The 54,933-nt window shown below is 62.1% G+C and carries 59 protein-coding genes and 1 tRNA gene (2 of these 60 cut by a window edge); 22 read left to right on the top strand and 38 right to left on the bottom strand.

Annotation, left to right across the window (positions count from 1 at the left end; genetic code table 11):
* On the bottom strand, window positions 1–442 hold the beginning of the coding sequence (gene glmU / locus ACSQ2A_RS19005; RefSeq protein WP_436073483.1) for a bifunctional UDP-N-acetylglucosamine diphosphorylase/glucosamine-1-phosphate N-acetyltransferase GlmU. It extends 920 nt beyond the left edge of the window; 442 of the gene's 1,362 nt are visible here — the first part of the coding sequence; the start codon lies at window positions 440–442; its stop codon lies beyond the left edge, outside the window.
* Between the two features lie 140 nt (window positions 443–582).
* Between glmU and ACSQ2A_RS19000 the strand changes: the two genes are divergently transcribed.
* Together ACSQ2A_RS19000 and ACSQ2A_RS18995 are read left to right on the top strand one after the other, a co-directional pair.
* Window positions 583–1,338 carry a hypothetical protein gene (locus ACSQ2A_RS19000; RefSeq protein ID WP_436073482.1) on the top strand — a complete coding sequence of 252 codons (756 nt, stop codon included), beginning with the start codon at window positions 583–585 and terminating at the stop codon, window positions 1,336–1,338.
* Between the two features lie 103 nt (window positions 1,339–1,441).
* Window positions 1,442–1,516: transfer RNA gene (locus ACSQ2A_RS18995), tRNA-Lys, on the top strand.
* 13 nt (window positions 1,517–1,529) lie between these two features.
* Here the strand turns inward: ACSQ2A_RS18995 and ACSQ2A_RS18990 are convergent.
* Window positions 1,530–3,254 (bottom strand): ABC transporter ATP-binding protein, encoded by a 1,725-nt coding sequence (locus tag ACSQ2A_RS18990; RefSeq protein ID WP_436073481.1) that lies wholly within the window; start codon window positions 3,252–3,254, stop codon window positions 1,530–1,532.
* A 168-nt stretch (window positions 3,255–3,422) separates the two neighbouring features.
* On the opposite strand from ACSQ2A_RS18990, the gene ACSQ2A_RS18985 reads away from it, so the two are divergent.
* Both ACSQ2A_RS18985 and ACSQ2A_RS18980 read left to right on the top strand, forming a co-directional pair.
* A complete protein-coding gene (locus ACSQ2A_RS18985) occupies window positions 3,423–3,581 on the top strand; it encodes a hypothetical protein (protein ID WP_436073480.1) in 159 nt (52 codons plus the stop codon).
* A gap of 61 nt (window positions 3,582–3,642) precedes the next feature.
* Complete coding sequence (locus ACSQ2A_RS18980) at window positions 3,643–4,170, top strand: hypothetical protein (RefSeq protein WP_436073479.1); 528 nt, start codon at window positions 3,643–3,645, stop codon at window positions 4,168–4,170.
* 124 nt (window positions 4,171–4,294) lie between these two features.
* On the opposite strand, the gene map is transcribed toward ACSQ2A_RS18980, so the two are convergent.
* The 3 genes from map to tgt are packed head-to-tail and all read right to left on the bottom strand — an operon-like array spanning window position 4,295 to window position 7,855.
* Window positions 4,295–5,050: a type I methionyl aminopeptidase gene (gene map / locus ACSQ2A_RS18975; protein WP_436073478.1), complete on the bottom strand. Its 756-nt coding sequence runs from the start codon at window positions 5,048–5,050 to the stop codon at window positions 4,295–4,297.
* Window positions 5,051–5,053: 3 nt separating this feature from the next.
* Window positions 5,054–6,694: a glucose-6-phosphate isomerase gene (gene pgi / locus ACSQ2A_RS18970; protein ID WP_436073477.1), complete on the bottom strand. Its 1,641-nt coding sequence runs from the start codon at window positions 6,692–6,694 to the stop codon at window positions 5,054–5,056.
* Between the two features lie 24 nt (window positions 6,695–6,718).
* Window positions 6,719–7,855 (bottom strand): tRNA guanosine(34) transglycosylase Tgt, encoded by a 1,137-nt coding sequence (gene tgt / locus ACSQ2A_RS18965; RefSeq protein ID WP_436073476.1) that lies wholly within the window; start codon window positions 7,853–7,855, stop codon window positions 6,719–6,721.
* 223 nt (window positions 7,856–8,078) lie between these two features.
* On the opposite strand from tgt, the gene ACSQ2A_RS18960 reads away from it, so the two are divergent.
* Window positions 8,079–8,519, top strand: a complete 441-nt coding sequence (locus ACSQ2A_RS18960; RefSeq protein ID WP_436073475.1) for a hypothetical protein — start codon at window positions 8,079–8,081, stop codon at window positions 8,517–8,519.
* Between the two features lie 3 nt (window positions 8,520–8,522).
* On the opposite strand, the gene ACSQ2A_RS18955 is transcribed toward ACSQ2A_RS18960, so the two are convergent.
* The 14 genes from ACSQ2A_RS18955 to ACSQ2A_RS18890 all read right to left on the bottom strand — a co-directional run bounded on the left by ACSQ2A_RS18955 (window position 8,523) and on the right by ACSQ2A_RS18890 (window position 20,387).
* Entirely contained in the window at window positions 8,523–9,149 is a 627-nt protein-coding gene (locus tag ACSQ2A_RS18955) for an exopolysaccharide biosynthesis protein (RefSeq protein WP_436073474.1), read from the bottom strand.
* Window positions 9,146–10,228, bottom strand: a complete 1,083-nt coding sequence (gene queA, locus ACSQ2A_RS18950; RefSeq protein ID WP_436073473.1) for a tRNA preQ1(34) S-adenosylmethionine ribosyltransferase-isomerase QueA — start codon at window positions 10,226–10,228, stop codon at window positions 9,146–9,148. The genes ACSQ2A_RS18955 and queA overlap by 4 nt, the downstream gene beginning before the upstream one ends.
* Window positions 10,229–10,287: 59 nt before the next feature.
* Window positions 10,288–10,737: a DMT family transporter gene (locus ACSQ2A_RS18945; protein ID WP_295411799.1), complete on the bottom strand. Its 450-nt coding sequence runs from the start codon at window positions 10,735–10,737 to the stop codon at window positions 10,288–10,290.
* A 45-nt stretch (window positions 10,738–10,782) separates the two neighbouring features.
* On the bottom strand, window positions 10,783–11,202 hold the full coding sequence (locus ACSQ2A_RS18940; protein ID WP_436073472.1) for a hypothetical protein: 420 nt from the start codon (window positions 11,200–11,202) through the stop codon (window positions 10,783–10,785).
* Between the two features lie 9 nt (window positions 11,203–11,211).
* Window positions 11,212–11,484 (bottom strand): hypothetical protein, encoded by a 273-nt coding sequence (locus tag ACSQ2A_RS18935; protein ID WP_295411797.1) that lies wholly within the window; start codon window positions 11,482–11,484, stop codon window positions 11,212–11,214.
* 103 nt (window positions 11,485–11,587) lie between these two features.
* Window positions 11,588–12,100 (bottom strand): peptidylprolyl isomerase, encoded by a 513-nt coding sequence (locus ACSQ2A_RS18930; protein ID WP_295411796.1) that lies wholly within the window; start codon window positions 12,098–12,100, stop codon window positions 11,588–11,590.
* Between the two features lie 102 nt (window positions 12,101–12,202).
* The gene (locus ACSQ2A_RS18925; RefSeq protein ID WP_436073597.1) at window positions 12,203–12,787 is read right to left on the bottom strand and encodes a peptidylprolyl isomerase; all 585 of its coding nucleotides are present in this window, start codon (window positions 12,785–12,787) and stop codon (window positions 12,203–12,205) included.
* A complete protein-coding gene (coaD, locus tag ACSQ2A_RS18920) occupies window positions 12,787–13,281 on the bottom strand; it encodes a pantetheine-phosphate adenylyltransferase (protein WP_295411795.1) in 495 nt (164 codons plus the stop codon). The genes ACSQ2A_RS18925 and coaD overlap by 1 nt, the downstream gene beginning before the upstream one ends.
* A 31-nt stretch (window positions 13,282–13,312) precedes the next feature.
* Window positions 13,313–14,518, bottom strand: a complete 1,206-nt coding sequence (locus ACSQ2A_RS18915) for an MFS transporter (RefSeq protein ID WP_436073471.1) — start codon at window positions 14,516–14,518, stop codon at window positions 13,313–13,315.
* Complete coding sequence (locus ACSQ2A_RS18910) at window positions 14,515–15,015, bottom strand: GNAT family N-acetyltransferase (RefSeq protein ID WP_436073470.1); 501 nt, start codon at window positions 15,013–15,015, stop codon at window positions 14,515–14,517. The genes ACSQ2A_RS18915 and ACSQ2A_RS18910 overlap by 4 nt, the downstream gene beginning before the upstream one ends.
* On the bottom strand, window positions 15,015–15,635 hold the full coding sequence (locus ACSQ2A_RS18905) for a LysE family translocator (RefSeq protein WP_436073469.1): 621 nt from the start codon (window positions 15,633–15,635) through the stop codon (window positions 15,015–15,017). Before ACSQ2A_RS18905 ends, ACSQ2A_RS18910 begins: the two co-directional genes overlap by 1 nt.
* A gap of 221 nt (window positions 15,636–15,856) precedes the next feature.
* On the bottom strand, window positions 15,857–16,360 hold the full coding sequence (locus tag ACSQ2A_RS18900; protein ID WP_436073468.1) for an HIT family protein: 504 nt from the start codon (window positions 16,358–16,360) through the stop codon (window positions 15,857–15,859).
* Entirely contained in the window at window positions 16,357–19,080 is a 2,724-nt protein-coding gene (gyrA, locus tag ACSQ2A_RS18895; protein WP_436073596.1) for a DNA gyrase subunit A, read from the bottom strand. Before gyrA ends, ACSQ2A_RS18900 begins: the two co-directional genes overlap by 4 nt.
* Window positions 19,081–19,211: 131 nt before the next feature.
* Entirely contained in the window at window positions 19,212–20,387 is a 1,176-nt protein-coding gene (locus tag ACSQ2A_RS18890; protein WP_436073467.1) for a lipase family protein, read from the bottom strand.
* A gap of 106 nt (window positions 20,388–20,493) precedes the next feature.
* Here ACSQ2A_RS18890 and ACSQ2A_RS18885 point away from each other — a divergent pair, with 106 nt between their 5' ends.
* Window positions 20,494–20,841 (top strand): ArsR/SmtB family transcription factor, encoded by a 348-nt coding sequence (locus tag ACSQ2A_RS18885; RefSeq protein WP_436073466.1) that lies wholly within the window; start codon window positions 20,494–20,496, stop codon window positions 20,839–20,841.
* Entirely contained in the window at window positions 20,838–21,317 is a 480-nt protein-coding gene (locus tag ACSQ2A_RS18880) for an SRPBCC family protein (RefSeq protein WP_436073465.1), read from the top strand. Before ACSQ2A_RS18885 ends, ACSQ2A_RS18880 begins: the two co-directional genes overlap by 4 nt.
* 16 nt (window positions 21,318–21,333) lie before the next feature.
* Here the strand turns inward: ACSQ2A_RS18880 and ACSQ2A_RS18875 are convergent, their stop codons facing one another.
* Both ACSQ2A_RS18875 and ACSQ2A_RS18870 read right to left on the bottom strand, forming a co-directional pair.
* A complete protein-coding gene (locus tag ACSQ2A_RS18875; protein ID WP_436073464.1) occupies window positions 21,334–22,053 on the bottom strand; it encodes a GAP family protein in 720 nt (239 codons plus the stop codon).
* Window positions 22,054–22,112: 59 nt separating this feature from the next.
* Window positions 22,113–22,517 carry a winged helix-turn-helix transcriptional regulator gene (locus ACSQ2A_RS18870; RefSeq protein WP_436073463.1) on the bottom strand — a complete coding sequence of 135 codons (405 nt, stop codon included), beginning with the start codon at window positions 22,515–22,517 and terminating at the stop codon, window positions 22,113–22,115.
* 153 nt (window positions 22,518–22,670) lie between these two features.
* Between ACSQ2A_RS18870 and ACSQ2A_RS18865 the strand changes: the two genes are divergently transcribed.
* From ACSQ2A_RS18865 to ACSQ2A_RS18855, 3 genes are all read left to right on the top strand, one after another.
* Complete coding sequence (locus ACSQ2A_RS18865; protein ID WP_295411786.1) at window positions 22,671–23,552, top strand: SDR family oxidoreductase; 882 nt, start codon at window positions 22,671–22,673, stop codon at window positions 23,550–23,552.
* Between the two features lie 311 nt (window positions 23,553–23,863).
* Window positions 23,864–26,263: an efflux RND transporter permease subunit gene (locus ACSQ2A_RS18860; protein WP_295411785.1), complete on the top strand. Its 2,400-nt coding sequence runs from the start codon at window positions 23,864–23,866 to the stop codon at window positions 26,261–26,263.
* 121 nt (window positions 26,264–26,384) lie between these two features.
* Entirely contained in the window at window positions 26,385–26,912 is a 528-nt protein-coding gene (locus tag ACSQ2A_RS18855) for a hypothetical protein (RefSeq protein ID WP_295411784.1), read from the top strand.
* A gap of 442 nt (window positions 26,913–27,354) precedes the next feature.
* Here ACSQ2A_RS18855 and ACSQ2A_RS18850 read toward each other — a convergent pair whose 3' ends face one another.
* Complete coding sequence (locus ACSQ2A_RS18850) at window positions 27,355–28,125, bottom strand: MerR family transcriptional regulator (RefSeq protein WP_436073462.1); 771 nt, start codon at window positions 28,123–28,125, stop codon at window positions 27,355–27,357.
* A gap of 109 nt (window positions 28,126–28,234) precedes the next feature.
* Here ACSQ2A_RS18850 and dtd point away from each other — a divergent pair, with 109 nt between their 5' ends.
* On the top strand, window positions 28,235–28,675 hold the full coding sequence (dtd, locus tag ACSQ2A_RS18845; protein ID WP_436073461.1) for a D-aminoacyl-tRNA deacylase: 441 nt from the start codon (window positions 28,235–28,237) through the stop codon (window positions 28,673–28,675).
* Entirely contained in the window at window positions 28,672–29,091 is a 420-nt protein-coding gene (locus ACSQ2A_RS18840; protein ID WP_436073460.1) for a YbaN family protein, read from the top strand. Before dtd ends, ACSQ2A_RS18840 begins: the two co-directional genes overlap by 4 nt.
* 41 nt (window positions 29,092–29,132) lie before the next feature.
* Here the strand turns inward: ACSQ2A_RS18840 and ssb are convergent, their stop codons facing one another.
* A complete protein-coding gene (gene ssb, locus ACSQ2A_RS18835) occupies window positions 29,133–29,645 on the bottom strand; it encodes a single-stranded DNA-binding protein (protein WP_436073459.1) in 513 nt (170 codons plus the stop codon).
* A 272-nt stretch (window positions 29,646–29,917) separates the two neighbouring features.
* Here ssb and ACSQ2A_RS18830 point away from each other — a divergent pair, with 272 nt between their 5' ends.
* The 7 genes from ACSQ2A_RS18830 to ACSQ2A_RS18800 all read left to right on the top strand — a co-directional run bounded on the left by ACSQ2A_RS18830 (window position 29,918) and on the right by ACSQ2A_RS18800 (window position 38,305).
* On the top strand, window positions 29,918–31,417 hold the full coding sequence (locus tag ACSQ2A_RS18830; protein ID WP_436073458.1) for an acetyl-CoA hydrolase/transferase family protein: 1,500 nt from the start codon (window positions 29,918–29,920) through the stop codon (window positions 31,415–31,417).
* A gap of 170 nt (window positions 31,418–31,587) precedes the next feature.
* Window positions 31,588–32,232: a LysE family translocator gene (locus ACSQ2A_RS18825; protein WP_436073457.1), complete on the top strand. Its 645-nt coding sequence runs from the start codon at window positions 31,588–31,590 to the stop codon at window positions 32,230–32,232.
* A gap of 234 nt (window positions 32,233–32,466) precedes the next feature.
* Window positions 32,467–35,361, top strand: coding sequence for an excinuclease ABC subunit UvrA (gene uvrA, locus ACSQ2A_RS18820; RefSeq protein WP_295411777.1), 2,895 nt, complete (start codon window positions 32,467–32,469; stop codon window positions 35,359–35,361).
* A gap of 436 nt (window positions 35,362–35,797) precedes the next feature.
* On the top strand, window positions 35,798–35,950 hold the full coding sequence (locus tag ACSQ2A_RS18815; RefSeq protein WP_160194681.1) for a hypothetical protein: 153 nt from the start codon (window positions 35,798–35,800) through the stop codon (window positions 35,948–35,950).
* 198 nt (window positions 35,951–36,148) lie between these two features.
* Complete coding sequence (locus ACSQ2A_RS18810; RefSeq protein WP_082560911.1) at window positions 36,149–36,298, top strand: DUF1127 domain-containing protein; 150 nt, start codon at window positions 36,149–36,151, stop codon at window positions 36,296–36,298.
* A 184-nt stretch (window positions 36,299–36,482) separates the two neighbouring features.
* The gene (trmFO, locus tag ACSQ2A_RS18805) at window positions 36,483–37,865 is read left to right on the top strand and encodes a methylenetetrahydrofolate--tRNA-(uracil(54)-C(5))-methyltransferase (FADH(2)-oxidizing) TrmFO (RefSeq protein ID WP_436073456.1); all 1,383 of its coding nucleotides are present in this window, start codon (window positions 36,483–36,485) and stop codon (window positions 37,863–37,865) included.
* Window positions 37,862–38,305 carry a YiiD C-terminal domain-containing protein gene (locus tag ACSQ2A_RS18800; protein WP_436073455.1) on the top strand — a complete coding sequence of 148 codons (444 nt, stop codon included), beginning with the start codon at window positions 37,862–37,864 and terminating at the stop codon, window positions 38,303–38,305. The genes trmFO and ACSQ2A_RS18800 overlap by 4 nt, the downstream gene beginning before the upstream one ends.
* Here ACSQ2A_RS18800 and ACSQ2A_RS18795 read toward each other — a convergent pair.
* From ACSQ2A_RS18795 to yajC, 4 genes are all read right to left on the bottom strand, one after another.
* Window positions 38,302–39,147 carry a phytoene/squalene synthase family protein gene (locus tag ACSQ2A_RS18795; RefSeq protein ID WP_436073454.1) on the bottom strand — a complete coding sequence of 282 codons (846 nt, stop codon included), beginning with the start codon at window positions 39,145–39,147 and terminating at the stop codon, window positions 38,302–38,304. The genes ACSQ2A_RS18800 and ACSQ2A_RS18795 overlap by 4 nt on opposite strands.
* Window positions 39,147–39,554, bottom strand: coding sequence for an Mth938-like domain-containing protein (locus ACSQ2A_RS18790; protein WP_436073453.1), 408 nt, complete (start codon window positions 39,552–39,554; stop codon window positions 39,147–39,149). Before ACSQ2A_RS18790 ends, ACSQ2A_RS18795 begins: the two co-directional genes overlap by 1 nt.
* A complete protein-coding gene (gene secD, locus ACSQ2A_RS18785) occupies window positions 39,538–42,093 on the bottom strand; it encodes a protein translocase subunit SecD (protein WP_436073452.1) in 2,556 nt (851 codons plus the stop codon). Before secD ends, ACSQ2A_RS18790 begins: the two co-directional genes overlap by 17 nt.
* A gap of 117 nt (window positions 42,094–42,210) precedes the next feature.
* Window positions 42,211–42,561, bottom strand: coding sequence for a preprotein translocase subunit YajC (gene yajC, locus ACSQ2A_RS18780; RefSeq protein ID WP_295411771.1), 351 nt, complete (start codon window positions 42,559–42,561; stop codon window positions 42,211–42,213).
* A 193-nt stretch (window positions 42,562–42,754) separates the two neighbouring features.
* On the opposite strand from yajC, the gene ACSQ2A_RS18775 reads away from it, so the two are divergent.
* Complete coding sequence (locus ACSQ2A_RS18775) at window positions 42,755–43,621, top strand: ATP-binding protein (RefSeq protein ID WP_436073451.1); 867 nt, start codon at window positions 42,755–42,757, stop codon at window positions 43,619–43,621.
* 69 nt (window positions 43,622–43,690) lie between these two features.
* On the opposite strand, the gene ACSQ2A_RS18770 is transcribed toward ACSQ2A_RS18775, so the two are convergent.
* The 11 genes from ACSQ2A_RS18770 to erpA all read right to left on the bottom strand — a co-directional run bounded on the left by ACSQ2A_RS18770 (window position 43,691) and on the right by erpA (window position 53,607).
* Window positions 43,691–44,599 (bottom strand): peptidoglycan DD-metalloendopeptidase family protein, encoded by a 909-nt coding sequence (locus tag ACSQ2A_RS18770; RefSeq protein WP_436073450.1) that lies wholly within the window; start codon window positions 44,597–44,599, stop codon window positions 43,691–43,693.
* Window positions 44,600–45,138: 539 nt separating this feature from the next.
* Window positions 45,139–45,915 (bottom strand): 5'/3'-nucleotidase SurE, encoded by a 777-nt coding sequence (gene surE / locus ACSQ2A_RS18765; protein WP_436073449.1) that lies wholly within the window; start codon window positions 45,913–45,915, stop codon window positions 45,139–45,141.
* A 3-nt stretch (window positions 45,916–45,918) separates the two neighbouring features.
* Window positions 45,919–47,247 (bottom strand): serine--tRNA ligase, encoded by a 1,329-nt coding sequence (gene serS / locus ACSQ2A_RS18760; RefSeq protein WP_436073448.1) that lies wholly within the window; start codon window positions 47,245–47,247, stop codon window positions 45,919–45,921.
* 120 nt (window positions 47,248–47,367) lie between these two features.
* Window positions 47,368–48,210 carry a twin-arginine translocase subunit TatC gene (gene tatC, locus ACSQ2A_RS18755; RefSeq protein WP_295411766.1) on the bottom strand — a complete coding sequence of 281 codons (843 nt, stop codon included), beginning with the start codon at window positions 48,208–48,210 and terminating at the stop codon, window positions 47,368–47,370.
* 2 nt (window positions 48,211–48,212) lie between these two features.
* Entirely contained in the window at window positions 48,213–48,962 is a 750-nt protein-coding gene (tatB, locus tag ACSQ2A_RS18750) for a Sec-independent protein translocase protein TatB (RefSeq protein ID WP_436073447.1), read from the bottom strand.
* Between the two features lie 51 nt (window positions 48,963–49,013).
* A complete protein-coding gene (locus ACSQ2A_RS18745) occupies window positions 49,014–49,223 on the bottom strand; it encodes a twin-arginine translocase TatA/TatE family subunit (protein ID WP_295411764.1) in 210 nt (69 codons plus the stop codon).
* Between the two features lie 578 nt (window positions 49,224–49,801).
* On the bottom strand, window positions 49,802–50,458 hold the full coding sequence (gene scpB, locus ACSQ2A_RS18740; RefSeq protein ID WP_436073446.1) for an SMC-Scp complex subunit ScpB: 657 nt from the start codon (window positions 50,456–50,458) through the stop codon (window positions 49,802–49,804).
* A complete protein-coding gene (locus ACSQ2A_RS18735; protein WP_295411762.1) occupies window positions 50,455–51,240 on the bottom strand; it encodes a segregation and condensation protein A in 786 nt (261 codons plus the stop codon). The genes scpB and ACSQ2A_RS18735 overlap by 4 nt, the downstream gene beginning before the upstream one ends.
* A gap of 79 nt (window positions 51,241–51,319) precedes the next feature.
* Complete coding sequence (gene xth, locus ACSQ2A_RS18730) at window positions 51,320–52,099, bottom strand: exodeoxyribonuclease III (protein ID WP_436073595.1); 780 nt, start codon at window positions 52,097–52,099, stop codon at window positions 51,320–51,322.
* Between the two features lie 20 nt (window positions 52,100–52,119).
* Complete coding sequence (locus ACSQ2A_RS18725) at window positions 52,120–53,223, bottom strand: serine hydrolase domain-containing protein (RefSeq protein WP_436073445.1); 1,104 nt, start codon at window positions 53,221–53,223, stop codon at window positions 52,120–52,122.
* A gap of 30 nt (window positions 53,224–53,253) precedes the next feature.
* Entirely contained in the window at window positions 53,254–53,607 is a 354-nt protein-coding gene (gene erpA / locus ACSQ2A_RS18720; RefSeq protein WP_436073444.1) for an iron-sulfur cluster insertion protein ErpA, read from the bottom strand.
* 86 nt (window positions 53,608–53,693) lie between these two features.
* Here erpA and ACSQ2A_RS18715 point away from each other — a divergent pair, with 86 nt between their 5' ends.
* A complete protein-coding gene (locus ACSQ2A_RS18715; RefSeq protein ID WP_436073443.1) occupies window positions 53,694–54,887 on the top strand; it encodes a deoxyguanosinetriphosphate triphosphohydrolase in 1,194 nt (397 codons plus the stop codon).
* A 30-nt stretch (window positions 54,888–54,917) separates the two neighbouring features.
* Window positions 54,918–54,933: the start of an arginine--tRNA ligase gene (gene argS / locus ACSQ2A_RS18710; protein WP_436073442.1), read on the top strand. The gene runs 1,730 nt beyond the window's last position; 16 of the gene's 1,746 nt are visible here — the first part of the coding sequence; the start codon lies at window positions 54,918–54,920; its stop codon lies beyond the right edge, outside the window.

Genomic DNA, 54,933 nt, shown 5'->3' with positions numbered 1-54,933 from the left:
TCCCTTCCGTCAAAAGCCGGCCATAGCCGGTAGGGTTCTCCGGCCGGAACCCGACCACCACGATATCGGCGCCGCCATCGAGCCTGTCGGTGATCTCGGCAATCGTCTCGCTGGTCACCAGTGGCGTATCGGCATAGAGCACCAGAATATGCCCGGCCGCGGCCTCATAGGCCGCCCGCGCCTGCTGCACCGCATGAGCAGTGCCCTTGCGCTCCACCTGCTTGGAAATATGCGCGTTGGCCTCGAACCGCGTAACCGCCTCTTCCACGGCCTCATGGTTCGGCCCCACCACGACCGCAATGGTCGATCCCGCCGCCTTGGCTGTCCGCAACACATGACTGACGACCGGCAGGCCGCCGACATGATGCAAGACCTTGGGCACGGATGACTTCATCCGCGTGCCCTCACCGGCCGCAAGAATGATGGAAAGCAGTTCTGTCATCGCGGCCACTCCAGCTCGCCAAGTTCTTCTTCGCCCATTGCCACAAATTTATGGCCGATGTCATTGGTGAATAGATAACCAATGACACATTCTAATAGCGCGTAGTGCCCTTGATTCGTTGGGCAAACGAGGATGGACAATTGGTGCAGAATTCAGAACAGTTTCGGCAGTCGGACGTCAAAGTCTGGGGAATAGCCGCACTTGTCTGCACCGGCTTGGCCGTTCTGGGCGCCAATGTCGGTGGTCTCATCCCCTCGTCGGCCCTCAATGCGCTGCATTCGCCGCGAAACGACGCCGCCTCGCTAGCCCAGTTGCGCCAGCAGGTTGCCGAGCTGCGCACCGAAACCGTGCAACTGCGCCGCCAGAACGAAGTGCTCACGACCCGCTTCTCGCTGCAGGAACAGTCCGGCAATGAAGTAGTCCGGCGCGTCGGCGCATTGGAAGTCTCTATGCCGACTCTTGCGGAAATTCGGCCCGCCATGGGCGCGATCGATCGCTCGGTCACCACGGCATCGATCACCAACAATGCCGGCCAGCAGGTTGCCGCCGAAGGTGGCACCGTCGTCGTGCACCAGTCGCCCCTGCAGCAACCCCTGCCCGCTCCCATCGCCGTGCCCACTGCCTCGTCCGGCGCCCAGGTTGGCTATGCTGTCGCCGTCGGCTCAAGCTTTGCGGTCGGTCAGGGCGCCGCGCAGTGGCACAATCTCGAAGTTCGCCTCGGCTCCCTCGTCATCGATATGTCGCCACTCCTCACCGAGGGTGCGGGTGCCAATCAGCAGCGACTTGTCGTTGGTCCCATCGCACAAATGTCGGAAGCGCGCGATTTCTGCCAGCGCCTCGAACAGATGGAAATCGCCTGTTCGCCAACCAGCTTTGCTGGCACGCCGATCAACTAGGAAGGTCGCCTTCCCCAGCCTTGGACGGTCCCGGCGCAATATTGGTTGACTCCGGGACCATCCTGACTATTTTCCGCGCCAACGCCGCAGGGCGTTTGCAGATGCGCCGGTAGCTCAGTGGTAGAGCATTCGACTTTTAATCGAATGGTCGCGGGTTCGACCCCCGCCCGGCGTACCACTCTTTCCCAACATCACCCCACAAGACCAAGCTGCTGCGCCGAGTGCAGCTTTGCGTAGACGCCATTGCTGCTCAGCAGCGCGTCATGGGCACCCTGTTCGGCAATGCCGTTCTCAGTAAGAACGATGATGCGATGGGCATGGCGAACGGTCGCCAGGCGATGCGCAATGATCAGCGTGGTGCGGCCCGACGACAGGTCGTTCAGCGCCTGCTGGATCGCCGCCTCGGTCGCCGTATCCAGGGCAGACGTCGCCTCGTCGAGGATCAGAATCGGCGGGTTTTTCAAGAAGATGCGCGCAATAGCGACGCGCTGCTTCTGCCCACCCGAGAGTTTCACCCCGCGCTCGCCGACAACCGTATCGAGCCCGGCCGGCAGGCCCGCAATCATCTCTTCCAGCCGCGCCCGACGCGCCGCTTCCATGATCGCCTCGTCCGAAGCGTCGAGATCGCCATAGGCAATGTTGGAACGCAACGTGCCGCCAAACAGGAACACGTCCTGCTGCACCACGCCGATCTGCTTGCGCAGCGACGCCTGCGTCATGTCGGCAATGCCGATGCCATCGATGCTGATGCGGCCCTCGGTGGTCTCATAGAACCGCGGCAACAGCGAGCAGAGCGTCGTCTTGCCCGCGCCCGAAGGCCCGACAATAGCGACGGTTTCGCCCGCAGTGATGTCGAGATTGACGTTCCGCAGGATCGAGCGGCCTTCGTCGTAAGAGAACGAGACATCCTCGAAGCGGATATGCCCATTCAGCCGGTCCACCTCCACGGCATTGGGGCTGTCAGCAATGTCAGGCTCGGTATCGATCAGCTTGGCAAAGCGGCGGAACCCGGCAATGCCCTTGGGGTAGCTTTCCAACACGCCGGTGATCTTGTCGATCGGCCGAAGGAACACATCCACCAGCAGCAGGAAGCTGACGAAACCGCCATAGGACAGCTCGCCCACAACCACCAGCCATGCGCCGGCCATCATGATGACGAGCTGCACAATGCGGGTGGAGAGGAACGTAATGAGCAGGCTGGAGGTCATGATCGCATAGGCCTGCAGCTTGGTCTTGCGATAGGCGAGGTTATTGTCCTGGAACAGCCCGGATTCGTGCCCCTCATTGGCAAAAGCCTTGACCACGCGAATGCCGCCGATGGCATCTTCCACGCGCACGTTGAAATCGCCGACCCGGCGGAACAGTTCCTGCCAGTTCCTGGTCATGCGCGAGCCATAACGCGTCACCAGCCAGCTCATGATGGGCACCAGCGCAATCGCGATAAGCGCCAGCTTCCAATTGGTGAAAAACATCAAGAGGAAGGCGCCGATAAAGGTCATCACGGCAATGAACAGGTCTTCCGGGCCATGGTGCGCAATTTCGCCCACGTCCTCGAGGTCCTTGGTCACATGGGTGATCAGGTGCCCGGTCTTGTTGTTGTCGAAGAAGCGGAAGCTGAGCTTCTGCATGTGGTCAAAGGCCTGCCGGCGCATGTCGGTTTCCATCGACACGCCGAGCACATGGCCGAAATAGTTGACGATCGCCTTGAGGCCAGCGCTGACCACATAAATGGCAAGCAGACCCGCACAGGCCGCCAGGATCAACGAATAGTTGGACTCCGGCAGCAGCTTGTCGATCACATAGGCGACCGCCAGCGGAAAGGCGAGCTCCAGGAGACCCGCGATAACGGCGCAACCGAAGTCGAGAATGAACAGCCCCGTATAGGGGCGATAGTAGGCATAAAAGCGCTTAAGCATGTGGCTTGGCCCATCAAGAAGGATACTGGCCGCGATGGTCGGCCGGTAGAGATAACTAGACTTGTTTAGTCATATTTGATGTCTGTGGCAACGTGCGCAGGGCCGCTGTCTTGACGTTGCCATACGACTTAGGCATGACCCCGGCAACGTTCTTTCCGTCATGGCCCCATGTCAACCTGCTCCACCGACATCGACCCTTATGCCGAGCTCGACAATCGGGCCGATGCTGCAGAGCTGTCGGAAGAGTTCCGCATGCCGGTGGCGGTCCGGCGGCGGCGGCGTCCACCCACCAGAATTCTGACCCAGCCCGGCCGTCGCCGCGCGTAGCGGCTGTCAGAATCGGCCCGGCGAACTCATACTAAAACCATCAGCATTGTGAGGAGGCCACGTGTCTCAGGATACCATGGATCTGCTCAAGGTCCTCGCAGCGGTCTTGCTCGTCTTCGCGACGTCGACCCTCGCCATGCTCTACGTCATCTTTCTGATGGCGCAGTATGGGGCCAACCTGCCCATGATCGGCGCCGTGCCCCTCTTCGCACCGCCCGAACTGATCCCGCTTCTGGCCCAGAACCAGGTCTTCGCGACGCTTGCAGCCGTTCACGTGACGGCCACTGGCATCGCCTTGGCTCTCACGAGCAACACCATCGACATGGCGCTGCTGATCACTGCCAAGGCGGTGACCGTGGTCATCACCTCGCTGATCGGCTTTGCCGGCGGCCACATGATCTATCTGCAGCTCAACGAAAACACGCCGCTGACGGCATCAGGCATCGCCCCAGCGCTGATCGCGCTGGTCGGCTACTTCCTGCTTTCGACGGCGCTGAGCGTCCCGGCATTGCGCCAGTTGGGCAATTTGCGCTTCGTCATCGCCATCGGCCTGGTGCTGATCGGCCCAATGCTGCTGGTGTGGCTCTAAGAAAGTCCCCATCCCTTCGTCATTGCCGGGCTTGTCCCGGCAATCCATCTCGCCTCCGCCAGCCATTCTTACGAATGGCTGGGGACCACCGGGACAAGCCCGGCGGCGACGATGAACAGAAAAATTAAGCCGCCAGCGTCACCACGATCGCCCCCTTGGGCGTAGCCACCACAGTGTGCTCATACTGCACGCACGGCGCCATGGGATCGGCAACCAGCGTCCACTCGTCATCGTCGCTCTTCTGCGCCGCAAACTGCCCACCCATCGACAGAAACGGCTCGATGGTGAACACCAGCCCATTCTCGATCCGCCGCCGCTCCGACCGATCCGGCCAGGTCGGAATCTCGCCCGGCTCATCATGAAGACTGTCGCCCACGCCATGGCTGGCGAGATTCCTGATTAGCGTATAGCCGCCCTTCTTGGCCACCTTGCCGATGGCCGTGCCGATATCGGCGAGCGGAGCACCCGCCTTCACAGCGTTGATCCCGGCCCACATCGCCTTCTTGCCGTCGCGGCACAGCGTATCGAGCCGCTTGTCGCCCTTGCCCAGCACATAGCTCGCGCCACAGTCGGCAAAGACGCCATTCAGAGCCGCCGACACATCGATATTGACGAGATCGCCCTCGTGCAGCACCCGGTCGCCCGGAATGCCATGGGCGATCTCCTCGTTCACCGAGATGCAAGTCGCCCCCGGAAAATCATAGGTCACGATAGGCGCCGACAGCGCCCCGTGCTCGGCCAGGATTTTGGCGCCGATCTCGTCGAGCTCGAGCGTCGTCATCCCCGGTCGCATGGCCGCAGCCATGGCGTCGCGCGCCACGGCACAAATGCGGCCGATTGCCTTGAGTTTTTCCAGTTGCTCGTCGGTGGTGATGGTCAATGATCAGGCCTTGTTGGCGAGGTAGAATTTGAGGAGGCCCTGCGTGGAGCTATCATGCCCCTCCCCGCTCTGCTCACCCTGAACCTTCGGCAGCAGCGCCTTGGCAAGCTGCTTGCCCAGTTCCACGCCCCACTGGTCATAGGAATTGACGTTCCAGATGACGCCCTGCACGAACACCTTGTGCTCATAGAGGGCCACCAGCGACCCCAGGATTTCAGGCGTCAGCTGCTTGTAGAACAGCGTGTTGGACGGACGATTGCCCGGGAACACCTTGTGCGGGGTCAGTGCCTTGATCTGGTCCTTGTCGAGGCCTTGGGCCTTGAGCTCAGCAACGACCTCTTCTTCGGTCTTGCCCAGCATCAGCGCTTCGGACTGCGCCAGCACATTGGCCACCAGCTTGTCGTGATGCGGCGGCAGCTTTTCATGCGGCTGCGCGGCAATCAGGAAATCCGCCGGGATCACGTCCGTGCCCTGGTGGATCAACTGATAGAACGCATGCTGCCCATTGGTGCCCGGCTCGCCCCAGACGATCGGACCCGTCGACCAACCCACCGGCTTGCCGTTGAGGGTGACGGACTTGCCGTTCGATTCCATATCCTGCTGCTGCAGATAAGCCGCAAAACGGCTCAGCCGCTGGTCATAGGGCAGCACGGCATGCGTGGAAAAACCCCAGGCATTGCGATACCAGACGCCCAGCAGGCCCATGATCACAGGCAGGTTGCTTTCGAGCGGCGTCTCGAGGAAGTGCCGGTCCATCGCATCGGCGCCGGCCAGGAACTTTGCAAAATTGTCGTAGCCGACAGCCAGCGCCACGGGCAGACCGATGGCCGACCACACCGAATAGCGACCACCAACCCAGTCCCAGAACCCAAAAATGCGGTCTTCGCGAATACCGAACTTGGCGCAGGCCGCAATATTGGTCGAAACCGCAGCAAAATGGCTCGGCACCGCCTCTTCGCCCAGCGCGTCAGCCAGCCACTTCCGGGCCGAATGCGCATTGGTCATCGTCTCGTCGGTCGTAAACGTCTTCGAGGCGATAATGAACAGCGTCTTCTTCGGGTCGAGTCCCTTCAGAATGTCATGGATATGCGCGCCATCGACATTGGACACATAGTGCGCGCGCAGGTCCGGCCGCGTATAGGGCGCCAGCGCCAACGTCACCATCACCGGGCCGAGATCTGACCCGCCAATGCCGATATTGACCACATCGGTGATCTGCTCGCCGCCATGCCCGCGGATTTCGCCCGACCGCACCGCATTTGTATAGGTCTCGATAGCTTTCAAGACGGCCCGCACATCGGGCATCACGTCCTTGCCATCAACTTCGACCGGCTTGTCGCCCTGATAGCGCAGCGCCATGTGCATCACGGCGCGGTCTTCGGTGACGTTGATGTGCTCGCCTTCGCACATCTGCGCGCGGCGTTCTTCAACGCCGGCAGCGCGTGCCAAGTCGAACAGCGCAGCCATCACACCTTCGTCGATCCGGTTCTTGGAATAGTCGAGGAGGATATCCGCCCCGCTGACCGAAAAACGCTGGAAGCGGTTCGGGTCTTCCGCGAACAGCAGCCGCATCGGCTGGCCCTCAATTGCCTTCTTGAGCTTGCCCAGCGTTTCGAACCCGGCCTTGCGTCCCGACTTAGCCATCAGCGTCTTCTCCAAGGAATTTTCTTACAGGACCGGCAGATCGCCGGCAGCCCATGCGGCGCGCGTTTCGGCCGCAAAATCGGCCATGCGGCCGGCTTCGATAGCCGCCCGCGTGCCCGCGGTCAGCTCTTGATAATAGTGCAGGTTGATCTGCGAAAGGACCATGGCACCCAAAATCTCTTCCGTCCTTACCAGATGGTGGAGATAGGCCCGGCTCCAGCGCCGGCAATTGGGATTGGGCGACGCTTCGTCGAGCGGACGATGGTCATCCTTGTGCCGCGCATTCTTCAGATTGATGACACCGAAGCGCGTATAGGCATGCCCATGACGCCCTGCGCGGGTAGGATGCACGCAGTCAAACATGTCGACGCCGCGCTCGATGCCGCCGAGAATATCGTCCGGCTTGCCCACGCCCATCAGATAGCGCGGCCGATCCGTCGGCAGTTCCGGCGTGATATCAGACAGCACGCGGAACATCACTTCCTGCGGCTCGCCCACAGCCAAGCCACCAATCGAATAACCATCAAACCCAATCGACTTCAGCCCCGCCGCCGATTTCGCGCGCAGCTCGGCATCGTCGCCACCCTGCACGATCCCGAACAGCGCACGGTTCTGCTGATTGTTGAACGCTGTCTTGGACCGATCCGCCCAGCGCAGTGACAATTCCATCGCGCGCTCGATTTCCTTGCGCTCGGCCGGCAGTGCGATGCATTCGTCGAGCTGCATGATGATATCGCTGTCGAGCAGCGTCTGGATCTCGATCGACCGCTCCGGCGTCAGCTCATAGGACGAGCCATCGATATGCGATTTGAAGGTAACGCCCTTCTCGGTGAGCTTGCGCAGCTTGGCCAGCGACATGACCTGAAACCCGCCACTATCGGTCAGGATCGGCCGCTGCCAGTCCATGAAATCATGGAGGCCACCCAGCGAAGCCACTCGCTCCGCCCCGGGCCGCAACATCAGGTGATAGGTGTTCCCAAGCAAAATATCCGCGCCGGTCTCGCGCACCTGCTCGGGATACATGGCCTTTACGGTGCCGGCCGTGCCCACCGGCATGAAGGCCGGCGTATTGATCTCGCCCCGCGGCGTGTCGATGCGGCCGCGCCGCGCCGCGCCATCGGTTGCGAGAAGGGAGAAGGTAACCTGTTTCGTCGTGCTCATGGGCCGGGTTTCTAGCGGGTTAGCCCGCCAGAAGGAAGGCCCCAGCCACAAAGCCTTTGGCGCGCAGCGGTCGCAGTTGATGACGTCAGCCGGTTATCCCTTTCCGCGATTGGCAGAGCCCGAAAATCCAGAGCCTTTAGATAGTTGTAACTACCGGCCGTCCGATTTTCGCCATTCTCACCTGCCCCTATCGCTTCGACACTTTCTGTTGTTGAGGCCACTGATGTTCCGAACCGCTTTCCTCGTCGCCACGATTTCCATCGCCGCCCTTCCAGCATTTGCCCAGGAGGTGAACCAGATTGAAGGTATCTATACCGGCAGCGGCGAAGGCGATTTGACGCTGGACCTCACCCATATCGAGGACGATCGCTATGCCATCTCGATCAATACGATCGTGCCGATCCAGGAAGAATTCATGGGCTGTGCCGGCGGCATCGAGGGCGAAGTTCTTCTCTCCAAGAAGGGCGGCAATTTCTTCGTCGAAAACGAGACATACGACCCGGAAAGCGACTCGCCGATGCTTTCGCAGCAATATTGCGAAATCGGCATCACCTTCGATGGCGAAGGTGGCGTTGTCCTCGAAGAGCGCGACGGGTGCCTCGAATATCACGGCGCGTCGTGCGGCTTTTCGGGCACGCTCGTCCACGACGCAGCGGGAATCTGACGCTTAAAGCACCGTGTTGACCGCGTGCATCCCGACATTGATCGCCCCGAAAATCAGGGCGATCTCTATCGCCAGCCCCAAAAGGCAGAGGCCAACCCCGATAACGGCCCCTGCCCCATCCCGGTTCAGCATCGAAAAAGCCAGCACGCAAAGTCCGACATTGGGCACCGCATTGATGAACGGAATCGGCACCGTCATCGTCACGCTGAGCACCATGGTAAAAACGCCATAGGGAATGGTCGCCGCCGCCCCCGTAAGCCACCTCAGCCGAGGTCGCGAAAATCGCGCAATAATCCCGGTCACCCGCACCACCTGCTCACTCGCTTTCAGCAGCGGCGCCACGGGCAGCTTGCGATTTCCGATGATGCCGGGCAGCCGGATCGGCCGTCCCAGCACCATGGCCAGCGCAACGGCAAATGTCGTCCAAGCGATAGTCCCGCCAAAGCCTGGCGGACCGGGGATCATGTTGAGCAGCGTCAACATCAGGATCAGCAGCCGATGCGCGCCGGGTCCCATCGCTTCGACGAGCCGATGAAACGTCAGCTTCTCATCGCCACTGGCAGCAACCGTCTTCAGGCCCGCTACAATCCGATTGGTGTAGCGGACAATAGGCGGCGCGCCGCGGCTCACGCCTCGTCGTCCTCGTCGCCACCGGCGCGGAACAACAGCGAAGAGTCGCCATAGGAATAGAAGCGATAGCCATTCTCGATCGCGTGATGATACGCCGCCTTCATCTGGTCGAGGCCCGAAAAGGCGCTGACCAGCATGAAGAGCGTCGATTTCGGCAGATGGAAATTGGTCATCAGGATATCGACGGTCCGGAACTTGAAGCCCGGCGTGATGAAGATATCCGTATCGCCGATAAAAGGCTGCAACCGCCCGGTCGCACGCGACGCGGTCTCCAGCAGCCGCAGACTGGTGGTCCCAACCGCAATCACCCGCCCGCCTAGCGCGCGTTTGGCATTGATGCGTTCAACCGTCGCCTGGTCGATGTCACCCCATTCCGAGTGCATGACATGGTCATCCGTGTCATCCACCTTCATGGGCAGGAAGGTCCCCGCGCCCACATGCAGCGTCACGCGCTCCATGGTCACGCCGCGATCGCTCAATTGCTGCAGCAGTTTTTCGGTGAAATGCAGCCCCGCCGTCGGCGCCGCAACCGCGCCATCCTCGGCGGCATAAACGGTCTGATAGTCGACCTTGTCGCGCTCCTCGACGGCCCGCTTGGCCCCGATATAGGGCGGCAGCGGCATGGCGCCATGCGATTTGATCGCCTCGTCGAGCTGAGCCCCGCCAAGAACGAATTCGAGCGTCACTTCCCCGGTATCGCCCTTGCCGGCGACGCGGGCCTTGAGCGCATCGGCCTGCCCATTGCCCAGTTCCAACTCATCGAGCAGCGCCAGCTTCTTGGCCGGCCGCGCAAAGGCGCGCCAGGTATGCGCATCCACCCGCTTGTGGAGGTTAAACGAGACATTGGCCCGCGTTTCCCCGCGCACCCGTGTGCCCCGCAGTTCGGCCGGCAAGACGCGCGTGTCATTGACGACAAGCACATCGCCCGGCTGCAGGATGTCCAGCAGGTCGGGAATATGCCGGTCTTCCAGCGCTTCGCCGGGGCGCACCAGCAATAGTCGCGCAGAGTCGCGCGGCTCGGCCGGATGCAGGGCGATCAGTTTTTCTGGCAGGTCAAAGTCGAATTCGGAAACACGCATATCGGGCTCGTAGCACGCTTGTCGCGCTCCGAAAACGGGGCAAAGTCAGCAAGGTTGCCCTAAAGCACCCGGATCATCACCGCGCCGACGATCAGCAGCACAGCGCCGGCCACGCGGCCCATGGTGATCTCGCGCACGGCCATACCCATGAAACCAACCTTGTCGAGCACCAGCCCCGCCATCAGCTGCCCGGCCACTGAAAGCGCCATCACCGCCGCCGCGCCAATCATCGGCGTCAGCGTGATATTGGAGAACACATAGAACGCCCCAAGCAGCCCGCCGGCCACCAGCGTCCATTGCGCAGGCGCCGCAAAATTGATCGGCGTCGCCGTCACATGGCTGAAGAGAAAGGCCAGTGCCCACAGCACCACGCCACCGGCGAGGAATGACACGGCCGCCGCCGCGATCGGCACTTCCAGTGCCCGTCCGAGCCCGGCATTGATCGGCGCCTGCACGGCAATGCAAGCGCCCGCGAAGACGCCCATCAGCGCCCAGAGCAAAGTATCCATCTTCAAAGTCTTACGTCCTGAAACGGCCCGACAGAATCGGTCGGCTTACATGCCAAGGTCGCTCGACCGGCACGTCACCGTCCAGAGCCCGCCGCCATCCACGGCCAACACGCCGCCCACCTGTGCCTTCTGGGCCTCGGTCACCCGGCCGATACGAAAACTGAGCGCGCGGTGCTCGTTCCCCTTCTCGTCGCGCCAGGAAACCTCCCCGCCCTCGACATCGTCGCCGACAAAGCCGCGCGAAACATATTCGCCGTCATAATCGGGATGGTCGGCATTGGTCGACACGCCGAAATCATCGGTCAGCTGCACCTCGACGCTGAGAACGGGCTGCACGAAGGCTGGCCCGGTCACATAGGTCAGCGACACCTCGCCCTTTTCATCGGCGCAGGTGACGGTGTCGAGCGCAAAGGCGCTTGCTGGCAGCCCAATCACTGCCAGCGCAAGAACGAATGTCTTAAGCATCTTGTCCGATCAGCCCACCACGCAAGTCACATCGATGACCGTGTCACCAGAGGTGAGCTTGCCGGCCCATTCCTCAGTGGCCTTGTCATAGGTCACGCGCAGGCCGACCAGGATGTATTCGATATTGGGATCGACGAAATCGATCATCATATCGTCGCCCTCGGCAAAAGCCTGCCCGACAATAAAGGGCTCGCCTTCACCGCGGTCTGGTCCGGTCGAATAGGTCTTGTCGCCGATTTCGGCTGTGGCGCCGAGTACGCCCATCACGATGAGCCGGCCCATGGCCACATCCACCCAGCCGCCGTCGCCTTCACAGGTGAGGCCGGCGCTGGCGCTCGCAGGCGCTGCGAGCAAAAGGCTGGCGGCCGTAGCCGCCAGCAAAGACTTAGGCGATATCAGCCGCCACTTTGACGGAAACCATCTTGTCCGGATTGATGACGGGTTCGCCGCGCTTGATCTGGTCAACATTCTCCATGCCCTCGATGACCTTGCCCCAGACAGTGTACTGGCGATCAAGGAAACGTGCATCACCAAAGCAGATGAAGAACTGCGAATTCGCGCTGTTTGGATCCTGCGAGCGAGCCATGGAAGCGGTGCCGCGAACGTGCGGTTCAGCCGAGAATTCCTGCTTGATGTTCGGGTACTGCGAACCACCGGTGCCGGTGCGCGAGGGGTTGAAGTCGGGCGTATTGGAATTGCCGAACTTCACGTCGCCAGTCTGGGCCATGAAGCCATCGATCACGCGGTGAAACACCACGCCATCATATGCGCCTTCGCGGGCCAGCTTCTTGATGTGGTCGACATGGCCGGGGGCCAGGTCCGGACGCATCTCGATGACGACATTGCCCTTGGTGGTTTCGATGACGAGGGTGTTTTCGGGATCGGCGTAATCGGCCATGATTTTCGCTTTCGTAGAAATGAAGTGGCCCGGATTTAGGGGCAATGTGTTCCAAGCGCAAGGCGGCCCGGCAAGTTCCGGGCCCCCAAAAGCCGTCGCGTCTTACTTATATTCGATCGTGGCATCCACGATCTTGTCCGGATTGGCCACGGCGCCATTGGCGCTCTGCGGGCCCTTTTCCAGCGCATCGACGGCTTCCATGCCGGACACGACCTTGCCGAACACCGTGTACTGGCCATCGAGGAAGCTGGCATCGGCCGTGGTGATGAAGAACTGCGAATTGAACGAATTCGGATCCTGCGCACGCGCCGCGCCGAGCACACCGCGCTGGAAGCTCTCGGAGTTGAACTCAGCCTCGACATCCGGCTGGTCCGAACCGCCCATGCCCGCACGGGCAAGGTCATAGGTCGGCGAATCCGACTTGCCGAACTGCACGTCGCCGGTCTGGGCCATGAAACCGTCGATCACGCGGTGAAACACCACGCCGTCATAGGAGCCGGCTTCGGTCAGCGCGATGACGCGCTCGACATGCTTGGGCGCGAGTTCGGGCAAGAGCTCGATATCGACCGTACCGTCTTCGAGCGTCAGGATCAGATGCGGCTTGCCAGTCTGCGCCATCGCCGGCACGGCGGAGAGGGCAAGAGCTGCAATGGCGAGGCCGGAGAAGAGGCGGCGGGAAAAGGTCATCATGATGCTTTCAAGGCCTTGAGGACGATTGGCGGAACGAAGGCGGAAATATCGCCGCCCATTTCGGCGATCTGACGCACCAATGTGGCCGAGATATGCCGCACGGGCGGGCTCGATGGCAGGAAGACCGTCTGCAGGTCCGGCGCCATCTGCGCATTCATCCCCACCATCTGCATTTCGTAATTGTAGTCGGTCGTGTCGCGCAGACCCCGAATGATCAGCTTCGCGCCATGCTCGCGCGCCGCATTGACCATCAGGCCGGAGAAATCGACGATCTTGAATTCGGTATTGGTCCGCAGCCCCACCGGCCCCAGCACCTGCTGCAGGATGGCGTGCCGATCGGCATGCGAAAACAGCGGATTCTTCTTGGTGGCGCTGACGCCAACCCCAACCACCAGCGTATCCACCAGCTTGCAGGCGCGCTCGATCACATCGAGATGCCCGTTGGTCAGTGGATCGAACGAACCGGGATAAAACCCAACCAGACCGTTCATCGGCCCCTCCCTTGTAATTATTCGCGTTTTGTCACGGGCCGCGATGCGAGGCAAGCGTAACGGCCCCGAGCAACACCAGCACAGCGCCCCCGGCGAGGAAGGCCGCGGGCGTGCCCCACTGGCTGGCAATGAAGCTGCCGATCAGCGGCGCCGACAGCATGGTTAGCGTGATCACCGCCTCACCCGCTGCAAACACCCGCGCAATCCGGTCCGGCGGCGCATCGGCCTGCACGATGGTGCGATAGGGCACGAGCATGAAGGCCGTCGCCCCGCCCATGAAGCAAAGCACCAGCAGGAAGGCCGGCAACTGGATGGACCACCCCATCTGCGCGGCAATAGCAACCGCGCAGGTCGTCACGCCCGAAATCACTGCCGCCAGCGACATGGCCAACATCGGTCGCTTCCCGGCCATGCTCCCCGCCACCAGCGCTCCCACAAGACCGCCAAACCCGGACGCCGAAATGGACAGGCCAAAGGCCGTGGCACCAAAGCCAAAGCCTTCTGCCAGCAACGCAATCAGCGCGTCATAAAGAAAAAACGCAAAATAGGCGCAGGCCGAAAAGATCAGCGCCACCATGAGCCGCTGGCTCCGCCCAAATTCGCTGATCCCCTTGAGCGACTCGGTGAAGAACTTGCCCTTTTCCTCATCCGAAGTCGGGCGCGGCGGCAGCGTTACAGTCAGCGCTATCAGCGCCGCGACCAGCGAAAGGGCGGCATTGAGCATGAAAATGCTCTGTGCCGACCAGAAAGCCAGCAAGAGACCACCCAGCGCCGGCCCGGCAATCTTGGAAGTCTGGTTGATCGCCTGGTGCAGCCCGTTCGCGACCCCACGCAACTCCTCGGGCGTACTCGCCTGAATCGCCGCCTGTCGCGCCGGGGTAAAGGCAGAATCGATGCAGCCGCGCACGAAAACCAGCGCCAGCAGCACAGCCGTGTCGCCGGCAAAGGCAAAGCCCAGCGTCGCCAATCCCCGCCCGAGATTGCTGACTACCAGCACCGTTCGGATCGGCACCCGATCCACCACCACCGCCACGAAAGGCCCAACCAGCACATAGGGCAGGCTCAGCGCCAGCGCGAACATCGCGAGCGCAAAAGGCCCCTCGCCCCAGGCAAAAACCACCAGCGCCACAACGGCCGCATAGTCGAGCCAGTCCGAAAAATCCGCAGGAACGCTGGCAGCAGCAAGCCGCCTGGGCACTGGAAGGCGCAGCAAGCTGCCGTAGCTGGCCACGCTCATGCCGAGGCCCGTTTCAGAGCGCGCACGAAAACATCCTGATGGTCTCGGTCAATATCGGACTCGATCAGTGTCCAGCCGTTCTTTTCATAAAATCCGCGCATATGTGGCTTGGCCGACAGGTAGGCCACGGCAAACCCATGGGATGACAAGCGCTCCAGAACCGCAGAGATCAGCGTCCCGGCTACGCCACGACCACGCGCCTCCGGCTCGACCCACAAGGCGGCAAGGCAAGGGCCAAGATCAGGGCGGGCGTCAATATCGGTCTGAATGCTTGTCGCGGTGCCGATAAATCTGCCGTTGGAAACGGCGACAAGTGTGACCGAAAAATCCGCTTCGGACAGCACCATGCCCAGGGCTTCATCGACGTCAGACAGCGACTGGCCGTCAGGCTCCCACCATGCTCGCCAGATCCGCTCCGCCACGACAGATCTATGGGTAATCACATCACGAAGATCATGGATCTCCAGATTGAACGTATCGGGGCCGGCCTGTTCCATCAGGCCCGCTTCTGCATCGCCAGCCAGACACCGCCCAGCATCAGGATCAGGCCGGAAAGCCGAGACACCATCCGCACGCGCGCCGCACTCAATAGCCCACGTGCCCTGCCCGCCACCACAGCATAAATGGCATCGGTCGAACCGGCCACCAGCATGAAGAACAGGCCAAGCACCATCACCTGCGGAAATGTCGGCTGCGACACATCGACAAACTGCGGCAGGAAGGCGCCGAGGAAGATGAGAGCCTTGGGATTGGAGAGGATTACGACAAATCCCTCAAGTGCCGTGCCAAGATTGGATTTGCCGCGCTCCGCCTCGACAGTGCCAAGATCGCCATCGCTGCGCAGCATCTTGAAGCCGAGCCAGATGAGATAGGCGGCGCCGATCAGCTTGATCCAGTCGAACGCCGCGCCCATGAAGGCCACCAGCGCCTGCATGCCTAGCGCCACGACCAGCGTCATCACTAGGAAGCCGGCCTGCGTCCCCCCCACGATGGCGAGCCCCGCCCCGGTTCCGCGCGCCAAGGAATTGGCAACGATGACGGTCACCGTCGGTCCCGGCACGATGGCCAGGAGAAAGCAGGCGCCAAGATAGGGAATGAGCGTCGAAAGATCGAACACGGTGAGTCTCCTCTCAATGAGGAGCAAGCCACCGGGCGCCCGAAAAGACAAGAGTCATCGGCAGATGTCGTCGGTCGAACACCCCCGGTCGCCGTCATTGCCCGGCTTGTCCGGACAATCCATATTGCCTCCGCATGGATCGCCGGGACGAGCCCGGCAATGACGATGGAGCGGGAACTATAGAGCCGAAAAAGACAATGGGCGCCCAAGCGCCCCGAAATTTACTGCCCTTCGGCATAGGCGCGACCAAGCCGCCCGGCGAGGTCAGCCATCGTCTCGGCGGGGATGTCGAGCACGCCGTGCTCGGCCATCAGCGCGTGATACTGCTGTTTTTCGTAAGGCACTCCCGGCGGCAGCGGCACGACATGGAAATGCAGGTGGCTATTGCCTTGCTGGCTGCCCAGCGAGAGCACATAGACGCGCTCAACGGGCAGCACCTGTTTCATCGCCCTGCTGAGGCGATGGACCCTGGCTTGCAGAGCAAGATAGGCCTCGCTCGAAAGCTCCAGCGCGAGGTCCTCTACATGCCGCTTGGGGCAGACCAGCGCATAGCCAGGCTGAGTGGGGTATTTGCTAAGGAAAAGGACATGGTCCTCATCCTCGGCAATGATGTGATGGGCGTAGTCTGGATTGCGCTTCAGCAGCTCGCAGATGAAGCACGGACCATGACGAGAGCGGGCCACCAGCCCTTCGAGATCGAACGGCTGGCGGCCCTCATGCGTCATGCGTCGCTTTCACCGCCCTCGGCCGGCGGAGCAGCCTCATCGCCCTCTTCGCCTTCAGGTTCACTGATGCGCTCGACGGAAACCACCTTCTCGCCCTCGGCCGTGTCAAACACGATGACACCCTGAGAGCCGCGGCTGACGATGCGGATCGGCTTGTCGCCACCCACCGGCAGGCGAATGGTCTGGCCGCCATCGCTGATCAGCATGATCTGGTCTTCGTCTTCCACCGGGAAGCTCGCCACCAGATTGCCATTGCGCTTGTTGACCGCCATGGCGACGATGCCCTTACCGCCACGACCGGTGATCCGGTATTCGTGGCTCGAGGTGCGCTTGCCATAGCCATTCTCGGAAATCGCGAGAATGAACTGCTCGCTGGCACTCATCGAAGCATAGAGTTCCGGCTCGAGCGCACCGGCGACCACATCGGCCTCGTCCGTGCTCGGCTCTTCGCTCTCGGCTTCGCCGCGCACCGCACGGCTCATCTTGAGATAAGCAGCGCGCTGTTCAGCATCGGCATCGGAGTGATTGATGACAGCCATGGAGATGACCTTATCGCCATCCGCCAGCTGAATGCCGCGCACACCCATGGAATCCCGGCCCTTGAACAGACGCACATCGTCCACGCGGAAGCGGATCGCCTGACCCAGCGCCGTCGTCAGCAGCAGGTCATTGTTGATCGTGCAGGTGTCGACGCCGACGATCTCGTCGCCTTCATCGAGCTTCATGGCGATCTTGCCGTTCTGGCGCACTTCGACGAAGTCGGCCAGCGAATTGCGGCGTACCGTGCCGCGCGTCGTAGCAAACATGATGTCGAGATTGCCCCATGAGGTTTCATCCTCGGGCAGCGGCATGATGGAGGTAATGCGTTCACCCTGCTCCAGCGGCAGGATATTGATCAGCGCCTTGCCCTTGCCATTGGCGGCCGAGAGCGGCAGGCGCCAAACCTTCAGCTTGTAGGCAATGCCGCGGCTGGTGAAGAACAGCACCGGCGTATGCGTATTGGCCACGAACAGCCGCGCCACGAAATCCTCTTCGCGCGTCGACATGCCCGAGCGGCCCTTGCCGCCGCGGTTCTGCGCCCGATAGGCCGAAAGCGGCACGCGCTTGATGTAGCCGGCATGGCTGACGGTCACGACCATATCTTCGCGGGCGATCAGGTCTTCGTCGTCGAAATCGGCGACATGGTCGGAAATCTCGGTCCGGCGCTTCGAGCCAAACTCTTCGCGCACCGCTTCGAGTTCTTCACGAATGATCTGCCGCACGCGGTCGATCGAGCGCAGGATATCGAGATAGTCCTCGATCTCAGCACCAAGCCCATTGAGCTCATCGCCGATTTCATCGCGACCGAGCGCGGTGAGGCGCGCGAGACGCAGTTCAAGAATAGCGCGGGCCTGCTCTTCCGAAAGGTTGAACGTGCCGTCTTCATTGATGCGGTGACGCGGATCGTCGATCAGCGCAATCAGCGGCGCCACGTCGGCAGCGGGCCAGCGGCGCGTCATCAACTGCTCACGGGCCGTCGCCGGATCGGGCGCGGTCCGGATGAGCGCAATGACTTCGTCGATATTGGCGACGGCCACGGCCAAACCGACCAGGATATGGGCGCGGTCACGAGCCTTGTTCAGCATGAACCGGGCACGGCGCGTAACCACTTCCTTACGGAAGGTGATGAAGGCGTCGAGAATCTGCTTGAGATTCATCAGCTCCGGCTTGCCGCCATTGAGCGCCACGAAGTTGCAGCCAAACGAGGATTGCAGCGCCGTGAAGCGATAGAGCTGGTTGAGCACTACTTCGGGCAGCGCATCGCGCTTCACCTCGACGACGACGCGCATGCCTTCGCGGCTGGATTCGTCGCGAAGGTCCGCCACGCCTTCGATCCGCTTTTCGCGAACCAGCTCGGCGATGCGTTCCACCATCGCTGCCTTGTTCACCTGATACGGAATCTCGGTGATGACGATGGCTTCGCGTTCCTTGCGCACTTCTTCGACGCTGGAGCGCCCGCGCACGATGATCGAACCGCGGCCGGTCTCGTAGGCCTGGCGAATGCCGGCGCGGCCCAGAATGATTCCGCCCGTCGGGAAATCCGGACCCGGCAGGTGCTCGAGCAGTTCCTCAGTGGTGATCGAGCCATTTTCCAGCACAGCCAGAGTCGCGTTGATCGTCTCGGCGAGGTTGTGCGTCGGAATATTGGTGGCCATGCCCACGGCGATACCGCCGCCGCCATTGACCAGCATGTTCGGGAAGCGCGCGGGCAACACGGTCGGCTCGTGTTCCGAACCGTCATAGTTGTCGCGGAAATCGACCGTGTCCTTGTCGAGATCGTCGAGCATGAAGCCCGTGATCTTGCGCATGCGCACTTCGGTGTAACGCATGGCTGCCGGCATGTCGCCGTCGACAGAGCCGAAATTGCCCTGGCCCTCCACCAGCATCTCGCCCATGGCGAAATCCTGCGCCATACGCACCAAGGCGAAATAGACCGACTGGTCGCCATGCGGGTGATACTTACCAATCACGTCACCGACGACACGCGCCGACTTGCGGAAAGGCTTGTTATATTCGTAGCCGTTCTCGCTCATCGAGAACAGGATACGGCGGTGCACGGGTTTGAGGCCGTCGCGAACATCAGGCAGCGCGCGGCTCACGATCACGCTCATGGCGTAATCGAGGTAGCTCTTGCGCATCTCGTCGGTGATATAGATCGGAGCGATGTCGCCGCCTGGCATGGAGCCGGCTGCACCTTCTGGCGTATCTGTCACGGGGTGATTCTACGTTGGTTTTTCTTGTCCTACATATAGTCTGTTTCGGCTCAAAAGGCCAATTTCCACCCCAATAGGCTGTGGAGAGCCCGGGCTTGTCACCCAGCGCAATCCGGTTCGCTCGCATGTCCGGCAAAACGGGCTCGCGTCCAGTCGACAATATCCCCTGTCAGCGCCGAATCCGGCGCCACCAGCGAGACGTGATTTCTCCCCTCGTAGCGGCGATAGACGAGGTTTGTGCCCGCCGCGCAGAGACCGGCAACAAACCCCGCCTGCACCGGTTCGAGCACGATATCGTCGTCTACGCCCTGGCTGATGAAGACCGGCATGGAGAACGGTCCCACCGGTACGTTCTCTTCAAGCCGGGCACCCAATGGCGTGCCGTCCGGCCGCGTTGCAAAGAGTTCGCCCGGCAAAAGCGATAGCTGTGCGATCGAGTACAGGGCCTTTGCATCGACCGCGCAACGCCCGGCTATGTCCTGCAATACCCCCGCGCGATACCCCTCCACATAGTCTTCCACGCGCACGTCATCATAAATCTCGGCATAGGCATGGAGCAGATAGCTCGAGACAATCTTGCCGAACATGCCGCGCTGCGCGCCCTCGACCAGTTTGGGCAGGTCACTCGCCGGCGCCTGCGCCGCAACACCCAGCACTTCGATATCGGGCGCGTACTGTTCGGCCAGCATCCCCGTCCAAAGGGCCGAATTGCCACCCTGCGAATGCCCCCACACAACCGTGCGCGGCAGGATCTCCACCTCCGACATCTGCGCCGCCGCCCGAACGGAATCCAGCACGGCTCGCGCCGCATCTTCGCCCACGAGATAGGCGTGCCCGCCTTCCGTGCCGAGCCCGACATAGTCGGTCCCCACATAGGCCCAGCCTTCCGCCAGCAGTTCGCCCACCGCCGGCACATTCTTGAGCGGCCCAACCACAGAAGGCGCGCAACCCGGCGCCGTGCCATTGGTCCCATGCGCCCAGGCGACGGGCAGTAGCGGTCCATTCGCTGCCTCCGGCACCACCACCACGGCACTCGCAACTGCTGGCGTCTCATCGATCCGCGTCGTCACATAAAGAATGCGCCACGCCCGCGCGCCCTCGGGCACGTCGAAGTCATAGGGCTCCACCGCCAGCAAAGTCCCCGGCGCACCCTCGGCCACACCCGAGCGATAAAACTCCGCCGGCTGGTCCGGCCGCGCCCAAAACCAGCCTGCCCCAACAAAGGCCACCGCCACGACCAGCAGCGCAAAGAGCGCAATCAGCAATCGACGCATTCGTTCGGCTCCCTCCCCCAAAGCCTAGCAGCCAGCCCAAGCCCGCGCCACTTGACTCCCCGCTTCAATCGGCGCACTGTATTTGCATGATTAGCTAAGTACGCAAATGCAAGATCACCTGACCCAGACATTCGCCGCCCTCGCCGACCCGACCCGCCGCGCCATGCTGGCGCGCCTGGCCGATGGCCCCGCCACGGTCACTGAACTGGCCGAGCCCTTTTCGCTCGCTTTGCCCACGGTATCGCGACACCTGAAAGTGCTTGAAACCGCCGGCCTGATCACCCGCGAAAAATCCGCCCAGTTCCGCCCCTGCCGGCTCAATGCCGCGCCACTCGAAGAAGCCAATACCTGGCTCGCCACCTATCGCGAATTTTTCTCCGAGCGCTTCGACGCTCTGGAAGCACAACTCAAAACCATGATGGCCGCCAAGGCCCAAGAGGAGGACAAGTCATGACCGCACCGACCTTTTCGCTCGGCCGGGGGTTCACCCTCACCCGCACCTTTGCAGCTCCGCCTGACATGGTGTTCGCCGCCTGGACCGCGCCCGAAAACCTCGGCTGGTTCATGAATCCGGGCTTCACCAGCGATCTTCCCATAACCGTAGATCTTCGCGTCGGCGGTGCCTGGCGGCTGGAAATGATCGTCAATACCGATACCCGCTACATGACCGGCGGCATTTTCCGCGAGATCGAACCGGCCAAAAAGCTCGTCTTCACCTGGGGCGCCGTCGACGGCTGGCCCAAAATCGACCCCGACAACCTCGCCTTGGGACCACAGGTAACCATCCTCTTCCGCGAAGTGGCCGACGGCACGCAGATGATCTTCCGCGTCGAACTCCCCGATCAGCTCACCGAGCCCCAGACCGCCGAATGGATGTCCTCCGGCATGCTTGCCGGCTGGACCATGACCATCGACCGGCTGCAGCTTTAGGCCACAAAGCGGCCTGTCAGCCCAGAATGCCCGACAGGCCTTTTCCCAGCACGACCATGCCGATGAGGCCCAGAACCGTCATCACGATGACATCGTTGTTGCGAAGCAGGAATTGCTCGATGGACAACAGGAGCGGCGTCGCAGCCTCCCCGGCGATCGCCCGCGAAACTACGACGGCCGCCACCGGGCCCGAGCTCAGCGCCACAAGCAGCAGCGTGCTCAGTATCATTTCGCCAGAGGAGAGCGGCACGTAGGCCAAAGAGGCCATGGCGGCCAGCACCAGGCCAACATGCTTGGGATTTACTGCGGCCAGCGTCGCGCCCCAGAGCAGCGCCGCACCTGGACCGACCTGCCGGAGGGCATCCAGCCATTTCGGCGTGGCGGGTTCCTCGAGCCCCTGAGGGCGCGTTTTCCACTTCCTGGCGGCCGCCCAGAGCAACAGCCCGCCCAGGATCACGCGTAGCCAGTCCAGAACCACCTCTCCCCTCGGCCCGATGTCGCCCACGAGGTGCGTAACGACGGCCGCGGCAAACGCCAAGGCAACAAGCCCCGCAGCCCAGCCGGCCAGATACATCGGCCCGGACACCCGCGCACCTGGCGACCCGGCAATCAGCACAACCGCAATGATCGGCAGTGGACTTAGCGCGATCGCCGTAGCGATGGGCAATATGATGTCGATGGCATCCATCTTGGCTTCCCCCGCCGGCATCATATGTCCCGCCGGGGGGCGACGCATTGGCTGAGAATCCCAATCCAGAACCCTCGATCAACTATCGAAGATTCTGACCGCGGCTCCTATCGCGCGTCGTAATCCGCTCGCGCGGCATCGATCTTGTCAAAGCTGCGATTGGCCCACTCGATCAACTGCCCAAACGGCACGATCAGCGACTGCCCCAGCGGCGTCAGGCGATACTCGACAGACGGCGGCTTGGTATCGAACACCTGCCGCCCAACATATCCGTCGCGCTGCAGGTCTCGCAGCGTCTGCGTCAGCATCTTCTGCGAAATGTCGGGCACTTCCCTGTGCAACTCGTTGAACCGCTTCGGGCCAGCCGCCAGCGTCATGACGAGCAACATGCTCCACTTGTCGCCGATCTTGTCGAGCACATTCCGCACGGGGCACGGCGCCGCCGGCCCGGCCTCCGCCGCGGCGTTCCAGCGTTCGATGTAAATGGCGGCCATATCCTGTCCGTCCAGCATGCACTTACCTCAAGGTAATCTTCACCCGAAAAAGTGCCTCCTTTTCAGCCGCCTCGGCAGCGACTAGATAGCACTCTCCTTTCGATACTTACTCTCTGCCGACGCGGCGGACAAGTCGGTTCGAACTGTGTCGTCATGGAATGGAGAGTACAAATGAGCAAATTCACCAATTCGACCCTGCTGGTCACTGGCGCTTCCGGCAAGCTGGGCCGCCTCGCCGTCGAAGAGCTGCTGGCCCGCGGCGCCACCAAGGTCATCGCCGGCACCCGCGATCCCGCAAAGCTTCAGGACCTGGCCGCCAAGGGCGCCGAAATCCGCAAGATCGACTTCGATGAACCGGCAACCCTTGCCGCTGCCCTCGCCGGCGTTGAACGCGTCCTCATCGTCAGCACCGATGCCGTCGGTCGCCGCGTCGCCCAGCAGCAGGCCATCATCGATGCCGCCAAGGCCGCCGGCGTAAAGCACATCGTCTACACCTCGGCCCCCGCCGCCCGTCCCGACGCCGATGCCGGCCTCAATCCCGAACACTTCTGGACCGAAGTCGCCATCGCCGCCAGCGGTCTCGATTTCACCATCCTGCGTAATCACATGTATGCGGAAAACACCCTGGCCGACGCTGGCCATGTGATCTCCTCCGGCCAGCTCTTCGGCCTGATCGGCGATCGCGGCACCTCCTACGTCACCCGCGCCGACACCGCCCGCACCGCAGCTGGCGCCCTGCTTTCGGCCGAAGGCAAGACCGTTGAAGATGTCACCGGCCCGGCTCCCGTAACCAATGTCGAACGCGCCGCGCTCTTCACCAAGCTCACCGGCAAGCCGGTCAACGTGGTCGCCCTGACTCCGGCCGATCTGCAGAAGGGCCTCGAAGCCGCCGGCCTGCCGGACTTCTTCGCCGCCGCCCTCGTAGCCTTCCAGCGAGACGCCGTCACAGGCTTCCATGGCGCCGTCACCGATGTCGTCGAACGTTATTCCGGCCGCAAGCCGACCACGTTTGCCGACTTCCTGACCGCCAACAAGGCAGCCCTGGGCGCCTGACCTGCTTCGGTCGGGGCCAGATATCGTCCTGGCCACCGATGGGTGGGGGTGTGAGAGCCACGATCTAGAGCGCGTGAACACCCCTCCCCGACCCTCCCCATCAAGGGGAGGGTGCCCACCGAGTTCGGGAATGCGCCCTTGGCCAGTCCCACCCAACAGTGTTCCTACCGCAACACTTTTCCCCGAACAGCATCACTGCGTTACCTGCCGGCGCTCCACACAGTTCAAGCCCCTGCGACCGCTGGACGCACCCGAGCGAAACACTTAGAGATTCGTCCGATTGTCGCCTCATTTGCGGAGTCGGGGTTCCCGTGTCTTCTCCTTCCTGGTTCAAGCGTGTCCTGGCCCGCCTCACCTATGATCGTTCCATCGGTTTCGGCCTTGAGCATCTGGGCCTGACCACGGTCCGCTATCCGCGCCTCATGGCGCTCGGCGTCCTGCTCTTTACGGTCCTGTGCTTCACCCAGATCCCCAAGGCCAATGTCGACGGCGACCTCCTGCGCGTCTACGCCCATTCCGGCCACTATTACGACGCCTACGAGCACCTCTCCGAGACCTTCGGCACCTTCGAGAACGACCTCTACGTCCTCGTCAATTCCGAGCGCCTCGCCGAACCCGAAATCATCGAGCAGGTCCGCAGCCTCGCCTTCGAGCTTGAACTCAACGAGTTCGCCGTCGGCACCATGTCGCCCTTTACGCTGAGAAAGCCCTCGGCCTATGGCGGCTCAGAACCCGCTGTGCCCGAAGGCCTGCAAACCGCCGACGAAGTCGCCTTCGCCCTCATGGATCTTCAACAGAACGATCCCATGATGCGCAATCTCATCACGCCCGATCTCAACGGCGTAGTGCTCATCATGTTCCCCAATCAGGACGTGGTGAAAGAGCGTGGCGCCAAGGCCATGATCGAAAACCTGCGCCAGACCATCGCGCCCTTCCAGACCGCCGATATCAGCATCGAGATCACCGGCCCACCGGTCTGGACCACTGAAATGCTGAATGCCGCCGTCGACGATCAGGTGAAATTCACCGTCTACGGCTTCGCCCTCGGCTCCATCATCGCCCTGCTGGCCCTGCGCTCCATCGCCGGCGCACTCATCGTCGCCGCCACACCGTTCCTTGCGGTCATGTGGGCCATGGGCACGATCCTCCTGTTCTTCGGCTCCTTCTCCTTCCTCACCATCATCGTCACGACGCTGGTGCTGGTGATCTCCTTTGCCGAGTCCATGTTCTTTACCTTCAATTGGCTGGCCTATTGGCGCGACGGTATGGAGCCCAACAAGGCGGTCGATGCGACCATAAAACTGGTCGGCCCGGCGACGGCGCTGACCATGCTCATCTCCATGGTCAGCTTCGCCTCGCTCTCGCTCACTCCGGGCCAGGGCGTACGCGAATTCTCCATGGCCGGCGCCATGGGCTCGTTCCTGCTCTTTGCCTGCACCATGACCTTCCAGCCCCTGCTGCTGAAGCTCGCCGTGCGCCTCGGCTTCAAGGCCCCGCCCAAGTCGAGCGTGGTCCTCACCGCCCCCTTGCCCCTGAGCTGGTTCCTCGCCAGCCGCTTCGGCCGCCCGATCGCCATTGCCGGCATCGTCACGACGCTGCTGCTGCTCGTGCCCTATTTCCTCATCCAGCCGCGCTTCTCGTTTGAAGACTTCGTCGCCACGGAATCGACCGCCCTTACCGCGGCCGAAAACATCGACGAAGGCGTTGGTGGCGTTGCCCCGCTCTACGTTCGCGTGCCGCTCATCGAGCACAACCCCGATGTCGGCGAGGTCGATTTCCAGCGCATCAAGCTGGTGCATGAAATTCTCGAAACGGAGCTGGGCGAGAACAAGGTCATCTCCGCCGCCAGCATGACCAACTATACGGATTCCGGCTTCACCCGCGCCGAAGTGCTCGAAGCCGTGGGCCCCTTCATGCGTCAGCGCTTTGTCACCGAAGACGGCTCGCAGGCCCTGGTCACCGGCTTCATGCCCACGATCATCGATAGCGATGTCCTGAAAGACCTCGTCCATCGCGTCGAAACCGAACTCGTCTCCGCCGGCATAACCGACGCCGAAGTCGGCGGCTTCCGCGTGTTGACCACCTTCGCCACCGACGACATCGTTCGCGGCCTGCAAATGGACCTGACGCTCAGCGTCATCGTCAATCTCGGCCTCATCGGCTTCGCCTTCCAGTCCTTCCGCGTCGCCCTGGCTTCAGCCATCCCGAACCTGTTCCCGATCCTCGGCACCGAGGCCTGGCTCTGGTATTCCGGCGCCGGCCTGCAGCTGACCACCGTCATCGCCCTCACCATCGCCTTCGGTATTGCCGTCGACGACACGGTCCACTTCCTCTCGCACTACCTCCATGGCAGGCGCGAGGAAGGCCGCAGCCATGAAGATGCGGTGAAACACACGCTCCTGCGCATCGGCGGCGCCATTGTCGCCACGACGATCATCCTCTGCGCCGGCACGGCCATCATCATGTTCTCCGAGCTGCCGCAGGTGGCGCTGTTCGGTTCGCTCTTCGTCATCACTTTGGCGCTGGCGATCCTGGGCGATCTCTTCATCCTGCCGGCCCTGCTGATGGCCGGTGGCAAGTTCTTCCACAAACTCGGCAACATCCGCGTTCGCACCTCTGACCACGACGCGACGCCCGACGACCCGATGGGCGATACCATCACCCGCGAGGGCGGAACCGAGGGTGAAGCGCCTGATCCCAAAATCGCGTGAGCCCGTTTTCCCGCCAGCATGGATGGCATAACGAAAACACAACGCCGAATCTGACTGAATTTGCTATCAACCGTCGATAACCAGCCGGGGGGCTTGGTGTGACACTTGGAGGCTTTGCACTATGACCTTTCTCGGACCCCTGTCCCGTGCCGCTGCACTGGCAGGTATCCTTCTCTCGGCCGGCTTCGCCGCGACGCCCGCTTTTGCCGGGCCCAACGAAGTTGCCCTTCTGAAATCCTATATCGGTGAATGGCGCGGCCGCGGCACGCTGGTCGGCGCCTCGACCGAATCCGTCGTCTGCCGCCTTTCCCTGTCCCAGGGCAATTCCGACAAGGTCAACTATTCCGGCCGCTGCACCCTCGCCGGCACCAACCTCTCGGTTGCGGGCACGATGGCCTATGTCGACGCCTCCAGGCGTTATGAAGCTGCCATGACCTCCAACGCCACCTTCAGCGGCATTGCCGTCGGCCAGAAGCGCGGCAGTGGCCTGATCTTCAACCTCAAGGAGCGCACGCCCGACGAGGAAGGCAAGGACATGAACATCTCCGCCCAGATCGCCCTCAACGGCGACGCGATCAGCGTGGCCTTCGAAGTCGTCTACGTTGAATCCGGCGACAGCCTCCGCGCGGACGTCCCCTTCGCACGCTAATCAGCGACGCATATCTGTCCAAGGGCGGCCTTAGGCCGCCCTTTTTCGTTTTCAGCACTGACAAAACGGTGCTGCCCTCATCCCCTGCTCCCCTTAATCGCCCCTCCATCGTCATTGCCGGGTTCGTCCCGGCAATCCATCTCGCCTCCGCGTGAACCAACGGGGCAAGGCCGGTGGTAACGAGGAACCAGCCTCACCTCCCCACCAATGTCATCCCCGCGAAAGCGGGACCTCTGTTTCCCAACCGGGATCCCCGCTTTCGCGGGGATGACACCGTGGAATACGAGAAAACCGTCCCACCCCCGGCCGTCATCCTCGGGCCCGACCCGAGGACACTTCACTTCGCAATGCGTCAGTAAATACAGCCCCCTCGGGTCAAGCCCGAGGGTGACGACCCGCGATGGCAACCGACAATGGCGAGTTGAAGCAGGAGGCGGGCCCTCTACCCCTGTCGTCGCGCCCAAGCCCGCATCGCCGTCACAAGAAACTCGGCAAACCCCGGCTCGATCGTCTCATACCGCTTCCGAAAATCTGGATGCTCATAGACATCAGCCAATCCCCCATAGGCCTCCGGCGTGCACTCCCGCCCCCACGCGCTCCCCACCCAGCGCCGATGCGCCTCGATGGCCGGATCAAGCGCCGTCGCCTGCGGCGGCAATCCCCGCCGAAATCCCTCGGCCAGCGCGTCCTCGACGCGCTGAAGTTCGGCCATCATCCCTGCGCGTTCCTCCTCATTCATCTCACCCATAGCCTTCCGGCTCCGGGCAATCCGCGCCTCCATATCCCCGCCAAAGCGTTCCACCAGCCAGGCCTCATATTCGGCCTGCTTTTCCGGCGCGATCAGCCCGGAATAAAGTTCATTGTCCTGCATTACAGTCTCTCCTTCGAGACGGGCGATCGTGCGGTCGATCGTCCTCACCATGCCGGCGAACCGCTGCGCCTCGCTCTCGAGCCGGTCGCGCTGCTCGCGCAGCACAGCCAGCCTGTCGAAGTCAGGCGCATCCAGAATGGCGCCGATCTCCATCAGTGGAATATCGAGCGCCCTTTGGATGAGGATCTGCTGCAAGCGCAGCAATTCCTCTTCTCCATAGTAGCGATAGCGGTTTTCGCCGGTGAATGCGGGCTTCAGGAGACCAATCTCGTCATAGTGGTGCAACGTGCGCACCGACACGCCGGCAAGGCCAGCCAATTGCTGAACGGTATAGGTCTTCATCAGTCCACATTCTCCGCGAGCAATGCTTCTGCACCCTGACGCCGCGTGAGGGTCAATGCCCCTCATTTTCTGACTACAAAACTCAAAGATTGGCGGCTAAAGGAAAGCCATGCGAGCCCTCGTCCAACGCGTCCAGTCCGCCTCCGTCACCGTCGACAGCGAGATATCAGGCCAGATCGGTCCGGGTCTTCTCGTGCTCGTCTGTGCCATGCAGGACGACACCGACGACCTCGCCGATTGGCTGGCGCAGAAGATCGCAAAACTGCGCATTTTTCAGGACGATGCCGGCAAGATGAATCGCTCGCTTCTCGACATCGGCGGCTCTGCCCTCGTCGTCAGCCAGTTCACCCTTGCCGCCGATACCAAGGGCAATCGCCCCGGCTTTTCCCGCGCCGCCCCGCCCGAACGCGGCCGCGATCTCTACGAAAAATTCTCCGCCACCCTCACCGCATCCGGCATCCCCGTTGCAAACGGCATTTTCGGTGCCGACATGAAGGTTGCGCTCGTCAATGACGGGCCGGTCACCATCTGGCTGGATACCGACCAATGACTGAGCCGCAATCGCCCCTCGCCCGCAACCGGCTGATGCGCGCCCTTTATCTGGTCCTCGGCTTCATCCTGCTGATCACCGGCATCATCGGCATCTTCGTGCCCCTGATGCCGACGACGATCTTCCTCATCCTCGCCGCCTGGTGTTTTTCCAAGTCGTCGCAGCGCCTCGAAAACTGGCTGCTCGGCCACGCAACGCTCGGTCCCACCATCGTCAACTGGCGCGAATATGGTGTCATTCCTCCGCGCGCCAAGCTCATGGCCTGCACCGGCATGGCCGTCGGCTTTTTGATCTTTCTTTTTGCCGCCCACCCCGCCTGGTGGCTCTTCCTGCTTGTTGCCGCCATCATCGCTGGCTGCGCCTGGTACGTCCTCTCGCGGCCCTCCGCACCCCGCGGCAGCGAAGACCCCGCCTGAAACGAAAAGGGCCGCCGAAGCGACCCTTTGAGTAAGCAATCTCAGAACGGAATGTCGTCGTCGAGCCCGCCGGATTCAAACGCCGGCGCATTGGACGAGGGACGACGTCCGCCACCCCCGCCAGCATTGTTGCTGACGCCACGGAAGCCGCCATCGTCATTGCCGCGGAAACCGCCGCCAGCGCTGTCACCGGCGCCTTCGCCACGACCATCCAGCAACACCATCGATGCATTAAAGCCCTGGAGCACGATTTCGGTCGAGTACTTGTCAGCGCCCGACTGGTCCTGCCACTTGCGGGTCTGCAGCTGGCCTTCGAGATAGACCTTGCTGCCCTTGCGCAGATACTGCTCGGCAACCTTGGCCAGACCTTCCGAGAAGATCACCACACGGTGCCATTCGGTCTTTTCGCGCTGCTCGCCGGTATTGCGATCGCGCCAGCGTTCCGATGTCGCCACCGACAGGTTCACCACCTTGCCCCCGCTGGGCAGGTTGCGCACTTCGGGCTCGTTGCCCAGATTGCCAACCAGAATGACCTTGTTCACACTGCCTGCCATGGCGCTTGTCCTTTAAAAAATTCAGTCCCGGTCTGTTGCGGTCGCGGGACGCTCTCTCATGTGTGGCCGAAGCTTAGCCGCCCGTAACACGGCGCCCCTCCACGGTGACGCGCACCATAGACCGTTCCCCCGTGTGACGCACCCAAAACGGCGCTTATGTTCTCTTTATGTTCCAGTTATCCACTTGTCAACAATCCTTGGCTTGACCCCGATCAAAGCGCGGGCTCTCCCTATGCGCCAAAACCGCCCGGTATTCTGAAGCGAGTCCCGTCATGTCCGCCGATCTCTCCGCCCGCATCCGCCATCCCGGCCTCCTCGACCGCATCACCACGCCTGAAGCCGCCGCGGCGCTCATAAAGGACGGCATGGTCATCGGCATGAGCGGCTTCACCAAGGCCGGCGACGCCAAGGCGGTTCCCGTGGCCATGGCCGAGCGCGCCAGCACCGATCCGTTCCAGATCACCCTCATCACCGGCGCCTCCCTCGGCCACGATATCGATCGCATGCTCACCGAGGCAAAAGTCCTCGCCCGCCGCATGCCCTTCCAGGCCGATCCGACCCTGCGCAAGGCGATCAACCGCGGCGAGGTCATGTTCATCGACCAGCACCTGAGCGAAACGGTGGAACACCTTCGCTCGCGCCAGCTCGGCCCCATCGACTACGCCATCGTCGAAGCCGCCGCGATCACCGAGGATGGCGGCCTCGTCCCTACGACCTCGATCGGCAATTCGGCGAGCTTCGCCATCCTCGCCGAAAAGGTCATCGTCGAGATCAACCTCTCCCAGCCCCTCGGCCTTGATGGCCTCCACGACATCTACATCCCGAGCAAGCGCCCCACCCGCGCGCCCATCCCGCTCATGGCTTGCGACAGCCGCGTTGGCACGCCCTATGTGCAGATCCCGCCCGAAAAGATCGCCGCCATCGTCATCACCAACGAGATCGACAGCGCCTCCTCGGTGCAGCCCTCCGATCCCGAAACCAGCGCCATCGCCCACCACCTCATCGCCTTCTTCGAAAACGAGGTGAAGCGCGGCCGCCTCGATCTGACCCTCCAACCCCTCCAGGCCGGCATCGGCACCATCGCCAATTCGGTCCTGCAGGGCCTCGCCGATGGCCCCTTCCACCACCTGCGCCTCTATTCCGAAGTCTTGCAGGACTCCACCTTCGACCTCTTCGACGCCGGAAAACTCAGCTTCGCCTCGGCCTCCTCGATCACCCTCAGCGCCCCCTATGCCGAGCGCGTCTTCGGCAATTTCGAACGCTACAAGGACAAGCTGATCCTGCGCCCGCAGGAAATCTCCAACCACCCCGAGATCATCCGGCGCCTGGGCATCATCGGCATCAACACCGCCCTCGAATTCGACATCTATGGCAACGTCAATTCCACCCATGTCGACGGAACCATGATGATGAACGGCATCGGCGGCTCCGGTGATTTCGCCCGCAATGCCTATCTCTCGATCTTCGTCACAAAATCCCTCGCCAAGGACGGCGCCATTTCCTCGGTCGTCCCCATGGTCAGCCACATCGACCACACCGAGCACGACGTCGACATCCTCGTCACCGAAGTTGGCCTCGCGGACCTGCGCGAACTCGCCCCGCGCGAGCGCGCCCGCCTTATCATCGACAATTGCGTCCACCCCTCCTATCGCGCCCAGCTCGATGATTATTTCGCCCGCGCGTCCGCTCGCGGCGGCCACACGCCGCACCTGCTCGAAGAAGCTTTTTCCTGGCACACAAGGCGCAGGGAAACGGGAAGCATGAAGATCTAAGGCGGCCCCTTCTGTTCTTCTGACTCTCGGGAGAAGGTGGCGCGCAGCTCACCGAATTCGCTTTTGCGAATTCGGTTGGAATGAGGGGGATGCCGCGGTGCGTGCCCGATTCCTGACACGCCCTGTCAGCAGCCCTGATCCATTGCCATTCCCACACGCGGGGGACCGGCATGGATTACGCACAGGCGCTCTGGATTTACACACTCCTCGTCTTCGGCATCATCGTCGTGCCGGGCATGGACATGTTCTACATCCTCGCCAATGCCCTCACCGGCGGCAGGCGCCTGGGCTTTGCCGCACTCGGCGGCGTCATGCTCGGTGGCGCCGTCCACGCTCTTTTCGGCACCGTGGCCGTGGGCGTCCTCACCCAGCTCCCCACCATGCTGTTCCAGGCCATGGTCCTTGCCGGCGCCGCCTATATGGCCTGGATCGGCTACACGCTCCTGCGCAGTTCCATCACCGTCGACGGCATCGGCCGCGCCACCACGCGCACCGAATGGGCCGCCTTCCGCCAGGGCACCATCACCTGCCTGCTCAATCCAAAGGCATATCTCTTTGTGCTCGCGGTCTTCCCGCAATTCGTGCGCCCAGAATTCGGCCCGGCCTGGACCCAGGCCTTCGCTCTCGGCGTGATCACGGTTCTCATGCAGGGGGGCATCTATGGCGGGCTCGCCCTTGCTGCAGGCCGTGGCCGCGATGCCCTCGTGGACAATCCCGCAGCAACCATCTGGATCGGCCGCAGCGCCGGCGCCCTCTTCGTCGTCGTCGCCATTTTCACCGCCTGGCATGGTCTCACCATGTCATCAGCCACTTGACGGAATTTGAAATGTTCTGCAAATGTTCATGAGAACTAGAGGTGTTTTTGCAAGCCCTTCCGGACGCTATGGCCAGGTGCCCGCGCGAGCGAAAGTGAAAGCCGCGCTGGCTAGCCATGCATGGCTGGCGCTTGCGGTTGGGCTGAGCAGCGCTTATCTCATGGGCTCTCCGGCCCCCCTTGACCCCATTGCTGCTGTGCCCTCCATCGGCACGACAAGCCACGGACGTGAACTATGAAGCCTACGCCCAGCCAGAACCGCGAAATCATCGTCCGCGGTGCCCGCGAGCACAATTTGAAGGGCATCGACGTCAAGCTGCCGCGCGACAGCCTCATCGTCATGACTGGCCTTTCCGGCTCGGGCAAGTCGTCCCTGGCTTTCGACACCATCTATGCCGAGGGCCAGCGCCGCTATGTGGAGTCGCTGTCGGCCTATGCCCGTCAGTTCCTCGAAATGATGCAGAAGCCCGATGTGGAACACATCGAAGGCCTCTCGCCCGCCATTTCCATCGAGCAGAAGACGACCTCGCGTAACCCGCGCTCTACCGTTGGCACGGTCACCGAGATCTACGATTACCTGCGCCTGCTCTTCGCCCGCGTCGGCATTCCCTATTCCCCGGCCACCGGCCTTCCCATCGAGAGCCAGACCGTCAGCCAGATGGTCGACCGCACTCTCGAACTCCCCGAAGGCACTCGCCTCTACCTGCTGGCCCCCATCGCACGCGGCCGCAAGGGCGAGTACAAGAAGGAATTGGCCGACCTCATGCGCAAGGGCTTCCAGCGCGTGAAGATCGATGGCGAGTATCACGAGATCGAAGACGCCCCGGCGCTCGACAAGAAGTTCAAGCACGACATCGAAGTCGTGGTCGATCGCGTCGTTGTTTCGCCCGATATTTCCGGCCGCCTCGCCGAAAGCTTTGAGACCGCGCTGAAGCTCGCCGAAGGCATTGCCCTCGTCGAATTCGCCGACGAGAAGAACGAAGACGGTTCTGCCCGCCAGATCACCTTCTCGGAAAAGTTCGCCTGCCCGGTTTCCGGCTTCACCATCGCCGAAATCGAGCCGCGCCTGTTCTCGTTCAACAATCCCTTCGGCGCCTGCCCGGTCTGCGATGGCCTCGGCACCGAGCAGAAGATCGACCCCGATCAGATCGTGCCCGACGCAACCCTGTCGCTGCGCGATGGTGCCATTCTGCCCTGGTCGAAGACTTCGGCACCCTATTACCAGCAGACCCTGCAGGCCGTCGTAAAGCACTACGGCGCCTCGACCGGCACCGCCTGGAACGAGCTGCCCTTCGACGTCCAGCACGCGGTCCTTTACGGCACCGACAAGACGGCCATCAACTTCGTCTATGACGATGGCCTGCGCCAGTACAAGACATCAAAGCCTTTCGAAGGCGTCATCGGCAACCTTGAGCGTCGCTACAAGGAAACCGAAAGCGCCGGCATGCGCGAAGAAATCGAAAAGTACATGTCGGCCAAGCCTTGCGTGGCCTGTGGCGGCTATCGCCTTAAGCCCGAAACCTTGGCAGTGAAGATTGATGGCCTCCATATCGGCCAGGTCAGCGACATGTCTATCAAGGTGGCCTCAAAATGGTTTGTCGACCTGTCCGACAAGCTCAACGCCACCCAGAGCCAGATCGGCGAGCGCATCCTCAAGGAAATCCGCGAGCGCCTGAACTTCCTCAACGACGTGGGCCTAGAATATCTCTCCATGTCGCGCAATTCCGGCACTCTGTCGGGTGGCGAAAGCCAGCGCATTCGTCTCGCCAGCCAGATCGGTTCGGGCCTGACCGGCGTGCTTTATGTGCTCGACGAGCCTTCCATCGGCCTCCACCAGCGCGACAATGCCCGCCTTCTGGACACCCTGCGTCGCCTGCGTGACCTCGGCAATACCGTCATCGTCGTCGAGCACGACGAAGACGCGATCCTGACTGCCGACTATGTTCTCGACATCGGCCCCGGCGCCGGCGTCAATGGCGGCCACATCGTCGCCGAAGGTTCGCCCGAGGACATTCTCAACCACCCCGATTCCCTCACCGGCAAATATCTCTCCGGCCGCATGGGCATCCCCATTCCGGCCGAACGTCGCGAAGGCAAGAAGGGCAAGGCGCTCTCCATCAAGGGCGCGACCGGCAACAATCTCAAGAATGTTTCGGTCGATGTGCCGCTCGGTCTCTTCGTCGCCATCACAGGTGTGTCCGGTGGCGGCAAGTCGACCCTGATGATCGACACCATGTACCAGGCCATTGCCCGCCGGTTGAACGGCGCTCGCGTGGTCCCTGCCCCGCATGAATCGCTGACCGGCCTCGAATTCCTCGACAAGGTCATCGACATCGACCAGTCGCCGATCGGCCGCACCCCGCGCTCCAATCCCGCCACCTATACCGGTGCCTTCACGCCCCTGCGCGAATGGTTTGCCGGCCTCCCGGAAGCGAAAGCGCGCGGTTACGGTCCCGGCCGTTTCTCCTTCAACGTCAAGGGCGGCCGCTGCGAGAAGTGCGAGGGCGATGGCGTCCTCAAGATCGAAATGCACTTCCTGCCCGACGTCTACGTCACTTGCGACGTCTGCAAGGGCAAGCGCTACAATCGCGAAACGCTGGAAGTCCAGTTCAAGGGCAAGTCGATCTCCGACGTCCTCGACATGACCATCGATGAGGGCGTGGACTTCTTCTCGGCTGTCCCGGTCATCCGTGACAAGTTCGCTACCCTCCAGCGCGTCGGCCTCGGCTACGTCAAGGTCGGCCAGCCAGCCACAACCCTCTCCGGCGGCGAAGCCCAGCGCGTAAAACTGTCCAAGGAACTGAGCAAGCGCGCCACCGGCCGCACGCTCTACATGCTCGACGAGCCGACCACGGGCCTCCATTTCCACGACGTGGCCAAACTTCTCGAAGTGCTCCACGAACTCGTCGAAGGCGGCAACTCCGTCATCGTCATCGAGCACAACCTGGAAGTCATCAAGACGGCCGACTGGATCATCGACATGGGCCCCGAAGGCGGCGACGGCGGCGGCGAAGTGGTCGCCATAGGCACGCCCGAAGAGGTGGCCTCCAACAAGCGCTCCCACACCGGCCACTTCCTCAAGGAAGTCATGGACCGCCGTCCCCACTACGCAACAAAGGCGGCGGAGTAGCCTCCGCTGCTTTTTCTCACCCGCTCTTCGGAAAACAACAGGGCCTTTCAGAAACGCGATGCACCACCTCCCCCTTGAGGGGGAGGATGGGAGGGGGTGGAGCCCCACGCGCGGATTCACCTAGTCCCGCCGACGCCACACTCGACGCTAGCAGTCTGCTAACGCGACCATAGCGTGCTCGTCCCGCCACAAACGCCCTGAATTGCCCGCATCGAGTCACCAATTCGCGCCAACGCGCCTCTCGATGCTACCAGTCTGCTAACCCCAGAATGCCGGTTCTGCGCAGGCCGTTAGCCCGTCACAGCACTGTCTTGCGTCAGATCGATGAAATCACCATGCGCGGCACGCATGCCGCGCCTGCTGTTTGCCCCATGGCGCAGCCCCGCAAATCAGCCGATCTTGAAGCTGCAGCCACCAGCCATACTGGAATAGACCCATGTTTGTACGTGCCGTCTGGCGCATCAAGCGCCTGGTCGACATCAAGCAGACGTTGCGGGAGATGGAAGTTCCCTCGACGCGAGATGCCGACTTACTGGGCATTTCCGGCCCAGACTTTTCCAAGATGACGCGATCGCTCTTCGATCGCTGATCTCTTTCCAGCCTCAATAGTAATAGTGGCCGCCGGATTGCCGTCCGGCGGCCATCCTTTTGGCATCCACCTTAACCGAGCCTTAACGACACCCCGCCGCGCCCTGCGCAAATTGCATGGCTTCTTTGACTAAACTCTATCTGCTCGCTGGGCTTAGTCTCCACTATATCTCTCCTTGCAAACGACAGGAGAACTCAAATGGACATCCGAAAAACCTTCAAGAAGTGGGCCGCTTACCAGCAGACGGTTCGTGAACTTGCTGCTCTCGACAATCGCCAGCTGAATGATCTCGGCATCAACCGTACCGAAATCAATCGCATTGCTCGCGATCATGCCAATTCGCTCTAAGAATTTCGGCGCGAATACTTCTGAAGTAAAAGACCGAACGCCCGCATCTCTCTGAGACGCGGGTGTTTTTGTTTCTGGCGCTCGGCGTTACGAAACTTATCCCCGCCCCCGTAACCTGCGCTATTCTCCCCGGCGCAATGGGCTTTCAGTTGCGTGTCGGCATGGCGCTTGGTATCTGCCAGCCATGTCAAACGAACCCATTCATATCATCGGCGGGGGCCTCGCAGGTTCCGAAGCCGCATGGCAGGCCGCCGAATCCGGCGCCACGGTCATTGTGCACGAAATGCGCGGCGTCAAAGCCACCGACGCGCACAGCACCACCGACTTCGCCGAGCTCGTCTGCTCCAACAGTTTCCGCTCCGACGACCACGAGCAGAACGCAGTCGGCCTCCTCCACGAAGAGATGCGCCGGTGCGGCTCGCTGATCATGCGTGCGGCCGACGAGCACAAGCTGCCGGCCGGTGGCGCACTGGCCGTCGACCGCCACGGATTTTCCGCCGCAGTCACGCAAGCCATTGAAAATCATCCACGAATTACCGTGGTCCGCGAAGAGCTGGACGGCTGGCCGCCGGAAGATTGGCGCCACGTCATCATCGCGACGGGTCCCCTGACCTCGCCCGCCCTGGCCGATGCGATCCTCTCCAAGACCGGCGAAGACTCCCTCGCCTTCTTCGACGCCATCGCGCCGATCATCCACTATGACAGCATCGACCACGACATCGCCTGGAAGCAGTCGCGCTATGACAAGGCCGGCCCCGGTGGTACGGGCGCCGACTATCTCAACCTGCCGATGGACCGCGACCAGTACTATGCCTTTGTAGAGGCACTGAAAACCGCGCCACTGCACGAGTTCAAGGACTGGGAAAAGGTCCCCTATTTCGACGGCTGCCTGCCCATCGAAGTCATGGCGGAACGCGGCGACGAAACCCTGCGCCACGGCCCGATGAAGCCCGTCGGCCTCACCAATCCGCGCAACCCGACCGTAAAGCCCTACGCCATCGTCCAGCTCCGGCAGGACAATGCGCTGGGCTCACTCTGGAACATGGTCGGCTTCCAGACCAAGATGCGCTACGGCATCCAGGCCGAGATCTTCCGCATGATCCCCGGCCTCGCCAATGCCCAGTTCGCGCGCCTTGGCGGCCTGCACCGCAACACTTTCATCAATTCCCCCAAGGTCTTGGGCCCCGACATGCGCCTCAAGGCCGACCCGCGCATCCGCTTTGCCGGCCAGGTCACGGGCGTTGAAGGCTATGTCGAAAGTGCCGCCGTCGGTCTCATCACCGGCCGTCTGACCGCCGCAGAAGCCCGCGGCGAAAGCCTGCCGCTGCCCCCGATCACGACCGCGCTGGGTGCCCTGATTGGCCACGTCACCGGCGGCCACATCGAAGCCGAAAGCTATAGCGGCGCCCGCAGCTTCCAGCCGATGAACGTCAATTTTGGCCTCTTCCCGGAAGTATCAGTTGAGAAGCCCGAAGGCGTAAAGCGCTGGCGTGGGCCGGAAAAGACCATGGCCAAGCGCCGCGCCATCACCAGCCGCGCCTTGGAAGACCTGAAAGTCTGGCAGTGACCCCCGAGGCGCTGCGCACCTATCTCCACGACCATATCCCGCTTTCCCGGGCCATGGCCGTGGAGGTCTTGGAAGCCAGCGCCAACCACGTCCTGCTTGAAGCTCCGCTCGCGCCCAACATCAATATGCACGGCACCATGTTCGGCGGCAGCTCGGCCACGCTTGCGCTGCTGGCCGCGTGGTCGGTCATGTATTTGAGGCTTGAAGCCGAAGGCATCGCCAGCCAATTGGTGATCCATCGGACCACTACCGAATATCTCCTGCCGATATCCGGTCCCGCTCAGGCGTCGGCCCACCTCGATGAGGCCGGCTGGCCGAGTTTTCGCCAAACCTTCCAGCGACGCGGCCGTGCAAGGCTCACGGTCGCCTCCGAACTATTTTATGAAGGCAGACCAGCAGGTCGTCTCAGCGGCGAGTTCGTCGCGATTTCCGAAGCTTAGCGGTTTCGCAGCGTCCACCAGCCGATCCGGCCGATCTTGCGCCAATCCGCCTCGTCGGCCGGCGCCGCGAACGGCGAGCCGCCGCGCCGCTGCCAAAGGCGTAGTTGCGCCTCAACGACCGGCAGAATGGCAAAGGCCGGCCGCAGGCCGCTCGGTAGTGCAGCAATCGCTACCCGAGCCTTCCTCAGGTGCTCTTCCGCCAGCTCGGTGATCTGTCCCAGCGCCTCGTGCAATCCCTCGCTATCAGTGCCGGCAAAAATCTCGCCCTCGCGCACGCCGTTCGCCTGAAAGATCGACCAGGGCAACATGATCCGCCCCTGCAACGCCACATAGCCAAAAGCCCGGAGATGTCCGACCATAGCCTGCGCCACGCCCAGATGCCCCGCGGCATCGCCGGGCTCTACCGGCAGCCCCTCGTTGAGGATCATGGCCGAGAGCTGCAGCAGCGTGGACGCCGTTTCGCCGGCATAACCTTCAAACGTCTCGAGATCCGGCATGGGATCGTCATAAAGATCAAAGCGCCGCGCGCCGATCAGCCGTTGCAGCGTGCCTGGCGGCAAGGCGTAACGGTCCAGCGTCGTCAGCAACGCATCGGCCAGCGGATTCTGCCGGACCGCACCATGACCATCGCCCTTCAGCGCATCATTCCACCATTGCAGGCGAATTTCGCCCGGCGCGGGCCCTGAAACCCGCTCGCGAATGCCGGCAATATCGGCGTTGAAGGCCAGAATGGCGGTGACGCCGTCCCTCGCGCCCGAAGGCAAGGCGAGCGTGGAGAGATAGCGATCCCTATCGCTCTCCCGGAGCATCTGGGCGGCGTGGGCAAAACTCTCTGCAGACATCAGCGGGCGTTCTCGACGGCGATGAAAGCGCCGGCAACGGCCCGCTCCTCGGCCAACAACACGTTGTAGGTGCGCACGGCGCCGCCGGTGCCGACAGCTTCGATGATCACCTTATGATCGCGAAACGCCTGGCGAATTGCAGGATCTATCAGCGCGATGTCCATGCCGAGGCCGATCAGCAGCACATCGAGCTGCTCCGCCAGTTCGAGCACCGGCTGCAGGCTTTCGAGAGTGAGCTCAGCTGGAGACGCGACGTCCCAGCCCAGCATGCCAGTCGGCAGGCAGAGCAAGGACCCTCGATGGGACATTTCGGCGAAGCGGAAACCGCCATTGCCATAGGCGTCGATGCCGACCTGGCGCGGGAAGCGGCCCGCGCCGGTCGAAATGGGGTCAGACGGAAGCGCCATCCGACGACTTTTCCTTCTTGGCCGCGAGCTCTTCGTCGGTCTTCTGCTTGAGACCGAAATTGATGAGGATCGGGCCGTTGACGATCACCGACGAATACATGCCGACGAGCGAGCCGAAGGTCATGGCGATGGTGAAGCTGCGCAGCGCCTCGCCACCAAACAGCACCAGCGGCACCAGCGCCAGAAGCACGGTGAACTGGGTGAGCGAGGTACGAACGATGGTCTGGTTGATCGAGAGATCGATCAATTCCGGCAGCGGCATCTTCCTGTATTTCAACAGATTTTCGCGGATACGGTCGGACACGACCACGGTTTCGTTCAGCGATAGACCGACAAGCGTCAGCACCGCGGCGATGGAACTGAGATTGAATTCCAGCCCTGTGATCGAGAACAGACCTATGGTCATGATGATGTCGTGCGACGTCGTCGTGACGGCCGCGAGCGCGAACTGCCACTCGAAGCGGAACCAGATGTAGATCAGGATACAGACAAGCGCGATGATGACGGCGATCGTGCCGGTCCAGGCCAATTCGCCCGAAACCGTGCCGCTCACCGCTTCGGTGCGCCTGACCTCGTATTGCTCACCCGCGAGAGCTTCCTGGACCTTCTGCACGGCAATCTGGTCAGCCGCCTGGCCGCCTTCTTGCGCTTGTACGCGCACGAGAAGGTCTTGAGGCGTACCAAAGCCCTGCACCTGCACTTCGCCAAGGTCGAGATCGCTCAGCAGTTCGCGAACAAGGCCGGCATCTGCCGGTCCACCGACATGCTGAACTTCGATGGCCGTGCCGCCGACAAAGTCGATGCCGAGGTTGAAACCCTTGAAATAGGCGGCGCCGATGGAAATCACCGACATGACGATCGAGAGCGCGATGACATAGCGCGAGATCTTCATGAACGGGATCTTGGTGCCGTCCGGAATGAAGCGGAAATGCTGGATCTTCAGCTCTTTCGGACGCACGCGCTTATACCAGAGGTTCACCTGGTAGGAGGTGACCGTATAGGAGGTGAAGAGCGAGGTCAGGATGCCGAGGCCGAGGGTGACGGCGAAGCCCTGAACCGGGCCGGAGCCCATGAAGTACAGCACGACGGCGGCGACAAGCTGGGTCAGGTGCGAGTCGACGATCGTGCCCCAGGCGCGCTCGAAGCCGGCATTGATGGCCTGCAGTGGCGTGCGCCCTGCCCGCTGCTCTTCGCGCATTCGCTCGTAGATCAGCACGTTGGCGTCCACGGCCATACCGATGGTCAGCACGATACCGGCGATACCTGGCAAGGTCAGCGTCGAGCCCAGCGTCGAAAGCGCGGCAAAGATCAGGATAACGTTGAGCACCAGGGAGACGTTGGCGAAAACGCCCCAAACGCCATAGGCGATGACCATGAAGCTCACGACCAGAACCGACGCCACGATACCTGCGGTCAGACCCGCCTGGATGGAGTCAGCGCCGAGGCTGGCGTCGACGGTACGCTCTTCGATCACATTAAGGCTGGCCGGCAGCGCGCCTGCACGCAGCAGCACGGCGAGGTCATTGGCCGAGGCGGTCGTAAAACTGCCGCTGATCTGGCCCGAGCCGCCGGTAATCGGCTGCTGGATGACCGGAGCGGTGATGACGGTATTGTCGAGCACGATAGCAAAACGCTGGCCGACATTGGCCGAGGTGATTTCGCTGAAGGTGACGGCGCCGCGTGTGTCGAACTTGAAGCTGACGACCGGGATGCCGCGCTGCGAGTCGTAGGACGGCTGCGCATCAACCAGGGATTCGCCGCCGAGGGCGACGTCTTCATAGAGCAGTTCGCGGGTGCCGTCCTGGCTCGGCAGGACCATCGTGCCGGCAGGCAGACCCTGGGCCTCGGCCTGGGCAGCGGTCAGGCCCGGATAGACCATGTGGAAAGTCAGGCGCGCCGTCTGCGAAACGATGTTCTTGAGGCGGGTCGAGTCGCCAAAGCCCGGCACCTGCACCATGACGCGGGTATCACCCTGGCGCTGGATGGTGGGTTCGGTCGTGCCCAGTTCGTCAATACGGCTGCGGATGACTTCGATGGACTGCGCCACCAGCGAACTCATGCGCTGGGTAATGCCATCGGGGGTGAGCGACACCGAAATCCGCCCGTCGGGCATTTCGGCAAAGGCCAGTTCGTTGACACCGACGCCGGCCGAGAACAGCGAGTTATTGACCGTGTTCTGGATGCCCTGGAGCGCGGTCATTGCCTGCTCCTTCTGGGTCGGATCGGTCAGTTCGATATAGATGGCGTTGTTGGCTTCATCGGTGGTGATGATGTTGCCGATGCCGTTCTGATTGGCCAGCACGTTGCGCGCGTCGCGGCGCACATCGCTCAAGCGCTGGGCGACAATGCCCCCGCGATCGACTTCGAGCAGCAGGTGCGAACCGCCCTGCAGATCGAGACCAAGAACCAGGCCTGGCTGGGGCAGCCATCCAGGGAGCGCTTCCCGTACTTGCTGGGGCAAGAAATTGGGGGCTGCAAACAGAATACCCGCGATCGCGACGAACAGGATGATTGCTACGCGGAACGGCGACTGGTTCATGAAACGGCGTCCTAGAGCATGTCATCCGAAAGTGGGTATCGGTTTCGGGACGAAGACATGCGGCTTAAAGAGTCAGAAAGCCGGAGCCTTTCGAGGCTCCGGCTAGTTCGGTCCGGCTTAGGCCGGCTTGTTGTCGTTGACCGGCTCGGCCTTGGAGCGCACGTCGGCAACCATGCCGCGCACGAGCTTGACCTTTACGCCCTGGGAGATTTCGACTTCCAGGTCTTCGCCATCAACGGCCTTGGTCACCTTGCCGACGATGCCGCCGGTGGTCACCACGGTGTCGCCACGGCGGATAGCCGAGAGCATCGCCTGCTGTGCTTTCAGGCGCTTCTGCTGCGGACGGAAGATCAAGAGCCAGAAAATCAGAACCAGCAGAACGATCGGCATAAGCTGGATCAGAATATCGGCGAAACCTCCCGTGGCGGGTGCGGCTGCATCCTGCGCAAAAGCGGGCGTTACAAACATCAGGCGAACTCCTATGATTCTTCTTGTTTGGGGGAGAAGAGCGCCACGCAGCCCACGGCTGCAGACTGGACGCGAATGGGGTCCCGTGCACTTGCACCCCGGCCAAAATCGCGCGGACTATACATTTGGCCCCCTGTGATTGCAAAGCCATTCAGGGAACACAATGCCGCGCTTGAATTGAAGGACTGAACCGGTGAAAACCAAAGACTATCTGGGCCGTATCGCGACGGCTCTCGAGGCCATTGCCGAGGCGCTGGAAACAACATCAGGCGGAACTGCTGCTTTCGAGCTCGGCGAGGCCAATGCCTACCATTGGCAGGGCGAATCCGAAGCCTTGCTGGCGGTACCCAAGGTCAGCCGCGTACCGCTCGACATGCTGCGCGGCATCGATCATGTGCGCGATGTCCTGCTCAAGAATACCGAGCAATTTGCCCGCGGTCATGGCGCCAACAACGCCCTGCTCTGGGGCGCTCGTGGCATGGGCAAGAGCTCACTGGTCAAGGCCATTCACGCTGATATCGGTGCCCGCGGGGGTTTCGAGCGGCTGGTGCTGATCGAAATCGCCCGCGAAGATCTCGACACCCTGCCCCAACTCATGCGCGCCATCTCTGGAAATTCCGCACGTTTCATCGTCTTCTGCGACGACCTCAGCTTCGATAGCGGTGAAACCAGCTACAAGTCACTCAAGACTATTCTCGACGGCGGCCTCGAAGGGCGCCCGGACAATGTCCTCTTCTACGCCACATCCAATCGCCGTCACCTGATGCCGCGCGATATGATCGAGAATGAGCGCTCGACGGCGATCAATCCGAGCGAAGCCGTGGAAGAAAAAGTGTCGCTGTCGGATCGCTTTGGCCTCTGGCTCGGTTTCCACAATTCCGATCAGGACACCTATCTCAGTATGGTGCGTGGCTATGCCGACTATTATGGTCTGGCTCTCGACGACGAAACATTGCGTGCCCGTGCAATCGAATGGGCCGCCACCCGCGGCTCCCGTTCGGGCCGCGTGGCTATCCAGCTCATTCGTAGCCTCGCAGGTGAACAGGGCAAAGTGGTCTAGAGGCGACGCCGAAGCACAAATGAAGAGGGCCGGTGCATCGCACCGGCCCTTCTTGTTTTGTCGCTGACTTTAGCTTGCGAGCAGCGGCACCGGGTCGACCGGCGTTGCGCCCTTGCGCAGTTCGAAGTGCAACTGGGGCTTTGAGACCGAACCGCTCATGCCGACCGTACCGATAGAGTCGCCACGGCTGACAGCTGCACCCTTGGCAACGCTCATGCCGTTGAGGTGCGCATAGGCCGACACGTAGCCATTGGGGTGACGGATGAGGATCAGGTTGCCGTAACCTTCGACGCCCGAGCCCACATAGATAACCGTACCGTTCTCGGCGGCCTTGACCGTTGAGCCTTCGGGCACGTCGATATTGATACCCGTGCCGCGGGAGGCGGCAAAGTCGGTGATTACGCGGCCGCTGACCGGCCAACGGAACTTGTCATTGCCAGAGGCGACAGGCTCGGCGGCTGGCGCCGTTGCGACCTGGGTGGGAGCAGGCGTTGCGACTGGCGCAGCAACGGGGGCCGGAGTAGCCGCGGGGGCGACAGCGACCTGCTGCGGTGCTGCCTGCGGGCGGCCCAGAGGAGCGGGCGGAGCACCCAAGGTCTGGGTCGGCGCGGCGCTTGCCACCTGCACGGCGGGCTGCGCTGCAGTCTGCGGCGTCCGCACCAGGTCCGGACGGCCCGGAATGATCAGCGACTGGCCCACAACGATCTTGTCGGGCGATGACAGGCCATTTGCCTGCACCAGCGCCTGAGTGGTGACCTCGTAGCGGCGGGCGATCGTATAGAGCGACTCGCCGCCTGCAATGGTGTGGGTATAGGCGCCGGCCGTTGTCGGCGCAGCTGCCACCACGGGCGCTGCTGCAGGAGCTGCGCTGGGTACGCTGTTGTTGACTGGCAAGGCAGCGTTGGAGCTCGGAAGCGAACCGAGGGCAACGGCGGGCGGCATAGACGGCACGGAGGCCGAAGTCTGCATGGCGGGCATGGCTTGCGGGGTTCCCATGGAAGCGGAAGAACTCAGTACAGGAAGATCCTGGGATCGAACCGAGGGCGCACTCGCCCCCATACCAATCGGCGAAACCGAGCCGACCGGTTGCGTAAAGCCCGACTGCATGGGCGACGCGGATTGAACGGGAGAAGCGCCCCAGGCGGAACCAATGGGTGCCGGCGGCAAGAACCGCTGCTCGGCAACCTGCATCGTCGCAGGGGCTCCAAGCGAGGCTGGCATAGGCTGGTTCAGCGTGGCGGGTGCGGATGACTGGGCGACGGAGCCGGTCGTTGTAGAATCGCCAAACGTTCGCGATCCAAGACTTGAACAACCGGACAAGCCGACGGCTGCTACTAACAGACCAGCCACGGCGACTGCACCTTTAGGCACCCTGACAGACAGGTTTTTACGCATCGGCTAACTCGTACGCAGGTACTTAACACTGGAAACGAGACTAGGCCGGTAAGGTAAAAGCGACCTTAAGACCGATGCGATTTGAGTAAAATCGAACGCACGACGTTGTCGATTGAGTAAGGTTAAGATTGCCCGGATGGGGACAAGCTCAGCTTCGCCAGCCGTTCCAGCGCCACTTTTTCCGTCTGCTGCAGCGCAAAAGGGGTCACAGTAATCGTGTTCCTGCGGCGCAAAACCTCAAAATCCGCATTTGGATCCAAGGGCATAGGCGTTTCGGGAATAGCCACGAAAAACTCGCCGTCCCTGTCGCTTGGGTAGTACCGGAAAGCCGAGCGCGAGAAACGCTGATGCGGCACGGCTGCTATCCCCGCAACCTCTCCAGGCGAGCAAACCGGGAAATTGACGTTGTAAAAAACATCGTCCCGCCCCTTCGCCGCAAGAATCGCCCGGACAACTTCTGTCCCGAATCGAATCGAATTGGACCAATCGACTGCGTGACTTCTTTCGTAGTCGATCGCTTGACTCATCGCGATTCCGACCGCGCCCTGTAGCGCGCCTTCGCGCGCGCCGGCCGCCGTGCCGGAGCAATGAACGATGTCACCCAGGTTCTGCCCGGCATTGACGCCGGACAGAACGAGGTCGGCCGGATGATCGGCCAGCACATGGGTCATCCCCGCCACGACGCAATCTGCGGGAGATCCGCCGACCACGGCAAAGCGCCGTGGGCCGCGACTTTCAAGAACCAGTTCACGGCCAAGCGTGAACCGGTGCCCTGCCCCAGACTGGTTGCCATCCGGCGCCACGATCCAGACGTCATCCGAAAGCGCGGCGGCGATATCGGCCATGATGGCGATACCTGGCGCATCCACACCATCGTCATTGGTGATGAGGATGCGCATGGATCACTTGCCTCCGATGGAAGTGAGGCCGCCCATATAGGGCTGCAGAGCCTCGGGAATCAGCACCGAGCCATCTTCCTGCTGGTAGTTTTCGAGGACTGCGATGAGGCAACGGCCGACGGCAGTGCCGGAGCCGTTGAGCGTATGCACATAACGCGGCGCCTGCTTTTCGCCGGACGGACGATAGCGCGCCTCCATGCGGCGGGCCTGGAAATCGCCGCAGACCGAGACGGACGAAATCTCGCGATAGGTGTCCTGTCCCGGCAGCCAGACTTCGAGGTCATAGGTCTTGCGCGCGCCAAAACCCATGTCGCCGGTGCAGAGCATCATGACGCGGTAGTGGAGGCCCAGACGCTGAAGCACCGTCTCGGCACAGGCGAGCATGCGCTCATGCTCGTCGATGGAGGTTTCAGCCGTCGTGATCGACACCATCTCGACCTTGTCGAACTGGTGCTGGCGCAGCATGCCGCGGGTATCGCGACCGGCAGAGCCGGCCTCGGAGCGGAAGCAAGGGGTCAGCGCCGCGAAACGCAGCGGCAGTTCTTCTTCGGACAGGATGGATTCGCGCACCATGTTGGTGAGCGGCACTTCCGCGGTCGGGATGAGCGCCAGGCGCGAGTCGCCATGCGGGGTGAAGAAGAGGTCTTCCTCGAACTTCGGCAGCTGATTGGTGCCAAAGAGTGCGTCGTCGCGAACCAGCAGCGGCGGCTGCACTTCGAGGTAGCCGTGCTCGGTCGTGTGCAGATCGAGCATGAACTGGCCGATGGCGCGTTCGAGGCGCGCAATCTGGCCCTTCAGCACCACAAAGCGACTGCCGGAAAGCTTGGCGGCCACTTCGAAGTCCATGTCCTTCTCGGCCACGCCGATTTCGTAGTGTTCTTTGGGCGCAAAGCTGAAGCTCGGCTTGGCCGGACGCTGGCGTGCCGCGGTTTCGGCTGTGCCGTTGGCGCCGAAATACTCGACATTGTCGCTCTCGTCGTCACCCTGCGGCACGTCATCGAGCGCGAGATTCGGAATAACCGACAATGCGGCACGAAGCTCGGCCTCGACCGCACGCTCTTCGGCTTCGCCGGTCGGGATAAAATCCTTGAGGCGCGCGACTTCGGCCATCAGCTCCTGAGCCTTGGCTTCATCCTTCTGAGCCTTGGCCTGGCCGATCTGTTTGGAAAGCGCGTTGCGCTTTTCCTGCGCTTCGTTGAGGCGGACGATGATCTCGCGGCGCCGATCGTCGATCGCCAGAAGATCGGAGGACCGCACGGAAACGTTCTTGCGCCGGGAAACGGCAGCGTCGAAAGCTTCGGCGTTGGCTCTGATCCACTTTATATCGAACATCGGTTCTTACGGGCCCTGCCCGCCTCTGGTTTGACGCAGGCCCTGGGTCTATGTCCCGGGGCGCGCCTGCCAGCGCCGCGGGGCAGAACTGAGCTGCACCCGCGAGAGAACGCGGAGCAGCTATTCGCTAGATGAGCCGGAAAGCCCGGAGTCCTGCGCCGCCAGTGCCGCCTCGCGGCGCTTCTGCACAAATCGGACAGACAGGATCGCCAGTTCGTAAAGCGCGTACATCGGCAGGGCAAGCCCGATCTGGGAGATCGGATCAGGCGGCGTGATCAAAGCAGCAACGATCAGAATGCCGACCACAGCATAGCGCCGACCCTTCTTGAGCATCTCGACATTGACCAGATCGATCTGCGCCAGAAGCGTTAGGACGACAGGCAACTGGAAGCAGATGCCGAAAGCCAGAATCAGCGTCATGGCGAAGCCGAGATACTCGGACACGCGCGGCATGAGCTTGATTTCGTCCGTTTCCATGCCGGCAAAGAAATGCAGGGCCATGGGCAGGACGGTGAAATAGACCATCAGCGCGCCCAGGACGAAGAAGACCGGGGTGGCGATGAGATAAGGCACCAGCGCCTTGCGCTCGTGCTTGTAGAGGCCCGGCGCGACGAAGAGATAAATCTGCGTCGCGATGAAGGGGAAGCCGAGGAAGATGGCGCCAAAGAAGGCCAGGTTCAGTTCGGTGAAGAACAGTTCCTGCGGCGCGGTGTAGATCAACTCGATCGTGTGGGTCGGGTCGCTGGCATAGACGCCACGATATGGCCCGAGCAGAATGTCGAAGATGTTTTTCGAGATCAGGAAACACCCGATCATCAGGACGACGACCGCAATGGCGCTGTAGATCAGGCGCTTGCGCAGCTCGATCAGATGCTCGAGCAGCGGCGCCTCGCTGCCCGCGAGTTCGTCTTCGACCTCGGGCTTGTTCTTGTCTTCAAGCTGCGGCTGCTTGGCGTCGGCCATCGTTATTTCGTTTCTACCGGTTCAGCCGGCTTCTTGCGCGGTGCGCGCGGCTTTTTGGCGGGCGCGGCCGGTTCTTCTGCGATAACCTCAGCGACAGCAGCCTTGGTCCGCGGCTTGCGGGCAGGCTTTGCCGCAGCTTCGGCTTCGACCGTGGCGGTCTTCGCTGCCGGCTTCTTGGCGACGCTGGTCTTGGCTGTCGTAGCAGTTTTGCTCGCGGCGGGTTTCTTGGCGGGCGCAGGCTTGGCGGCCTTGGCCTCTTCCACCGGCGCAAGATCGGTTGTCGTCACGGGCGATGTCGGCGCTGCTGCGGCGGCTTTGACCGGCTTTGCCTGTGCAGCCTTCACCGGCTCGGTGCCCTTGAAGCCATAGTCGGACGCCAGTTCGTCATTCGACTTCTTGGCAGCCGGCATGCCTGCAGCACTGCGCAACTCGTCGACGACACTCTCGACCTTGGGATCGGCCGGCTTGATGACACCGCTCGGCTGCGGGCCGCTCGGCGTCATTGTGTTGAATTCCTTGCGGATTTCTTCGGCCGTTTTCTTCAGTGGCGAGGTGATGGAATTGCGGAGGTTCCGCACCTCATCCAGCCCTGTCGTCCGATTGATTTCCCGCTGGAAGTCATTGCCCATGCGGCGGATTTGACCCACGAACTTGCCGATGCGTCCCATGACGACGGGCAGGTCCTTGGGGCCAATGACGATCAGCGCAACGACGCCGATCACCAGCATCTCTGTCCAGCCTAGACCGAGCATAAGGTTAGTCTCCGAGCGCGGCCCACGGCCGCCAAGTCAGGCCGAGAAGGATCAGACGTCCTTGCGTTCGGTCTCGCGTGCATCGACTTCAGCAGTCGTGGTGACGCGTTCAGCCGGCTTCTCGTCGTCCTTCATGCCCTTCTGGAAGGCTTTGATGCCCGAGGCGACTTCACCCATCATGCCGGAAATCTTCCCGCGGCCGAAAAGCAGAATAACGACGACGGCAACTACGAGAATGCCCCAAATGGAAGGCGCGTGCATGGTGATCTCCCTAGACTTTCAGAACGCGTTACACGCGATAGATGTGCGAGAAATAGGTTCAATCGCAGGCAAACACAAGAACGTGTTGCCTTTGCGCACTCACGAAAGCGGCAACCTAAGCCGCTGAGGCCATGGTTTGGCGTCTCTGAGGGCCGGGAGACGTGGCAGCAGGCAGGACAACGCGCATTGCAGCACAAAAGCCGCCCGGCCCTTTGGCGTCGCGGTTGCACGGTCGAGACGCCCTTCGGGCGCACGGTGGAAGCGGCTTTCGCCTCAAAATTTGGATGGAAGGAAGAGGCAAAAGCCGCTTCGCACGTCCGGGATTTTTTGCGCATGCATCGAGCGGCCCCCTTTTGGGGTTGCGGTTCGATAATCGAGGCGGGTCTTCGCCCTCTCTCCTCTTTCTCGCCGCCGACCGGTGGTCAGCATCCACGCACTCGCCCAGGCGACCCCGAGCGACCCGACTTCCCGCCCGGCACTTCGTCGGTGCCGCGTGTTATCGGTGGGAACGGGGAGAGTGTGTCACGACTCCCGGTGGCGTGGATAAGATGGATAGATCGCTCTCGGCAATGCTTGCGCTAGTCTTCGTCGCCGACTGCATCACCCTGGTCGTCCGGGGCAAGCGGGTCTTCGTCTTCGCGCAGGGCGCCATCGAACGGCAGCGGAATTTGCAACGATGGCGGCAACCTGGACGAGAGGAGCCCTGCCCCCTTGAGTTCATCGAGGCCCGGCAAGTCGGACAAATGCTCAAGACCAAAGTGGTCGAGAAAGGCGTCGGTCGTGCCATAGGTGACGGGCCTGCCCGGTGTACGCCGGCGGCCGCGCATGCGCACCCAGCCGGCTTCCATCAGGATATCCATTGTACCCTTGCCGACGGCGACGCCGCGGACTTCCTCGATTTCGGCCCGAGTCGCGGGCTGGTGATAGGCAATGATCGCAAGAGTTTCGAGCGCGGCGCGGGAGAGCGGCCGTGTTTCCTCTTCCTCTCTGCGCAGCAGGAAGCCCAGGTCTTCGGCGGTGCGAAATGCCCAGCGATCGCCGCGGCGCACCAGATTGACGCCGCGATTGGAATAGAGCGCACGCAGCTCGTCGATCAGCACCGGCAGGTTGGCCCCGTCGCCCACATAGGGCGACATCTCGGCCAGAGACAGCGGTTCGGACGAAGCGAACAGCAGTGCCTCGAGAATGCGCAACTGACGCTGGCGCACCTCTCCTTCGAAGTTCTCTTCATTCATGGCTGTTCACGTTTCCGGCGCCGCAACAGAATCGGCCCAAATGTCTCGCTTTGCCGCACCTCGATTTCGCCCTGGCGAACGAGTTCGAGGCTTGAGGCAAAGGTGGATGCTCGAACCGTCGTTCTCTCATCGGATCGGGCAAGGTATTGTTCGAGATAGGTATCCATCGCAACCCATTCGGCGCTTTCGCCGATCAGCCGCTGCAATATGTCTCGCGCATCCTGCAGCGACCACACCGTGCGCGTGATCGGGCGGTACTCGGTAACCGCGCCGCGCTCGCGCTGAGCCGAATAGGCTTTCAGCAGTTCATAATAGCTCGCTTCCCAGATGGATTTACGCGCCACTTCCAGAGGTTCGGGCGCACCGCGGGAATAGATCTGCAATCCCAGTCTCGGCCGGCCCAACAAGCGGCTCGCGGCTAGGCGCATGGCCTCCAGCCGCTTGAGCCGGAACTGCAGCATGGCAGCCAGCATCTCGCCGGATGGCTCGTCGTCGTCCTGCACCTGCGGCACCATGAGGCGGCTTTTGAGATAGGCGAGCCACGCCGCCATCACCAGATAGTCGGCGGCTACTTCGATGCGCCGCTCGCGCACCCGGTCGATGAAGGCCAGATATTGCTCGGCAAGCGCGAGGATGGAGATCGCCGCGAGATCGACTTTCTGACGCCGCGCCAAGTCCAGCAGCAGGTCGAGCGGCCCCTCATAGCCGTCCACATCGACATGCAGGACCTCACCCTCTGGCGGCGCTTCTGCGTCGAGCCATTCGGTCAGCGATCCGGTCATGAAAATATCCGCAGGGCACAAGTCATGCCGCATCCTTGGCGGCACGGGGCCGCAGCGTCAAGCGAGCCAGGCAGTTGGGCTAGAAGCTGAACAGCCCTTCCACGGGAACGTGGTCGCTCGGCTTGTCCCAGCCGCGCACATCCTTGTGCACGGTAACATCGTCCAGCCGGTCGGCCGCCTGCGGCGAAAGCATCAGGTGATCGATGCGGATACCGGCATTTCGCCGCCACGCACCGGCCTGGAAATCCCAGAACGTGAAAGTCTGGTCGGCGGTGATGGAGCGCAGGGCATCGGTCATGCCGAGGTTACGCAAGATGCGGAACTTTTCGAGGCTTTCGGGGCGATATAGCGCATCGCCCCACCATGCGTCGGGATCATGCGCGTCGATCGGCGCGGGAATGAGATTGAAGTCGCCCATCAGCACGAAGGGCTCTTCCAAGGCCAGACGACCGGCAACGAAGGTATTGAGCCGATCCATCCAGCGCAGCTTGTAGGGAAACTTCTCGGTATCGACCGGATTGCCGTTCGGCAGGTAGATATTGCAGATGCGGACCACGCCGCCTTCGACGGAAAAGACGCCTTCGATCAGGCGTGACTGTTCGTCGGCATCGTCGCCGGGCAGGCCACGATGCACTTCATCGAAGGGAAGCTTGGAGAGGAGCGCAACGCCGTTCCAGCTCTTCTGGCCATGGGTCACGACATTGTAGCCAAGCGCCTCGATCTCGGCGGTCGGAAAGCCTTCGTCGACCGTCTTGATTTCCTGGAGGCCGACGATGTCGGGCTTTTCTTCTTCGAGCCAACGCACCAGCAGTTCAAGCCGGGCCTTGATGCCATTGATATTCCAGGTGGCGACGCGCAAGGCCATGGCTCTCTCCGGCTTTAGTTGAGGTCGGCGTAAACGGCGCGAATGAGGTCCTTGGGATAACGTCCCGTGCACCCTTCGAGCGCGGTATTGCTCATCGACACTATCGTAATGGCATTGGCGGGATCGACAAGCCAGGAATGGCCATAAACCCCTCCCCAGTTCACCGTTCCCTTGGCAGAGGATGAGGCAGCGGCCTCAGGATCATCGATGACAGCACCGAAATAGCCGAAGCGCTGGCCCTGATCCTGCCTGTAGAGATCGCCGATGCGATTGGAAAAGCCCAGCGCAACAGTCTCCGGCTTCAGCAGGGAGCCGCCGCCCTTGCGCAGGGTTTCGAGGAATTTCGCGATATTTTCCGGCGTGCCAGCCATGCCGGCACCACCGGACTGGAAGGCTTTGTCGCTAAAGATGCGGGAGGGCGAGAACATCACCGTGCCGCCGTCTTCTCCGGGGACGAATTGCGGGTCGGTCATCACGGTCGGCTCGGGCGCGCCATCGGCATAGGGGATGGCGAGGCGTGCCTTGTCGGCGACGAAGAAGCCGGTTTCGTCCATGCCAAGCGGCCCGGTGATGTGGGCGTGCACCGCATCCTGGAGCGAACCGCCCTGCACTGCGGCCAGCACGGCCCCGAGAACGTCGATGGCGACCGAATAGGTCCAGCCGGTGCCCGGCGCGAACAGCAGCGGGGCCGCGGCGACCTTCGAGAAATTAGCGCGGAAATCCTTGTCGGTCGGCCCGAGGCCGGTCGAAATCGTCTCGTCGGCATAGCCATAGGCGAGCCCGGACGTGTGGGTCAGAAGATGGTGGATGGTGATTGGCGCCAAGGAGCCGTCGTCGAGCTTGGGCGCAAAGTAGTCGAGATGCTTGGAGACGAGATCGTCAAGCCCGAGCAGGCCCTTGTCGATCATGGCCAGCGCTGTTGCGGCAACGATGGGCTTGGTGACCGAGGCCAGGCGATAGATGGCGTTCTCCATCATCGGCACGCCGGCTTCGCGATCGAAATGGCCTGCAGTGCGCCGCAGGATCAGTTCCCCATGGCGATAGACGATTAGTTCCGCTCCGACGATCTTGCTGCCGGACACAGCCTCATCCATGACCGCGTTGACGCGCGCGCCCATAGTCCCCTCCCCCGAAATGTTCTTGAATATTTAGACGGCGAAACTCGTGCCGCAGCCGCAGGATGCGACGGCGTTCGGGTTCTTGATCTGGAAGGCCTGGCCGATCAGATCGTCCGTAAAGTCGATTTCCGCGCCGCCCATGAATTCCAGGCTCAGCGAATCGATGAGCACTGTGGCATCACCCTTTTGCAGAACGAGGTCGTCCTCGTTCGCCGTCTCCTGCACGAGATTGTATTCGTACTGGAAACCGGAGCATCCGCCGCCAGCCACCGAAATGCGCAGCACGGTGCCCGTCGGTTCTTTCGAGAGAATGCGAGACACGCGCTTTGCAGCGCGATCCGACAAAGTCACGGCAGGGGATTCGGCAAGGGCGGCAGCGGTCATTTGAAGTGTCCGTACGGTCGTAATGTCATAACACTGGCCTTAAGATAGGCGCATCGCGCGCTATTGCAAAGGCCTGGAACGAGAAGATGAACGAAACAGCGCCTTATGCCAGCAAGCCCGAAGATTCCCTCGGGCGCCTCTACGGCACCGGACCGAGCCCGACCCGCTCGGAATTCCAGCGGGATCGCGACCGCATCATCCACTCGACCGCCTTTCGCCGGCTGCAGCACAAGACGCAGGTTTTTCTGCATCACGAGGGCCGGCATTTTCGTAATCGGCTGACCCACACGCTGGAAGTCAGCCAGATCGCCCGCTCGATCGCGCGCGCGCTGAGGCTTAACGAGGACCTGGCTGAGGCCGTGGCGCTGAGCCACGATCTTGGCCACACACCCTTCGGCCATGCCGGTGAACGGGCGCTGCATCGGGCCATGGCGTCCTATGGCGGGTTTGATCACAACGTTCAGGCGCTGCGCGTCGTGACCCAGCTCGAGAATCGTTATGCCGAACACGACGGCATCAATCTCACATGGGAAACGCTTGAAGGCATTCTCAAGCACAATGGCCCACTGATCCATCCGGATGGCCGTCCATATGGGCGCTATGAGGAAGAAGGCCTGCCGTCGGGCGTCGCTGATATTCCGGCGGTCGCGGATCTGCGGCTATCGAGCCATGCGAGCCTTGAGGCTCAGGTGGCCGCTATTGCCGACGACATTGCCTACAATGCCCATGATATCGATGACGCCCTGCGCGCAGGCCTGGTTCAGCTCGCCGATTTCGAGGACGCGCCAATGGCGGGCCCAATCGTGCGCGAGGTCGAAGGCCTCTACCCCGACGTTGCCGTAAAGCGGCAGACGCACGAAGTGCAGCGGCGCATGATCACGCGCGCCATCGAAGACGTTATCGCCCAGAGCGCGGCCAACATAGCCGCGTCCGGCGTCGCGAGCGCCGAAGACGTCCGTATGGCCGGCAAAACCCTGATAGCCTTCTCGCCGGCCGTGGCCGAAGCCGAAAAGGGCTTGAAGGGCGTGCTCTATAAGCGCGTCTATCGCGACGAGGCGGTGATGCGGCCGGTGCGCGAGAGCGAAGCTGTCGTCGAGCGGCTATTTGCGGCCTATATGGAGAGTGCCGATATGCCTGGCCGTTGGGGCGATGCCGCCCGTGCGGCGAGTGATGTCAACGCCCGGGCGCGCATCGTTGCGGACTTCATTGCCGGCATGACCGACCCCTACGCACTTGACGAACATCAGCGCTTGTTTGACGCTCGCCCGGAATTCCGCTAACCGCCTCACAGCATTTCCAGCGGGTTTGTCATGGATATCTTCGCAC

This window comes from Devosia sp. LjRoot3, from assembly GCF_964252865.1.
Taxonomy (GTDB): domain Bacteria; phylum Pseudomonadota; class Alphaproteobacteria; order Rhizobiales; family Devosiaceae; genus Devosia.
This window is presented reverse-complemented; position numbering and strand designations above follow the sequence as displayed.

Excerpts from the sequence above, each read along its gene's own strand:
- ACSQ2A_RS18990 (WP_436073481.1), bottom strand. The coding sequence starts at position 3,254 with ATGCTTAAGCGCTTTTATGCCTACTATCGCCCCTATACGGGGCTGTTC.
- ACSQ2A_RS18985 (WP_436073480.1), top strand. The coding sequence starts at position 3,423 with ATGTCAACCTGCTCCACCGACATCGACCCTTATGCCGAGCTCGACAAT.
- pgi (WP_436073477.1), bottom strand. The coding sequence starts at position 6,694 with ATGGCTAAGTCGGGACGCAAGGCCGGGTTCGAAACGCTGGGCAAGCTC.
- tgt (WP_436073476.1), bottom strand. The coding sequence starts at position 7,855 with ATGAGCACGACGAAACAGGTTACCTTCTCCCTTCTCGCAACCGATGGC.
- ACSQ2A_RS18960 (WP_436073475.1), top strand. The coding sequence starts at position 8,079 with ATGTTCCGAACCGCTTTCCTCGTCGCCACGATTTCCATCGCCGCCCTT.
- queA (WP_436073473.1), bottom strand. The coding sequence starts at position 10,228 with ATGCGTGTTTCCGAATTCGACTTTGACCTGCCAGAAAAACTGATCGCC.
- ACSQ2A_RS18945 (WP_295411799.1), bottom strand. The coding sequence starts at position 10,737 with ATGGATACTTTGCTCTGGGCGCTGATGGGCGTCTTCGCGGGCGCTTGC.
- ACSQ2A_RS18940 (WP_436073472.1), bottom strand. The coding sequence starts at position 11,202 with ATGCTTAAGACATTCGTTCTTGCGCTGGCAGTGATTGGGCTGCCAGCA.
- ACSQ2A_RS18935 (WP_295411797.1), bottom strand. The coding sequence starts at position 11,484 with ATGGGCCGGCTCATCGTGATGGGCGTACTCGGCGCCACAGCCGAAATC.
- ACSQ2A_RS18930 (WP_295411796.1), bottom strand. The coding sequence starts at position 12,100 with ATGGCCGATTACGCCGATCCCGAAAACACCCTCGTCATCGAAACCACC.
- ACSQ2A_RS18925 (WP_436073597.1), bottom strand. The coding sequence starts at position 12,787 with ATGACCTTTTCCCGCCGCCTCTTCTCCGGCCTCGCCATTGCAGCTCTT.
- coaD (WP_295411795.1), bottom strand. The coding sequence starts at position 13,281 with ATGAACGGTCTGGTTGGGTTTTATCCCGGTTCGTTCGATCCACTGACC.
- ACSQ2A_RS18915 (WP_436073471.1), bottom strand. The coding sequence starts at position 14,518 with ATGAGCGTGGCCAGCTACGGCAGCTTGCTGCGCCTTCCAGTGCCCAGG.
- ACSQ2A_RS18910 (WP_436073470.1), bottom strand. The coding sequence starts at position 15,015 with ATGGAACAGGCCGGCCCCGATACGTTCAATCTGGAGATCCATGATCTT.
- ACSQ2A_RS18900 (WP_436073468.1), bottom strand. The coding sequence starts at position 16,360 with ATGACGCATGAGGGCCGCCAGCCGTTCGATCTCGAAGGGCTGGTGGCC.
- gyrA (WP_436073596.1), bottom strand. The coding sequence starts at position 19,080 with ATGCCAGGCGGCGACATCGCTCCGATCTATATCACCGACGAGATGCGC.
- ACSQ2A_RS18890 (WP_436073467.1), bottom strand. The coding sequence starts at position 20,387 with ATGCGTCGATTGCTGATTGCGCTCTTTGCGCTGCTGGTCGTGGCGGTG.
- ACSQ2A_RS18885 (WP_436073466.1), top strand. The coding sequence starts at position 20,494 with ATGCAAGATCACCTGACCCAGACATTCGCCGCCCTCGCCGACCCGACC.
- ACSQ2A_RS18880 (WP_436073465.1), top strand. The coding sequence starts at position 20,838 with ATGACCGCACCGACCTTTTCGCTCGGCCGGGGGTTCACCCTCACCCGC.
- ACSQ2A_RS18875 (WP_436073464.1), bottom strand. The coding sequence starts at position 22,053 with ATGCGTCGCCCCCCGGCGGGACATATGATGCCGGCGGGGGAAGCCAAG.
- ACSQ2A_RS18870 (WP_436073463.1), bottom strand. The coding sequence starts at position 22,517 with ATGCTGGACGGACAGGATATGGCCGCCATTTACATCGAACGCTGGAAC.
- ACSQ2A_RS18865 (WP_295411786.1), top strand. The coding sequence starts at position 22,671 with ATGAGCAAATTCACCAATTCGACCCTGCTGGTCACTGGCGCTTCCGGC.
- ACSQ2A_RS18855 (WP_295411784.1), top strand. The coding sequence starts at position 26,385 with ATGACCTTTCTCGGACCCCTGTCCCGTGCCGCTGCACTGGCAGGTATC.
- ACSQ2A_RS18850 (WP_436073462.1), bottom strand. The coding sequence starts at position 28,125 with ATGAAGACCTATACCGTTCAGCAATTGGCTGGCCTTGCCGGCGTGTCG.
- dtd (WP_436073461.1), top strand. The coding sequence starts at position 28,235 with ATGCGAGCCCTCGTCCAACGCGTCCAGTCCGCCTCCGTCACCGTCGAC.
- ACSQ2A_RS18840 (WP_436073460.1), top strand. The coding sequence starts at position 28,672 with ATGACTGAGCCGCAATCGCCCCTCGCCCGCAACCGGCTGATGCGCGCC.
- ssb (WP_436073459.1), bottom strand. The coding sequence starts at position 29,645 with ATGGCAGGCAGTGTGAACAAGGTCATTCTGGTTGGCAATCTGGGCAAC.
- ACSQ2A_RS18830 (WP_436073458.1), top strand. The coding sequence starts at position 29,918 with ATGTCCGCCGATCTCTCCGCCCGCATCCGCCATCCCGGCCTCCTCGAC.
- ACSQ2A_RS18825 (WP_436073457.1), top strand. The coding sequence starts at position 31,588 with ATGGATTACGCACAGGCGCTCTGGATTTACACACTCCTCGTCTTCGGC.
- uvrA (WP_295411777.1), top strand. The coding sequence starts at position 32,467 with ATGAAGCCTACGCCCAGCCAGAACCGCGAAATCATCGTCCGCGGTGCC.
- ACSQ2A_RS18815 (WP_160194681.1), top strand. The coding sequence starts at position 35,798 with ATGTTTGTACGTGCCGTCTGGCGCATCAAGCGCCTGGTCGACATCAAG.
- ACSQ2A_RS18810 (WP_082560911.1), top strand. The coding sequence starts at position 36,149 with ATGGACATCCGAAAAACCTTCAAGAAGTGGGCCGCTTACCAGCAGACG.
- trmFO (WP_436073456.1), top strand. The coding sequence starts at position 36,483 with ATGTCAAACGAACCCATTCATATCATCGGCGGGGGCCTCGCAGGTTCC.
- ACSQ2A_RS18795 (WP_436073454.1), bottom strand. The coding sequence starts at position 39,147 with ATGTCTGCAGAGAGTTTTGCCCACGCCGCCCAGATGCTCCGGGAGAGC.
- ACSQ2A_RS18790 (WP_436073453.1), bottom strand. The coding sequence starts at position 39,554 with ATGGCGCTTCCGTCTGACCCCATTTCGACCGGCGCGGGCCGCTTCCCG.
- secD (WP_436073452.1), bottom strand. The coding sequence starts at position 42,093 with ATGAACCAGTCGCCGTTCCGCGTAGCAATCATCCTGTTCGTCGCGATC.
- yajC (WP_295411771.1), bottom strand. The coding sequence starts at position 42,561 with ATGTTTGTAACGCCCGCTTTTGCGCAGGATGCAGCCGCACCCGCCACG.
- ACSQ2A_RS18770 (WP_436073450.1), bottom strand. The coding sequence starts at position 44,599 with ATGCCCGCCATGCAGACTTCGGCCTCCGTGCCGTCTATGCCGCCCGCC.
- surE (WP_436073449.1), bottom strand. The coding sequence starts at position 45,915 with ATGCGCATCCTCATCACCAATGACGATGGTGTGGATGCGCCAGGTATC.
- serS (WP_436073448.1), bottom strand. The coding sequence starts at position 47,247 with ATGTTCGATATAAAGTGGATCAGAGCCAACGCCGAAGCTTTCGACGCT.
- tatC (WP_295411766.1), bottom strand. The coding sequence starts at position 48,210 with ATGGCCGACGCCAAGCAGCCGCAGCTTGAAGACAAGAACAAGCCCGAG.
- tatB (WP_436073447.1), bottom strand. The coding sequence starts at position 48,962 with ATGCTCGGTCTAGGCTGGACAGAGATGCTGGTGATCGGCGTCGTTGCG.
- ACSQ2A_RS18745 (WP_295411764.1), bottom strand. The coding sequence starts at position 49,223 with ATGCACGCGCCTTCCATTTGGGGCATTCTCGTAGTTGCCGTCGTCGTT.
- scpB (WP_436073446.1), bottom strand. The coding sequence starts at position 50,458 with ATGAATGAAGAGAACTTCGAAGGAGAGGTGCGCCAGCGTCAGTTGCGC.
- ACSQ2A_RS18735 (WP_295411762.1), bottom strand. The coding sequence starts at position 51,240 with ATGACCGGATCGCTGACCGAATGGCTCGACGCAGAAGCGCCGCCAGAG.
- ACSQ2A_RS18725 (WP_436073445.1), bottom strand. The coding sequence starts at position 53,223 with ATGGGCGCGCGCGTCAACGCGGTCATGGATGAGGCTGTGTCCGGCAGC.
- erpA (WP_436073444.1), bottom strand. The coding sequence starts at position 53,607 with ATGACCGCTGCCGCCCTTGCCGAATCCCCTGCCGTGACTTTGTCGGAT.
- ACSQ2A_RS18715 (WP_436073443.1), top strand. The coding sequence starts at position 53,694 with ATGAACGAAACAGCGCCTTATGCCAGCAAGCCCGAAGATTCCCTCGGG.